General features: G+C 46.5%; 62 protein-coding genes and 1 pseudogene (2 of these 63 running past the window's edge). 37 read left to right on the forward strand and 26 right to left on the reverse strand.

The window, feature by feature from the left end:
• From esaA to BR62_RS0104370, 12 genes are all read left to right on the forward strand, one after another.
• Positions 1–2,914, forward strand: partial view of a type VII secretion protein EsaA gene (esaA, locus tag BR62_RS0104315; protein WP_032869794.1) — the 3' portion only. It extends 218 nt beyond the left edge of the window; the window shows 2,914 of its 3,132 coding nt (coding positions 219–3,132); its start codon lies beyond the left edge, outside the window; it ends in the stop codon at positions 2,912–2,914.
• A gap of 7 nt (positions 2,915–2,921) precedes the next feature.
• Positions 2,922–3,395: a type VII secretion protein EssA gene (gene essA / locus BR62_RS0104320; RefSeq protein WP_015418112.1), complete on the forward strand. Its 474-nt coding sequence runs from the start codon at positions 2,922–2,924 to the stop codon at positions 3,393–3,395.
• A 60-nt stretch (positions 3,396–3,455) separates the two neighbouring features.
• On the forward strand, positions 3,456–4,187 hold the full coding sequence (locus BR62_RS0104325) for a (S)-benzoin forming benzil reductase (RefSeq protein WP_032867179.1): 732 nt from the start codon (positions 3,456–3,458) through the stop codon (positions 4,185–4,187).
• Between the two features lie 163 nt (positions 4,188–4,350).
• Entirely contained in the window at positions 4,351–4,881 is a 531-nt protein-coding gene (locus BR62_RS0104330; protein ID WP_007408684.1) for an HD domain-containing protein, read from the forward strand.
• A gap of 137 nt (positions 4,882–5,018) precedes the next feature.
• Positions 5,019–5,255, forward strand: coding sequence for a DUF2642 domain-containing protein (locus BR62_RS0104335; protein WP_003152023.1), 237 nt, complete (start codon positions 5,019–5,021; stop codon positions 5,253–5,255).
• A gap of 136 nt (positions 5,256–5,391) precedes the next feature.
• Positions 5,392–6,498: an AI-2E family transporter gene (locus tag BR62_RS0104340; protein WP_007408683.1), complete on the forward strand. Its 1,107-nt coding sequence runs from the start codon at positions 5,392–5,394 to the stop codon at positions 6,496–6,498.
• A gap of 61 nt (positions 6,499–6,559) precedes the next feature.
• Positions 6,560–6,781, forward strand: coding sequence for a spore germination protein (locus tag BR62_RS0104345; RefSeq protein ID WP_007408682.1), 222 nt, complete (start codon positions 6,560–6,562; stop codon positions 6,779–6,781).
• Between the two features lie 72 nt (positions 6,782–6,853).
• The gene (locus BR62_RS0104350; RefSeq protein ID WP_003152028.1) at positions 6,854–7,102 is read left to right on the forward strand and encodes a YueH family protein; all 249 of its coding nucleotides are present in this window, start codon (positions 6,854–6,856) and stop codon (positions 7,100–7,102) included.
• 65 nt (positions 7,103–7,167) lie between these two features.
• Positions 7,168–7,566 (forward strand): YueI family protein, encoded by a 399-nt coding sequence (locus BR62_RS0104355; protein WP_003152031.1) that lies wholly within the window; start codon positions 7,168–7,170, stop codon positions 7,564–7,566.
• 96 nt (positions 7,567–7,662) lie between these two features.
• Positions 7,663–8,214 (forward strand): cysteine hydrolase family protein, encoded by a 552-nt coding sequence (locus tag BR62_RS0104360; RefSeq protein ID WP_003152033.1) that lies wholly within the window; start codon positions 7,663–7,665, stop codon positions 8,212–8,214.
• A 17-nt stretch (positions 8,215–8,231) separates the two neighbouring features.
• Positions 8,232–9,698 carry a nicotinate phosphoribosyltransferase gene (locus BR62_RS0104365; protein WP_020954301.1) on the forward strand — a complete coding sequence of 489 codons (1,467 nt, stop codon included), beginning with the start codon at positions 8,232–8,234 and terminating at the stop codon, positions 9,696–9,698.
• 129 nt (positions 9,699–9,827) lie between these two features.
• Positions 9,828–11,051, forward strand: a complete 1,224-nt coding sequence (locus BR62_RS0104370; RefSeq protein ID WP_007408678.1) for an EAL and HDOD domain-containing protein — start codon at positions 9,828–9,830, stop codon at positions 11,049–11,051.
• Positions 11,052–11,057: 6 nt separating this feature from the next.
• Here the strand turns inward: BR62_RS0104370 and BR62_RS0104375 are convergent, their stop codons facing one another.
• Positions 11,058–11,399 (reverse strand): YuzC family spore coat inner layer protein, encoded by a 342-nt coding sequence (locus tag BR62_RS0104375; RefSeq protein ID WP_007408677.1) that lies wholly within the window; start codon positions 11,397–11,399, stop codon positions 11,058–11,060.
• A gap of 465 nt (positions 11,400–11,864) precedes the next feature.
• Between BR62_RS0104375 and degQ the strand changes: the two genes are divergently transcribed.
• The 6 genes from degQ (at position 11,865) to BR62_RS0104405 (ending at position 16,659) form a co-directional block, all read left to right on the forward strand.
• Positions 11,865–12,005, forward strand: coding sequence for a degradation enzyme regulation protein DegQ (gene degQ, locus BR62_RS0104385; protein WP_003152043.1), 141 nt, complete (start codon positions 11,865–11,867; stop codon positions 12,003–12,005).
• A 207-nt stretch (positions 12,006–12,212) separates the two neighbouring features.
• Complete coding sequence (locus BR62_RS0104390) at positions 12,213–13,073, forward strand: polyprenyl synthetase family protein (protein WP_157774448.1); 861 nt, start codon at positions 12,213–12,215, stop codon at positions 13,071–13,073.
• Complete coding sequence (gene comX, locus BR62_RS19020; RefSeq protein WP_012118314.1) at positions 13,042–13,215, forward strand: competence pheromone ComX; 174 nt, start codon at positions 13,042–13,044, stop codon at positions 13,213–13,215. Before BR62_RS0104390 ends, comX begins: the two co-directional genes overlap by 32 nt.
• Before the next feature lie 13 nt (positions 13,216–13,228).
• Complete coding sequence (locus BR62_RS0104395; protein WP_032867184.1) at positions 13,229–15,529, forward strand: histidine kinase; 2,301 nt, start codon at positions 13,229–13,231, stop codon at positions 15,527–15,529.
• 80 nt (positions 15,530–15,609) lie between these two features.
• Positions 15,610–16,254 carry a two-component system response regulator ComA gene (locus BR62_RS0104400; protein WP_003152052.1) on the forward strand — a complete coding sequence of 215 codons (645 nt, stop codon included), beginning with the start codon at positions 15,610–15,612 and terminating at the stop codon, positions 16,252–16,254.
• 21 nt (positions 16,255–16,275) lie between these two features.
• On the forward strand, positions 16,276–16,659 hold the full coding sequence (locus BR62_RS0104405; RefSeq protein WP_032869799.1) for a hotdog fold thioesterase: 384 nt from the start codon (positions 16,276–16,278) through the stop codon (positions 16,657–16,659).
• Between the two features lie 39 nt (positions 16,660–16,698).
• Here the strand turns inward: BR62_RS0104405 and mnhG are convergent, their stop codons facing one another.
• Genes mnhG through BR62_RS0104440 form a run of 7 tightly spaced genes read right to left on the reverse strand, consistent with a single transcriptional unit; the run spans position 16,699 to position 22,465 of the window.
• Complete coding sequence (gene mnhG, locus BR62_RS0104410; protein ID WP_003152056.1) at positions 16,699–17,073, reverse strand: monovalent cation/H(+) antiporter subunit G; 375 nt, start codon at positions 17,071–17,073, stop codon at positions 16,699–16,701.
• Positions 17,057–17,341, reverse strand: a complete 285-nt coding sequence (locus BR62_RS0104415) for a Na(+)/H(+) antiporter subunit F1 (protein WP_012118311.1) — start codon at positions 17,339–17,341, stop codon at positions 17,057–17,059. The genes mnhG and BR62_RS0104415 overlap by 17 nt, the downstream gene beginning before the upstream one ends.
• Complete coding sequence (locus BR62_RS0104420; RefSeq protein ID WP_007408672.1) at positions 17,341–17,817, reverse strand: Na+/H+ antiporter subunit E; 477 nt, start codon at positions 17,815–17,817, stop codon at positions 17,341–17,343. The genes BR62_RS0104415 and BR62_RS0104420 overlap by 1 nt, the downstream gene beginning before the upstream one ends.
• A 5-nt stretch (positions 17,818–17,822) precedes the next feature.
• The gene (locus tag BR62_RS0104425) at positions 17,823–19,301 is read right to left on the reverse strand and encodes a Na+/H+ antiporter subunit D (protein WP_032869800.1); all 1,479 of its coding nucleotides are present in this window, start codon (positions 19,299–19,301) and stop codon (positions 17,823–17,825) included.
• Positions 19,294–19,635 carry a Na(+)/H(+) antiporter subunit C gene (locus BR62_RS0104430; protein WP_003152063.1) on the reverse strand — a complete coding sequence of 114 codons (342 nt, stop codon included), beginning with the start codon at positions 19,633–19,635 and terminating at the stop codon, positions 19,294–19,296. The genes BR62_RS0104425 and BR62_RS0104430 overlap by 8 nt, the downstream gene beginning before the upstream one ends.
• Complete coding sequence (locus tag BR62_RS0104435; RefSeq protein ID WP_007408670.1) at positions 19,635–20,066, reverse strand: Na(+)/H(+) antiporter subunit B; 432 nt, start codon at positions 20,064–20,066, stop codon at positions 19,635–19,637. Before BR62_RS0104435 ends, BR62_RS0104430 begins: the two co-directional genes overlap by 1 nt.
• The gene (locus tag BR62_RS0104440; protein ID WP_032869807.1) at positions 20,063–22,465 is read right to left on the reverse strand and encodes a Na+/H+ antiporter subunit A; all 2,403 of its coding nucleotides are present in this window, start codon (positions 22,463–22,465) and stop codon (positions 20,063–20,065) included. Before BR62_RS0104440 ends, BR62_RS0104435 begins: the two co-directional genes overlap by 4 nt.
• Positions 22,466–22,708: 243 nt before the next feature.
• On the opposite strand from BR62_RS0104440, the gene BR62_RS0104445 reads away from it, so the two are divergent.
• Entirely contained in the window at positions 22,709–22,927 is a 219-nt protein-coding gene (locus BR62_RS0104445) for a hypothetical protein (RefSeq protein WP_007408668.1), read from the forward strand.
• A 45-nt stretch (positions 22,928–22,972) separates the two neighbouring features.
• Here BR62_RS0104445 and nupQ read toward each other — a convergent pair whose 3' ends face one another.
• From nupQ to malK, 6 genes are all read right to left on the reverse strand, one after another.
• Positions 22,973–23,932, reverse strand: a complete 960-nt coding sequence (gene nupQ / locus BR62_RS0104450) for a guanosine ABC transporter permease NupQ (RefSeq protein ID WP_003152071.1) — start codon at positions 23,930–23,932, stop codon at positions 22,973–22,975.
• Positions 23,933–24,979: an ABC transporter permease gene (locus tag BR62_RS0104455; RefSeq protein ID WP_012118308.1), complete on the reverse strand. Its 1,047-nt coding sequence runs from the start codon at positions 24,977–24,979 to the stop codon at positions 23,933–23,935.
• Complete coding sequence (locus BR62_RS0104460) at positions 24,972–26,504, reverse strand: ABC transporter ATP-binding protein (protein ID WP_032869810.1); 1,533 nt, start codon at positions 26,502–26,504, stop codon at positions 24,972–24,974. Before BR62_RS0104460 ends, BR62_RS0104455 begins: the two co-directional genes overlap by 8 nt.
• A gap of 141 nt (positions 26,505–26,645) precedes the next feature.
• The gene (locus tag BR62_RS0104465) at positions 26,646–27,719 is read right to left on the reverse strand and encodes a BMP family lipoprotein (RefSeq protein WP_007408665.1); all 1,074 of its coding nucleotides are present in this window, start codon (positions 27,717–27,719) and stop codon (positions 26,646–26,648) included.
• Between the two features lie 401 nt (positions 27,720–28,120).
• The gene (locus BR62_RS0104470; RefSeq protein ID WP_003152077.1) at positions 28,121–28,828 is read right to left on the reverse strand and encodes a response regulator; all 708 of its coding nucleotides are present in this window, start codon (positions 28,826–28,828) and stop codon (positions 28,121–28,123) included.
• Positions 28,821–30,422: a malate sensor histidine kinase MalK gene (gene malK, locus BR62_RS0104475; RefSeq protein WP_012118305.1), complete on the reverse strand. Its 1,602-nt coding sequence runs from the start codon at positions 30,420–30,422 to the stop codon at positions 28,821–28,823. The genes BR62_RS0104470 and malK overlap by 8 nt, the downstream gene beginning before the upstream one ends.
• A gap of 174 nt (positions 30,423–30,596) precedes the next feature.
• Here malK and BR62_RS0104480 point away from each other — a divergent pair, with 174 nt between their 5' ends.
• The gene (locus BR62_RS0104480; protein ID WP_007408662.1) at positions 30,597–31,154 is read left to right on the forward strand and encodes a YufK family protein; all 558 of its coding nucleotides are present in this window, start codon (positions 30,597–30,599) and stop codon (positions 31,152–31,154) included.
• Positions 31,155–31,168: 14 nt separating this feature from the next.
• On the opposite strand, the gene BR62_RS0104485 is transcribed toward BR62_RS0104480, so the two are convergent.
• The 3 genes from BR62_RS0104485 to BR62_RS0104495 form a co-directional block, all read right to left on the reverse strand.
• Positions 31,169–31,582, reverse strand: a complete 414-nt coding sequence (locus BR62_RS0104485) for a thiol-disulfide oxidoreductase DCC family protein (RefSeq protein WP_007408661.1) — start codon at positions 31,580–31,582, stop codon at positions 31,169–31,171.
• Positions 31,583–31,603: 21 nt separating this feature from the next.
• Positions 31,604–33,478, reverse strand: coding sequence for a transglycosylase domain-containing protein (locus BR62_RS0104490; RefSeq protein ID WP_012118304.1), 1,875 nt, complete (start codon positions 33,476–33,478; stop codon positions 31,604–31,606).
• Positions 33,479–33,567: 89 nt separating this feature from the next.
• On the reverse strand, positions 33,568–34,812 hold the full coding sequence (locus BR62_RS0104495; RefSeq protein ID WP_007408659.1) for a multidrug efflux MFS transporter: 1,245 nt from the start codon (positions 34,810–34,812) through the stop codon (positions 33,568–33,570).
• 151 nt (positions 34,813–34,963) lie between these two features.
• Here BR62_RS0104495 and kapD point away from each other — a divergent pair, with 151 nt between their 5' ends.
• Positions 34,964–35,581, forward strand: coding sequence for a 3'-5' exonuclease KapD (gene kapD, locus BR62_RS0104500; RefSeq protein ID WP_003152084.1), 618 nt, complete (start codon positions 34,964–34,966; stop codon positions 35,579–35,581).
• A gap of 24 nt (positions 35,582–35,605) precedes the next feature.
• Here kapD and BR62_RS0104505 read toward each other — a convergent pair whose 3' ends face one another.
• From BR62_RS0104505 to BR62_RS0104515, 3 genes are all read right to left on the reverse strand, one after another.
• Positions 35,606–35,992 (reverse strand): kinase-associated lipoprotein KapB, encoded by a 387-nt coding sequence (locus BR62_RS0104505; protein ID WP_015240473.1) that lies wholly within the window; start codon positions 35,990–35,992, stop codon positions 35,606–35,608.
• Positions 35,993–36,039: 47 nt separating this feature from the next.
• Positions 36,040–37,323: a sensor histidine kinase gene (locus tag BR62_RS0104510; protein WP_015240472.1), complete on the reverse strand. Its 1,284-nt coding sequence runs from the start codon at positions 37,321–37,323 to the stop codon at positions 36,040–36,042.
• Positions 37,324–37,445: 122 nt separating this feature from the next.
• Positions 37,446–38,609: a MalY/PatB family protein gene (locus BR62_RS0104515; protein ID WP_032869813.1), complete on the reverse strand. Its 1,164-nt coding sequence runs from the start codon at positions 38,607–38,609 to the stop codon at positions 37,446–37,448.
• A gap of 86 nt (positions 38,610–38,695) precedes the next feature.
• Between BR62_RS0104515 and BR62_RS0104520 the strand changes: the two genes are divergently transcribed.
• Complete coding sequence (locus BR62_RS0104520) at positions 38,696–38,956, forward strand: DUF1871 family protein (RefSeq protein WP_003152094.1); 261 nt, start codon at positions 38,696–38,698, stop codon at positions 38,954–38,956.
• 24 nt (positions 38,957–38,980) lie between these two features.
• Here the strand turns inward: BR62_RS0104520 and BR62_RS0104525 are convergent, their stop codons facing one another.
• Entirely contained in the window at positions 38,981–39,802 is an 822-nt protein-coding gene (locus BR62_RS0104525; protein WP_007408654.1) for an alpha/beta fold hydrolase, read from the reverse strand.
• Positions 39,803–39,953: 151 nt separating this feature from the next.
• Between BR62_RS0104525 and BR62_RS0104530 the strand changes: the two genes are divergently transcribed.
• The 3 genes from BR62_RS0104530 to yugI all read left to right on the forward strand — a co-directional run bounded on the left by BR62_RS0104530 (position 39,954) and on the right by yugI (position 42,214).
• Positions 39,954–40,454 carry an Lrp/AsnC family transcriptional regulator gene (locus tag BR62_RS0104530; protein WP_003152098.1) on the forward strand — a complete coding sequence of 167 codons (501 nt, stop codon included), beginning with the start codon at positions 39,954–39,956 and terminating at the stop codon, positions 40,452–40,454.
• Positions 40,455–41,624, forward strand: coding sequence for an aminotransferase (locus tag BR62_RS0104535; RefSeq protein WP_032869815.1), 1,170 nt, complete (start codon positions 40,455–40,457; stop codon positions 41,622–41,624).
• A 197-nt stretch (positions 41,625–41,821) separates the two neighbouring features.
• Positions 41,822–42,214, forward strand: coding sequence for a S1 domain-containing post-transcriptional regulator GSP13 (yugI, locus tag BR62_RS0104540; protein WP_007408653.1), 393 nt, complete (start codon positions 41,822–41,824; stop codon positions 42,212–42,214).
• Positions 42,215–42,261: 47 nt separating this feature from the next.
• Here yugI and BR62_RS0104545 read toward each other — a convergent pair whose 3' ends face one another.
• Positions 42,262–42,498: a DUF378 domain-containing protein gene (locus tag BR62_RS0104545; RefSeq protein ID WP_003152104.1), complete on the reverse strand. Its 237-nt coding sequence runs from the start codon at positions 42,496–42,498 to the stop codon at positions 42,262–42,264.
• A 230-nt stretch (positions 42,499–42,728) separates the two neighbouring features.
• Here BR62_RS0104545 and BR62_RS0104550 point away from each other — a divergent pair, with 230 nt between their 5' ends.
• Positions 42,729–43,892: an iron-containing alcohol dehydrogenase gene (locus tag BR62_RS0104550; protein WP_007408652.1), complete on the forward strand. Its 1,164-nt coding sequence runs from the start codon at positions 42,729–42,731 to the stop codon at positions 43,890–43,892.
• An 86-nt stretch (positions 43,893–43,978) separates the two neighbouring features.
• Complete coding sequence (locus BR62_RS0104555) at positions 43,979–45,151, forward strand: iron-containing alcohol dehydrogenase (protein WP_007408651.1); 1,173 nt, start codon at positions 43,979–43,981, stop codon at positions 45,149–45,151.
• A 280-nt stretch (positions 45,152–45,431) separates the two neighbouring features.
• Here the strand turns inward: BR62_RS0104555 and ycaC are convergent, their stop codons facing one another.
• Both ycaC and BR62_RS0104565 read right to left on the reverse strand, forming a co-directional pair.
• On the reverse strand, positions 45,432–46,076 hold the full coding sequence (gene ycaC / locus BR62_RS0104560; RefSeq protein ID WP_032869818.1) for an isochorismate family cysteine hydrolase YcaC: 645 nt from the start codon (positions 46,074–46,076) through the stop codon (positions 45,432–45,434).
• Positions 46,077–46,200: 124 nt separating this feature from the next.
• Positions 46,201–46,768 (reverse strand): annotated as a pseudogene (locus tag BR62_RS0104565) (NADPH-dependent FMN reductase).
• Positions 46,769–47,165: 397 nt separating this feature from the next.
• On the opposite strand from BR62_RS0104565, the gene BR62_RS0104575 reads away from it, so the two are divergent.
• The 3 genes from BR62_RS0104575 (at position 47,166) to BR62_RS0104585 (ending at position 49,364) form a co-directional block, all read left to right on the forward strand.
• Positions 47,166–48,518 carry a glucose-6-phosphate isomerase gene (locus BR62_RS0104575; protein WP_007408647.1) on the forward strand — a complete coding sequence of 451 codons (1,353 nt, stop codon included), beginning with the start codon at positions 47,166–47,168 and terminating at the stop codon, positions 48,516–48,518.
• Positions 48,519–48,583: 65 nt separating this feature from the next.
• The gene (locus BR62_RS0104580; protein ID WP_032869824.1) at positions 48,584–48,937 is read left to right on the forward strand and encodes a hypothetical protein; all 354 of its coding nucleotides are present in this window, start codon (positions 48,584–48,586) and stop codon (positions 48,935–48,937) included.
• A 22-nt stretch (positions 48,938–48,959) separates the two neighbouring features.
• On the forward strand, positions 48,960–49,364 hold the full coding sequence (locus BR62_RS0104585; protein ID WP_012118292.1) for a YugN-like family protein: 405 nt from the start codon (positions 48,960–48,962) through the stop codon (positions 49,362–49,364).
• Here the strand turns inward: BR62_RS0104585 and BR62_RS0104590 are convergent.
• Complete coding sequence (locus BR62_RS0104590; RefSeq protein ID WP_032869826.1) at positions 49,361–50,347, reverse strand: potassium channel family protein; 987 nt, start codon at positions 50,345–50,347, stop codon at positions 49,361–49,363. The two genes, BR62_RS0104585 and BR62_RS0104590, sit on opposite strands and share 4 nt — an antisense overlap.
• Complete coding sequence (locus BR62_RS0104595) at positions 50,344–50,598, reverse strand: protein mistic (protein ID WP_007408643.1); 255 nt, start codon at positions 50,596–50,598, stop codon at positions 50,344–50,346. Before BR62_RS0104595 ends, BR62_RS0104590 begins: the two co-directional genes overlap by 4 nt.
• Before the next feature lie 132 nt (positions 50,599–50,730).
• Here BR62_RS0104595 and BR62_RS0104600 point away from each other — a divergent pair, with 132 nt between their 5' ends.
• From BR62_RS0104600 to BR62_RS0104630, 7 genes are all read left to right on the forward strand, one after another.
• The gene (locus BR62_RS0104600) at positions 50,731–50,994 is read left to right on the forward strand and encodes a YuzI family membrane protein (protein WP_015418085.1); all 264 of its coding nucleotides are present in this window, start codon (positions 50,731–50,733) and stop codon (positions 50,992–50,994) included.
• Between the two features lie 46 nt (positions 50,995–51,040).
• Entirely contained in the window at positions 51,041–51,718 is a 678-nt protein-coding gene (locus tag BR62_RS0104605) for a zinc metallopeptidase (RefSeq protein WP_003152125.1), read from the forward strand.
• Positions 51,719–51,760: 42 nt separating this feature from the next.
• On the forward strand, positions 51,761–53,050 hold the full coding sequence (locus BR62_RS0104610; RefSeq protein WP_007408640.1) for a hemolysin family protein: 1,290 nt from the start codon (positions 51,761–51,763) through the stop codon (positions 53,048–53,050).
• 89 nt (positions 53,051–53,139) lie between these two features.
• Positions 53,140–54,798: a glycoside hydrolase family 13 protein gene (locus tag BR62_RS0104615; protein ID WP_032869829.1), complete on the forward strand. Its 1,659-nt coding sequence runs from the start codon at positions 53,140–53,142 to the stop codon at positions 54,796–54,798.
• Between the two features lie 121 nt (positions 54,799–54,919).
• Positions 54,920–55,342 (forward strand): secondary thiamine-phosphate synthase enzyme YjbQ, encoded by a 423-nt coding sequence (locus BR62_RS0104620; RefSeq protein ID WP_032867354.1) that lies wholly within the window; start codon positions 54,920–54,922, stop codon positions 55,340–55,342.
• Entirely contained in the window at positions 55,335–56,366 is a 1,032-nt protein-coding gene (locus tag BR62_RS0104625) for an NAD(P)H-dependent flavin oxidoreductase (protein WP_032867203.1), read from the forward strand. The genes BR62_RS0104620 and BR62_RS0104625 overlap by 8 nt, the downstream gene beginning before the upstream one ends.
• 25 nt (positions 56,367–56,391) lie before the next feature.
• Positions 56,392–56,504 carry the 5' portion of a hypothetical protein gene (locus tag BR62_RS0104630; RefSeq protein ID WP_007408636.1) on the forward strand. Its footprint extends 139 nt past the window's final position, so the window shows 113 of its 252 coding nt (coding positions 1–113); its start codon is at positions 56,392–56,394; the stop codon falls past the right edge of the window.

Genomic DNA, 56,504 nt, shown 5'->3' on the forward strand with positions numbered 1-56,504 from the left:
TCTCGGCGGCCGTCCGGATTATTCATGGACGGTTGTCAACAGGAGCGCGGCTGAAAACGGTCTGGCGGCTAAGAAGTATGACGCCGTCGTTTACATTCCATCCGATTTTTCAAAAGACATCTTAAGCTATGACAAGGAGCGTCCGCAAAAAGCCACGCTGACATTCAATATTCAAAGCAACCTGAACGCCGTCAACAAAGAAAAGGTGCAGCGTGAGCTAGAAGACGCCCAAAAATCAATGAATAAAAAAATGTCGGCATTATATTGGAATTTCGTCTCGCAAAAAGTGAACAATGTCCGAGGCGATTTTGACAAGATCGTCAATAAAGAATCAGAGTTTCAAAACGTCATGTACAACTTTTACAAGCCGAGCTCCAATGACTTGGCAGGTGAAATCAAACGGCAAAAAGACCTGATTGACGAACTGAAAAAATCAATGAATGAAGCGCAGGGCGCGGCAAAAGAAAAATTGACTTCGGCAGATGAAGCCAAAACCACGCTTAAAGACTTTGCCGACACGGTCGAGCGCTATAAACAATATCAAGAAAATCAGAAAAAACTGCTGATGGCCGCGCAGGAACAAAACCAAAAGCAAATCACAACCGGACTGAATGCCATTAAAGCACAGCAGGCCGCCAACCAGTTCAGCACGATGATGAGCGGGCTGTCTTCAGGCATAAACCGGGCGCAGACACAGCTTGACCAGACGGGATCGGCTCTTCTTGCCGCTCAACAGGTGAGAGAAGCGCAGGTTCCTGATCAGGAACACGGGATGGCGAATATTCAATCCAATTTACTGGACAATTATTTGACTCAATATAAAGCTCAAGCAAGATTTGAAACACTGAACAGTATCCAAACCCTTATGAAAAGGGATCGGCCGGCATTAACCGTTCCGGAAAAGGACCCGGGTGATGACGGCTCGGATGAACCGAAAGAAGAAGAAAAACCGGAAGAAGAAAAACCGGAAGAAGAAAAACCCGGCGATCTGAAAATGGACCTTGACGATCAGCGTGACGAATTAAAACGCATCTCCGCTGAAATCAATCACATTTCTGACGGATTAAAAGAACCGGAAAAAGAAAAACCGGAACCGGAAAACCCGGGCCAAGGCGATGACGGTGAAAACTCCGGCGATACCGATCCGGATAACGGAACGAATCCCGGAGAAGACGGAAAAACGGAAGACGGCACAAAAGAAGAGCAGCCTGCTTCCGATAACACAGGCGATCAGGAGCCAAAAACCGTCCAGGCCGCGACAGCCGCTAAAAACGTCACTCCGCCTGCTGATGAGCCGGCGGACGACCCGAACGATTCTGAAGGGGACGGCGGCACGGACATATCTGAGGCGAAAGAAAGGCTGAACCAAGCCGCAGAGCGCATTCAGCAAATTGAAAAAGAGCTGGAAGAGAAACAGCAGACTCATAATGAAGAACTGAAAAAACGTCTCGATGCTCTTGATGAAGAAATCCAAGGCCTTCAAGACCAGATTGATGACGTCAAAAAACGTGCAAAGAAAAAGCTAGAGGAATTGAAAGAAACGAGAAAACAAGACTTCAATACCGTTTACAGATTGATTGTAAGAACAGAACAGAACATTTTGAACTACCCGTCATTGGATAGCGGCCGCAAATCTGCTCTTGAACAGATATTTGCCGCTGACATTAATACAAAAAAGATATCCGATTTAATGAGTTACTATAATGATTTATCCCTGTATGAGGCCACACTCTATCACTCTCTTGACGCGGGCTCGCTGCCTGATGTGAAAAACAGGGTGCTGAAAGCCCAGCAAGGCGAAGTCCAAACCGTTCTCGCCATCAAACCGGAAGAAACAGCAAGCTGGGAAAATCTAAAAAACAACAAAATGCAGACAGATGAAGACATCAGCAATTTCATTAAAGGCATGACCGAATTCTCGGATAACTACAGCTCGTATATCAGAGATGAACAAGCCGGAGTGCTCGATGAGCTCGCCAGCATTTCAGACAGCGCGGCGAAAGCATCCGATCAGCTGGCTGAAGGCGCCGTGCAGGAAGCGGCCGCGTTCAGCGGAGACGGATTAACCGGAACGATGGCGCTCGGCGCTCAGGATACCGTCGGCCGCGAAGTCCTGCAAATGTCTGACACGATGGGCCATCTGTCAGAACGCCAGTCCGGCATCATCAGCTATACCGACAATATGCAGCAAAGCGTAAATGATGTCCAGCATAAAGCGGACACCCTGAACAGCAACTGGGGCAAAAACGTCGATTCCACGAAATTGATCAGAAATGACGTGTACGGCATTTTAGGGAACGCGCTCGTTGACGGACAGGAAAACGGCTATGTTTACGATTATCTCGCCAACCCGCTTAAAATCAGCGGAGAGGTGCCGGAAGACCGGGTTCAGAATGTTCCGCCGGTCGTCATTTTGGTGATCGTCCTGATCAGCAGTCTTCTGATCGGCTATTTCAGCTCGTATTATCAGCAGGCGCCGCTTCTTGTCAAAGGCGCGCTCTTTGGGATTTTAAACATTATGGTCGGATTGATGATCAGTCTGTTCGGTCTGAATATCTACTCGCTTCCGGACGATCAGACGATTAAATGGTCAGTCTTTACGATTCTCTTGCTTGCGGCGAGTTCAGCTTTTATCCGGGCAGCCTTTGTCTTCAGCTCAATCACCGGATGGATTGCATCATCCGCGCTCATTCTCTTTTATGTGGCGCCTTTGATCGACCTGATTATGCCGAACTTCACCTTTGACAGTCCGGTTTCGAAAGTCTATATCGATATTCAATACGGAACGGGCCATCTGTTTGCGATGGGGGTAACGGTTCTTGCGATCATTACGCTGATTGCGGCGGCGCTTCCGCTCGTCATTCGGCTGTTTGCGGAAAAAACGGAGGAAAGTGATCAGTCTTATGAGGCGTAACACGTTCATGGAAAAAGGATTGCTGCTGTTTGCTCTCTCCTTTTTCCTTTTCCTTCCCCAAGCCGCAGCCGCGAATGAGGAAAATACTGATGTCAAGCCGAATGAATATGAAAAGAAAGACATTGAAATTCGTACGGATTACCTGCACGACGATGCCTACTCCGAGGAAAAAACGGCGCTTCCGAAAGAACAGAAGGATATTACCTTTGATCAGCCGGCCGAAAACCCGGATGACAAACTGATATCAAAGTTGTTTACATCGTCAGACACGGAGCCGAATACGATCAAAGCGCAATCGAAAAAACTGGGTATCACATTTGCCGAGCCTGCGGTGCGGCATACCTCGGCAGATATGGAAACGGAGGAGAAAAAGACTTCTTATCTGCTGCCTGTCATTTATGCCGTCTTGATCCTCCTCGGGATTGCGGCGATGATCTATTTGATCCCGAAAGTCACGGCGCAGGAAAAGGCAAAGCGGTAAACGGATCGCTTGTGTTTGCGGGAAGACAGCCCGTAAAATAAGAAAAAAAGGAGGAGTTTCATGCAGTTTTTTCTTATAACAGGCGCGTCAAAAGGCTTGGGCCGGGCGCTGACGGAACAGGCGCTGCAAGAAGGAGCCGAAGTCGCCGCGCTTTCAAGAACGATAAGCGGGGAAAAGCGTGAGGGGCTGACAGAATACAGTGTTGATTTAACCGATCTGGCAGATACAGAGCGGCAGATGAAGGCGATTCTTGATCAAGCAGAGGAGAAGGGGTACTCCGCCGTCACACTGATCAACAATGCCGGAATGGTGGAACCGATCAAGCGGGCGAAAGAGGCTTCCGCCGAAGAATTGAACCGCCATTACACCCTTAATCTGACGGCGCCCGTTTTGCTCAGCCAAATGTTCACAAAGCGTTTCGAAGCGTTCAGCGGCAGCAAAACAATTGTCAACATCACATCGGGCGCGGCGAAAAATCCTTATAAAGGCTGGAGCGCGTATTGCAGCTCAAAAGCGGGGCTTGATATGTTTACGAGAACATTCGGGTTTGAACAGGAAGATGAAGAGCTGCCGGTCCGCATGATCTCATTCTCGCCGGGAGTGATGGATACAGACATGCAGGCCGTCATCCGTTCTTCGTCAAAAGAAGATTTCCATGACATCGAGCGGTTCCGCAATCTGAAAGAAACGAAAAACCTCAGAAGCCCGGAATACATCGCCGGCGTCATTCACTCACTGATCGCGGGCGAGCCGGAAAACGGACGGATATACGATATTAAAGAATTTTTGTAGAGCAGCTTTTACGCTGCTCTTTTTTGTTTGTACAATCACTTCGGGGTCCGGCGGCATATGATGAATGAAACAACGTATAAGGGGTATAAGAAATGTATCAGATGAATTGAGTTTCTTCTCGATTTATGTTAGGATTCTAAAAATATATTAAGGAGGGGTTTCCATGAGAAATGTAACGTTAATGGATGTCTTCACCCATCCAATCGCACAAAAGTATTTACAGCGTTCCGGTGTCGCCCATGCGATCGCCTGCGCGTTTCATGCATACCGTCTTGCCGTAAAAGCAGGTGTCAGCCCGGACCTTGCGGCGAAAGCGGCTTTACTGCATGACGTCGGCCATTATGAATGGTACACAGACGGCAAATGGGATTATGAAAAGTACAGAAGAAACGATATCCATGCCATTAAAGGCGCGGAACGGGCGCATAAGCTGCTCATCCGGCTCGGTGAAGAACCGAAAGCGGCGAAGGACATTGCGCTGGCGATTCTGCTTCACACCGATTCCTATCTGCCTGAAGGCGAACTGGACAAGAATACGCTCCAGCAAATCGTGAAACAAGCGGATGAACTCGATGAAGAACCCGGCGGACATCACCATTACCGCCAAATGGATCACACGGCCGCGCTCAAACAAATCCAAAAGCTTGATCAGTTAATTGACCAAGCCCAATATCCCTTAAGAAGCTCAGTCTAGGCCACTCATGCGGCCTTTTCCGCTTACATAACTCCGCATGCTCACTAACACCTTTTCCGCTCCGATAGACGTACTGTGTCAAAGCCTTTGTCCGCTGCATATGCTGAAGGAAAACATAGTAAAGGGGATCAGCGAAAATGGCCCATCAAGGAAGCCCGCAAATCGTCTCGTTAGTGGATCCTTACGTTTATCAGACCATCCATAAACTTATCGGCTCAAGGTTTATCATTCAAACCGTCAGACGCATTGTCAGAGGACGGCTGATTGATGCCACTCCGGATCACATCGCCATTGAAGAAACGCATGACCGTGTATTTTATATCAGAAACCGCCATGTGGTTTCCGTCATGCCTGATTATACCGAACGCGTGTAACAGCCCGAATAAGGCGCAAACCGGAGGCGGCCCTATAGAACCCCGGTGCGTCTTCTTTTTTGAGATACATAGATGCACGGCGGCTTTTTTTGGTACAATCACAGTACAAGTTCACATGACAATAGGAGGAAACCGCTTGTTGAAATCAAAGGTCCATTTTTGGACGCTGCAAATTTTGCTCGTTTTGCTCATTATTTACGTATCAACGAAAGTCTCGTTTATTTTTCAGCCGTTTTTCGGTTTTATCACCACTCTGTTTTTTCCGATTTTAATCTCGGGCATTTTGTTTTTCATTTTTAATCCGATCGTACGCCTGCTTGAGAAAAAAATCCCCCGGACATTGGCGATCCTGCTCATTTATCTCGTTTTCATCGGCCTGATTGCCTTTATGTTCACCGCCATCGGACCGATTGTGGCTTCCCAGGTCACGGGGCTGATTAACAATTTCCCTGATTACATTCATCAGATTCAAGTCTTGACGGCGCAATTATCCCATTCCAAATGGTTTACGTGGATGATGACGCAGGATTATGTGTCGATAGAAAAAGTCCAGCAGTCTCTGACGGGATTTTTACAAAGCCTTCCGCAAAATATTACGGCAAGCCTGTCGGCCGTGTTCGGCGTCGTTACGAATATCACGCTTGTCGTGATCACCGTTCCGTTCATTTTGTTTTATATGCTGAAGGACGGCCGGCGGTTTCCGCTCTTGGCGGTTAAAATCCTGCCTACTTCCTACCGGGCGGAAGGTCGCAAAATATTTAATGACTTATATGTCACATTGGCCGCCTATTTCCAAGGACAGCTGCTGATTTGTCTCTTTGTCGGAACGGCATGCTTTATCGGATATTGGATCATCGGCCTGCAGTATGCGTTAATTCTCGGGATGGTGATCGCCGTCACCAATATCATTCCGTACCTGGGGCCGTTTCTCGGGGCGGCGCCCGCGGTGATTATCGCGTTTATGGATTCGCCGGCTAAGGCGCTGTTTGCCGTTATTGTTGTCGTTGTCGTCCAGCAGCTTGACGGGAATCTGCTTTCTCCGCTTGTCATCGGGAAACGGCTCAATACCCACCCGCTCACCATTATTCTTCTGCTTATCGGAGCGGGCAGTTTCGGCGGCATTCTCGCAATGATTCTGGCCGTGCCGGTTTACGCGGTTTTAAAAGCTTTCGTCTTAAATATCGTCCGGCTTATCAAACTTCGTCAGCGGTCAAAGCTAGAAGACAGCCGCAAGCCGAAATAAAAACGGGCACAACTCCCGATGCAGCGCATAAAATGCTGTAAAGAAAAGCGGAGGTGCGGGTATGCCTGCAATTGTGGGACCGATTTATATTATGAGTTTAGCCGGAGACGCTGCGGCGAGCTTCGGTGACGTGTTTGCCATTTCTCCCAAAGCCGTTGACCACTCAGGCGCGGGGGCAGGGGCGTTTCATTCCGGAGATTTTGTCAAAGTCACTAATAAATTCAGCAAAACGCGCTTTGAAGACATCGATGTGTTTGACGAACCTGATTGGTTTAACGCGTGACAGCCTCCTTTTAGGAGGCTGTCGCTTTTTTGTAGTATAATAGAATCAGTCTTTATAAAAGGGGAATTTTTTATGAAAATCAGAAAAGCGAATATTACCGTGCAGTCCGGAATGATCGGTGATGTATATCTGCATGAAAATAAAAAAGAACAGCATACCCTTGTAGCCGTTCCGGAACTTGAGTGGAGCACGATCATTTCCTATGAGGAAGAGAAAAAGGCGCTGGCGCAGCGGCTTTTACAATCATTCAGCAAGCTGATTGAAGAAGAACCCGCCGGAGAGCTCGCCGGCAAGATCTCCCATTGGGTGGCTGAAATGTAACGAAGCGGTTTACCGCGTCCCGTCCGGGGAGATAATTGTAAAACAAGCTGAGGAGGGACAGGCCGATGAGCGACAAAACGGTTGATCTTTATTTACAGCAGGGGATGTACGGCCCTCTGCAGACGAAACCGGATGAACGCCATTTATTTTTAGGCTCGCTGCGTGAAAGAGTCATCATTGCCCTGACGAAGGGGCAGGTGCTGCAAAAGCAGCCGTATGAAGAAGTGAAACAGGCGCTGAAAAGCCGAAAAGACGCGGTGCTCTATATAAACGGAAGGCTCCCGTATCATGCTTATTCACCATATATGAAGCTTGCCGCACTTGCCGGTGTCCGAAGCTCCGTCATATCGGATCTTCAATTCGAAACGCCGCTCGGCCTGGTTTTTGCCGCCGATTATGCCGTGAACCTTGACGGCATTTACGTACAGGATGACATTTTTCAGCGCTCACTCCTGAAATCTTAAAAGGGCAAAACACCGTTTGTCATTTTACAATGCCAATTCACTTACAAGTGGAGATAGGATATAATGGTTTTCATATGAATGGCGGGGAGGCCGGCTATGAAAAAAGCATTTATATGCATTGATTATACGAATGATTTTGCAGCAGAGAACGGGGCATTAACCTGCGGAGAACCCGCGAGACAGATTGAAGATACGATTGTCAGTTTGACGCAAGCATTTATAGAAAACGGTGATTACGTTGTCTTTGCGGTTGATTCGCATGATGCAGACGATGACTTTCATCCCGAGACACGCCTGTTTCCTCCGCATAATATCAACGGCACGGAGGGCAAAGAGCTGTACGGAAGGCTATCGCCTCTTTATGAGAAACATAAACACGCAAAAAACGTAAATTATATGGAAAAAACGAGATATTCTGCTTTTGCGGGAACGGATTTAGAGCTGAAACTGCGGGAACGGCAGATCACTGAGCTGCATCTTGCGGGCCTGTGCACGGACATCTGCGTTCTTCACACGGCGGTTGACGCCTACAACAAGGGCTTTCAGATTGTCATTCATCAAAACGCTGTGGCCAGCTTTAATCCGGAAGGGCATGAATGGGCCCTGTCCCATTTTAAGAACAGCATCGGAGCGCAAGTGGCAGAGTAAGGAAGGGGAAAACAATTTTGGTGGAGCATGGTTTTAAAGACGACAGTTTGTCTTTACATACAGATCTTTATCAAATTAATATGGCCGAAACGTACTGGAGAGACGGCATTCATGAGAAAAAAGCGATTTTTGAGCTTTTTTTCAGAAAGCTTCCCTTTGAAAACGGCTATGCGGTATTTGCGGGCTTAGAAAAAGCAATCGAATACTTGGAGAACTTCAAATTTACCGACAGCGATCTGAATTATTTAAAAACGGAATTGCACTATGCTGATGATTTCATTGAGTATTTACGGGATCTTTCTTTTACCGGATCTCTTTACAGCATGAAAGAAGGCGAGCTCGTTTTTAACAACGAACCGATTATGCGGGTCGAAGCGCCCCTGATCGAAGCCCAGCTGATTGAGACGGCTCTGCTTAACATTGTGAATTACCAAACATTAATCGCCACCAAAGCGGCCCGCATTAAAGGCGTTGTCGGTGACGAAGACGCCCTCGAATTCGGAACGCGGCGCGCCCATGAAATGGATGCGGCCATGTGGGGAGCGAGAGCGGCTTTGATCGGCGGCTTCAGCGCGACGAGTAATGTAAGAGCCGGAAAGCGTTTTAATATACCGGTATCCGGCACGCACGCTCATGCGCTCGTACAAGCGTACCGCGATGAATATACGGCATTTAAGAAATATGCGGAGACCCACAAAGACTGCGTGTTTCTCGTAGATACGTACGATACGATCCGTTCGGGCATGCCGAATGCGATTAAAGTCGCAAAGGAATTCGGCGACCGGATCAACTTCATCGGCATCCGCCTGGATAGCGGGGACTTGGCGTACCTGTCAAAAAAAGCGCGTGAAATGCTTGATGAAGCGGGTTTCACAGACGCAAAGGTCATTGCTTCAAGCGATCTTGACGAGCACACGATATTAAATCTGAAATCCCAAGGAGCGAAAATCGATACGTGGGGCATCGGCACGAAGCTGATTACCGCATACGATCAGCCGGCCCTCGGCGCGGTTTACAAGCTTGTCGCCATTGAAGAGGACGGCAAACTGACTGACACCATTAAAATTTCGTCAAACCCTGAAAAAGTGACAACGCCGGGAAGAAAGAGAGTATACCGGATTATCAACAAGCTGAATCACCACTCGGAAGGTGATTATATCGCGCTTTATGACGAGCGGGTAAATGATCAGAAACGCTTAAAAATGTTCCATCCCGTCCACACGTTCGTCAGCAAATTCGTCACTGATTTCTATGCGAAAGACTTGCATGAGCCGATTTTTGAAAACGGCGTTTTATGCTATGATAATCCCGAAATTACCGACATCCAGCAATACGTGCAGGATAACCTCAAACTTCTGTGGGAGGAATACAAACGGATCAGCAAGCCGGAAGAATATCCGGTCGATTTAAGCGAAGACTGCTGGAGCAACAAGATGCAGCGGATTCATGAAATCAAAAGCGAGCTGAAACGGGAACTTGAATAGAAGACAAAGCGGCCTTTCCTTTCTCTGGAAAGGCCTTTTTGTTGTGATAATATTTTTCACATTTAGACAAATTTCGTCAAGTTATTTGATATACTTATGTTCGAAGGCCGCATCTAAGGGGGTAAATGAATGAAGGTGTTTGTTGCGAGACAGCCTATCTTCAACAGAAACGAACAGGTTGTTGCTTATGAACTTCTTTACCGGGAGAGCGAAGAGAACCGTTATTCGGCCGCTGACGGAGATAAAGCTACGACGGATCTCATTATTAACAGCTTTATCAACATCGGAATCGAAAAGCTGACTGAGGGGAAACGCTGCTTTGTGAATTTTACAGAAAGCCTGATGTTTTCAGATCTCCCTACCTCCTTTGATCCTGACCAGCTTATTATCGAAATTCTTGAGGACATACCGATCACTCCGGCACTCATCTCAAGATGCAGACAGCTGAAGAAATTAGGATATACATTAGCACTTGATGATTTTTACGCCATCAATCCGGAAAATGAAGAGTTAGTGGAACAGCTGATGAAATATATTGATATTTTAAAAATCGACTTTTTGCAATCCTCGCGTCTGGAGCGCAAAAAAATCATTCAGACGTACAGCTGTAAAAGTCTGATTTATTTAGCGGAGAAAGTGGAGACGAGAAAAGATTATAAACAGGCGGCCATAGACGGCTTTCACCTGTTTCAAGGATATTTTTTCAGTGAACCGCGTGTCATCAGCGGAAATGATCTGACGTTTCATTTTCATTCTTACTACCAGCTTTTAAGCGAATTAAACAATGACCAGCCCAATATACAGCGCGTGACGGAATACATAGAGCGGGACGTCAGCTTATCGTATCAGATTCTGCGTTTTTTAAACGGATCGCAAACAAGGCTGAAAAAAAAGATAGACAGCATCCAGCAGGCCATCATGATGCTTGGGCTGAATGAGATTAAGCGCTTGATTTACATTCTTTCATTCAGAGATTTAACGGCGAAAAGCCACTCAAGCCAAAAAGAAATCATTAAGATTTCCTTAATCAGGGCCAAACTGTGCGAACTGCTGGCGAAAAGAACCGGAAGGCCCCAGCCCTCTTCTTACATGCTGATCGGCATGTTTTCGCTCATCGATACGCTTCTCCACAGGGAGCTGGAGGATATCATCAAAGAACTGCCTTTAATCGATGAAGTCGGACAGGCGCTGCTCGGTTATGAAAACGATTATTATAAGATGCTCGCGTTCGTCAAAGCCATTGAATGCAACAACTGGGACTGTGACGAGTGGGGAAAAGAACTGAACAAAGAAGAAGCGTATGAATGTTACTTACAGGCGATCGAATGGTGCCGGCAGCTGATCGTGGATTGAGCCGCTTTAAGCCGACCACCTGAGGGCGATGGTAAACCGGCTTTGCTCTCTGATCAGACTGACACGGATGCCGTCGGGATTATACGTCACGTCAAAGTCATTTTTGATGCCGGTCTGCTTAATGAGCCGCTTGACCGCTGCGGTGTCAGATGATTGCGCTGCGGTGAGAATACGGCGCGCAAGCTCTTTTGACGCCGACAGCCGCGCAAGGAGCAGGCGCGCATCCTCCAGCATGCCCGCAGCCTCTTTTGCGGACGCTGTCAAAATATCTGCGTGAACCGGGGCACTGGGCGCAGGATGCCGGTATGGCGCGGCGAAAACAGGACAGCATGGATACACATAATGCATACGGCGGCCTCCTTCCTGAGAAAACATTGGTTATACATGAGTATAGGCGGCGTGATAACGAGTTATGACATGCAAAAAGACCACAATGCGGGGGTTGCGGTCTTTTCGGTGTTTGTCGGTGGTTATGCGACGCTGTTCGCCCATTCTGTTTTGAAATTGCGACGGCAGGGACTATAGTCCTTGCCGGTTTGTCGGAAAACCGTTAAAAAAACAGCAGAACCGCCAGATTGGTCTGCTTCATCCTAAACGTCTGCCTTTCTGGTAGTTATATAGTCCTGTTCGCTAAATGCTCCATTCGGGACTATAGGATTACCACGGTTTGCGGTGTCACGCAGATACTTTTACACATACTTTTCGGTGAAAAATCCCGCAAAAACGTTTACACTATTAGTAACAGATCAAATACCTAGGACTCGTTCACCATACACAATTCATTGATCTTTCAAAAAAAGGAGTGTGGAAACGGTGGAAAACAAATTAGAAGAAGTAAAGCAATTATTATTCCGACTTGAAAATGATATCAGAGAAACAACCGACTCATTACGAAACATTAACAAAAGCATTGATCAGCTCGATAAATTCTCATATGCTATGAAAATTTCTTAAAAAGACTTGGAAACAAGTCTTTTTTTTGTGCATTTGTTATACAATTAATGGATAAAGTATTATATGATTGTTAAAAAACAATAAACATGCTGTATTTGAACAAAAGGGTTTAGTAAAATAAAGTGAGGGATTCATATAGCTAAGAAATTAACTCTAGAAGCAGAAGATGTAAAGGACACAATAAACCATATTCTCAAAAAAAATGATGTGAATAAAGAAGTAAGTAAACATGTTTTGAATTTTGCTGATACAAAAAACAACTTTCCATTTGCTGAGTTAGCTTTAGATCATTATTTGGCTTTTGGAGGGAATGATTTTGAAGAAATACTAGATTTAGGAGCAGGGATTGAACTGCTTATCTTAGCGGCTGATATTTTTGATGACATACAAGATAAGGATCGTCCAAATGCAGAATGGATGAAAATGGATCAGGCTGTATCTTTAAATATTGCAACCTTAATTTATACAATAGCTCTCCAAGTGATATCATCTCGAGATCCGGAAGGGTTATTACTCAAGACAGCTCTAAAATATACAGTTCAAGCTATGGAAGGACAACACATTGATTTGGTTGATAATACTTTAACTGAAAATCAATGCATTGAAATGATTAAGAAAAAGTCAGGGGCTTTGACAGCTTTAGCAAGTATGCTGGGTGCTGTACTTGCAACTAAACGTTATCAATCAGATGTGGAGCAGTATGCTTTCTATATAGGGGTTGCAGCTCAATTAAAAAATGATTTATTTGAGATAATGTATGTGAATAATACGGAAACCTTTTTCAAAAAGACAAATTTGGCAATTCAGTTCTTAGAGAAAAAATTCAACACAGTATCCACAGAATTGTTAAACAACAACTTTCAACAATCAGAGTTAAAACGGCTTCTCTTAGAATCTGGTGTTATCCATTATATGTCAGTTATGATTAATGTATATAATTTGAAAGTGAAAAATGGACTCGAAAATTTAAATTTGACTTTAGAGAACAAAAACTATTTAATTAAAAAAATTTGCGAGAATGAGAAGGTGGATAAAAATGCAGGAAATAGTAAATTATTTAGTTCGTAATCCCGAAATTGTTCAAAAATTGAGAAGAGAAGAAGTCAGTATCATAGGTTTAGATAAAGAAGAGGTGAAAGGGGTATTGCTTGGATTTGATCAATTAATCTCAATGAGTTCAAAAGACGAGATATATTGGAAACCGTCATGAAACAGGGGTAAATATGAAGTTATCTAAAAATACGTATTCCATTTTATTAATTTTACTCAGCTTGTCTTATATTTTCTATTTAACTTATATAAATGTAAATAATTTATTTGTAGGAGCCACCGCAAATGTTAATAACAAGAATCAAATAGAGATTACCAAAGTATCAGATTACACAATGGCTTATTATGCTGGTGTTAAAAAAGGTGACATTGTAATTAAAATTAATCAGAATAAGAGCGTTGAACCAAAAGATTTAAAACAAAATACATTGAAAAACGTAAGATCTATGACAGTTGAAAGATCTGGTGAAATAGTTGATCTCAAAAATTTAAGTTTATTAAGTGAAGACAACTTATTTGTCTATTTAATACCTGTTATTTTTTTCTTTGTATGCCTTAGTTGTATTATCCTTATTTTAAAAATTAATAAGGAGCAAGATTCAGTTTCAGCTTTTATATTGATCATCTTTTTACTCACTACTGGTATAGCATATGTAAGTGCGGGAGGTTCATCAAAAGGAGATATAATAAGCCGATACGTAAATGTCATAACTTTAATATCCGTACCGGTAAATTATCTCTTGTTTATTTACCAATATATCAAAGAATTTGGATACAAGATTTTTAACGGGAAAGTTTTTGTTGCTTTATATACAGTCCCTGTTATTAATATAATACTAGAGTTTTTTAGGCATTGCTTTGAAAGAGGAGTAGTGGGGAAAGTTAATTTAGTATCAATATCTCTCCTTTATTTAATAGCTTTATTTTTCATTACTGTAGGTTTAATAAAGTACAAAAAAACAGAGCAAGCAAATATTCTTAAGACTTTTCTTTTAATTAATATTTTTGCTTTCTCACCATTTGTATTTTTGTATGTGGCACCCTACATCATTTTTAATGACTATTATGTTTCTTCTTTTTTAGTTGCGCCTTTTCTTTTATTAATTCCTTTTTCTTTAGTTTATCAATTTATGACTAATAAAATCTATGAAATTGATTTTATTATTGGGCGGTTGAAATATTATAGTCTTTTAGCTGTCACTCCTACTTTACTTATTATTACAATTTATGATCTTGTACAAGATCCAAACTCAGAGTTTTATACGTTTAAACTAACTTTGCTGACATATATTATTATGTTGGCTGTGTTTTATTCAAAAGAGATCTTAGATTTTCGTTTCCGTTTAAAGCGTTTTTCTGAAAAACATAATTATCAGGACAGCATATTCAAGTTTACTCAAATAATTAAAGGAGCTTCATCCTTAAAGCAAGTATTCACTGAACTTGAATCTACTCTACTTGAAGTTTTGATGGTTAGTAAAGTATGTGTTTTAGAGGTAGAAGGAGACTTAAATGTAAGGTATTTTTTTAATGATAATGAGAAAAAATTATGGGAGCCGTATTCTCATCAATTAGCTGAAACGACAAGCGAAATTGGCAAGATAGTTCAGGTGGATAAAGGGTTTTTAATGAAAATAGGGGAACGGGGCACTAAATCATACATTGTACTGTGTTTATCATTTATGAATACTCCGAAACTAACTTGGGATGAGATTTCTTGGTTAAAAACCTTATCATTCTACACCAGTATTACGATGGAGAATGTGCTTAAAATCGAAGAACTTATGAATCATCTCGAAGATTTAAAGAAACAAGAGACAAACCCGGTCTGGCTCAAAAAGCTGATGTTTACGATCGAGGAAAAGCAGCGTTCGGATTTGGCCCGTGATCTGCATGATTCGGTGCTGCAGGATTTAATTTCTTTGAAGCGCCAGTGTGAGCTGTTTCTGGCCGATTTTAAGAAAGAGGAGCCTTGCCAGTTAGAGGTGCAGGACAAGCTTCATCAGATGAATGAGCAGATGTCGGATGTCATTTTGATGACCCGGGAGACGTGCCATGAGCTGCGTCCTCAGCTGCTGTATGATTTGGGTCTGGTCAAGGCGGTATCCAAGCTTGCCGCGCAGCAGCAGGAGCGTGCGCCGTTTCATATCCGTCTGAATACGGGCCGGTTTACGGCGGCGCTGGATTTGGATACGCAGCTGAATTTGTACCGCATTATTCAGGAATTTCTTTCGAACGCCATGAAGCATTCACAGGCGAATGAGGTGCTGATTATGCTGATCAGCATTCAAAATAAAGTGATTCTGCATTATGAAGACGACGGTGTCGGCTGCAATCAGGAAAAAGGCGGCGGCCAGTCGATGAGCATGGGTCTTTCGGGTATTAAGGAGCGCGTCCGTGCGCTTGACGGACGGATGAAAATCGACACAAGTGAAGGAAACGGTTTTAAAGTAGATATTGAAATGGAATTGTAACCAATTTATCACCAAATCGACTTGGCAGAAGCCAAGTCTTTTTAATAAAATGGAAATGAGTGAGTAAAAGGGAGGAAACCATGAAAAAGATACTAGTGATTGATGATCATCCGGCTGTCATGGAGGGCACCAAGACGATTCTGGAAACGGACACGAATCTTTCTGTCGATTGCCTCAGTCCTGATGCCAGTGAACAATTCGTTCTCCGGCATGATTTTTCAGCTTACGATCTCATATTAATGGATTTAAATCTGGGTGATGACATCAGCGGCATAGAGCTTTCCAAGAAAATCTTAAAAGAGAATCCTCTCTGTAAAATCATTGTCTACACAGGCTATGAGGTTGAAGATTATTTTGAAGAATCCATCCGCGCGGGCCTGCATGGCGCCATCAGCAAAACTGAATCTAAAGAGAAAATCATGCAATACATATATCACGTGCTCAACGGACAGATTTTAGTTGATTTCTCCTATTTCAAACAGCTGATGACCCAGCAAAAAACAAAAACGTCTTCTTCCCCTCAAAGTGAGCAGGATCGGTTAACCCCGAGAGAGCGCCATATTCTCCAAGAGGTCGAAAAAGGTTTGACCAATCAGGAAATCGCAGATGCGCTTCACTTAAGCAAGCGGTCGATTGAATACAGCCTGACATCCATTTTTAACAAGCTGAATGTCGGCTCCCGCACTGAAGCGGTGCTGATCGCCAAGTCAGATAACGTACTATAAATCTTGAAGGGAGAATGACCTATGAATCTGAACAATACATTGCTCGGCGCACTCGGTATTGAAATCACTGAAAACACGCCGGAGAGATGCGTGGCGGTGATGCCGGTGGATAAGAGGACGGTGCAGCCTTTCGGATATCTGCATGGTGGCGCGTCAGCAGCGCTGGCAGAGACTGTTGCTAGTGTCGGGGCCCAGCATTTTATCGACCGGTCGAACCAGGCGTGTGTCGGGCTTGAGATTAATGCCAATCATTTAAAATCTGTGAAAGAGGGCGGAACGGTCACGGCAATAGCGGAACCCGTTCACACAGGCAGGGCAACCATTGTGTACGGGATTAACATTTTCGATGAACAGGAAAGGCTGATCTGTGTTTCCCGCTGCACGCTGGCTGTTATAACAAAATAAACAAACAGCCGGAACCCTGAATCGTCCGGCTGTTTGTTTTTACAAATATGAATCTTCTTTTCGTTTGATCACAAAGTTTCTGATCCCTTTGTAATCATCCTGAACGCTTCTTTTATCAAGCGCCGCTCCCGAATTGTACGCGGCCCTGCATATGAGGTGCGCTCCGACCGGCGCCGTCAGCAGGATAAAAATGATGCCGAGCAGTATTTTTACAGAAATTTCTCCGGTCAGCATCCACAAGTAGCCTAACACCCCGAGCAATACCAAATTAACGCCGAGTGTCGAGCCTTTTGAAGAGGCGTGGGCGCGCGTATACACATCAGGAAGCCTGAGTGTGCCGAAAGACGCGACCAGGCAGATCAGCGATCCCATCAGAATACAAACGGCGACGGCCCATTTAACGATTTCGATCATTTTCGATAATCTCTCCTTTCTCCAAAAACTTAGCAAAGGCAATCGTGCCGATAAACGATAAAATGCCGAGCAGCAGAATGATGTCCAAAAAGGCCGATGTGTTTAAGAGAATGGATACAAGCGCGGTCATGGCAATCAGATTAATGCCGATCCCATCAAGCGCGACGACCCGGTCCGGTATCGTAGGCCCTTTTATGACGCGAATGACGTACAGAAGAGTCGAAACCGCCATAATGCCAAGTGATAATTGCAGAATAAACGTAAACATCAGCGGCTCACCTCCTGAATGGCTTTCTCAAAAGAGACGCGGATGTCATGGATCGCTTTCTCCGCATCTTCAATGTCCATAGCGTGTATATAGAGAATCGACCGGTCATCGGAGATATCCATCACGAGCGTACCCGGTGTTAAAGTGATTAACAGCGAGAGCAGCGTGATCTCCCAATCCTCCGTCAATTCCGTCTTAAACGCGAAAATGCCCGGGCGGATGTTCAGTTTCGGCGATATAACGGTTTTCAGCACGCTGACATTGGCCAAATATAATTCCTTTATAAAGATCAGCGCCAGTTTGATGACTGACCATATTTTCCAAATGTAAAACGGCCGCGAGAAGAAGCGCCGGAAAAAAAACAGCGCCGCCAAGCCCGCGATAAATCCGGTCATAAAACCCGCCGCGCTGAGGCTGTTTGTGAGAAACATCCAGCAAACAGCGAGAAGAACATTTAATAATAGTTGAAAAGCCATGCCATCTACTCCTTCAAAACAGCTTCAATGTATTTTTCCGGATTCAGCAGATTCTCAGCCGTCTGATTGACATACGGTGAAACCCATTCGGTTCCGAGCCCGAACAAAAGCGACAAAAGGAGAAAAGCGGCTGCCGGATAAAGAAGTCCTTTTGCGGACCGTCCGCCTGCGCCGGGGACTTCTTTTTCTTCTCCCCAAAAAGCCGTCGTAAAAACCTTCAGCACGGAATAGAGCACAAGCAGGCTGGATAAGAGAATCAATACGGAAAACAAAGTTTCCCCCTTATCGAACCCGCCTTCCGCGATCTTCAGCTTGCCCACAAATCCGCTGAACGGCGGGATGCCGGCCAGAGATATGGCTGAAATAAAGAACATCCATCCCAAAACGGGATAACGGGTGATCAGTCCGCCCATTTTATGCAGGCTGGCAGTGCCCGTCAATGCGATAAGCGTGCCGGCGAGCATGAAAAGCGCTCCTTTAATCAGCATATCGTGAATCAAGTAATAAACCGCTCCTTGAATGGAGGCCGGCGTGTTCATGGCAATGCCGAACAAAATCACGCCGACGGCTGTAATAATATTGTAGATGACGATTTTCATGACATCCGAAAAGGCGATAGATCCGATTACGCCGAATAACACCGTCAGCATCGCAAGCCACATCATCAATTGGTGGGTAAAGCCCGTATCGTGAATAAAGATCAGGGTGAATACTCTTAAAATGGCGTACAGGCCGACTTTCGTCAAAAGAGACCCGAATAAGGCCGAAATCGCAGCCGGCGGGGCGTAATAAGAGCCCGGCATCCAGAAATACAGCGGGAATATCCCGCCCTTTAAACCGAAAACGACGAGAAGAAGGACGCCGATGACGGTTATCAGCCCGGTCTGGCCCGATTCACTTATTTTTACGCTTAGATCAGCCATATTCAGCGTGCCCGTCACCGCATATAAGTAACCGACGCCGATGACAAAAAACGCGGATGACACAATGTTAAACACGATATACTTCAATGATTCTCTTAATTGAATTTTCGTTCCGCCAAGCACGATCAGCATGTAGGACGCGATAAGCAGAAGCTCAAAAAAGACGTACATGTTGAACAGGTCACCCGTCAAAAACGCTCCGCTTACGCCGGCCAGAAGAAACTGCACCCCTGAATAATAGAAAGCGCGCTCCCTTTTTTCTCCGATGGAGCGGAAGGAGTACAGGGTGACGAGCAGCCCGATTATGGCGGTTGTCAAAACAAGCAGTGCGGCAAGCTGATCCGCGGCGAGCACAATGCCGTACGGCGCTTTCCAGCCGCCGAGTGTCAGCGTCTGAATCCCGTGTGTGAAAACCGTCTGAACGAGAGCGGCGCTGATGACGATGGAGACACAGGAAGCGGCAGTGCTGAATATCCTCAGCATCACGTGTCTGTTCATAAAAATCAGCAGCACTGCGGCAAGCAGCGGCACCAGAATAGGCAATATCACAAAGTTATTCATGTTGATCATTTCCCCTCATTCGATCCATATCGTCCGTTTTCAGTTCCTGATAGGCGCGAAACGCCATCACAAGCAGGAAGGACGTGACGCCGAACGAAATAACGATCGCCGTCAGTATGAGTGCCTGCGGCAGCGGATCGACAAACGACGTGCTTTTTCCGCCCAGTATGGGAGGAGCGCCTTTTTTCAGTCCGCCCATGGTCAGGAGCAGCAAATGGACGCCGTGGCTTAATAGCGCGGTGCCGATAATCACGCGCAGCAGACTTTTAGAAAGCAGCAGGTAGGTTGCCGCCATAAACAAAATACCGGCAATGACAGACATTAAGATTTCCATTATTCTTCCTCTCCAATCGTTTGAATAATGGTCATCGTCACGCCGACAACAACGAGATACACACCTAAATCAAACAAAGTGGCCGTCGCAAGCTCCGTATTCCCAAGCACCGGGAGATGAAAATGGCCGAATGTATGGGTGAGAAAGGGTGCTCCGAATAAGAACGAACCTGCACCCGTTGCAATCGCGATAAGCAGACCCGCGCCCGCCACATAAATAAAATTGACGGGCAAAATCGATTTGACGGTTTTTAAATCAAAGGCCAAAAGCAACAGCACGATGGCCGAAGACGTAATCAGTCCGCCGACAAATCCTCCGCCGGGAGCGTTATGTCCCGATAAAAATAAATAGAAAGAGAAAAGCAGAATGATAAAAGATACAAGCTTCGTTGCCGTCTGAAGGATGATGTCGTTTGTGTTTTGCTGTCTCAACGCTCTTCTCCCTCCTCTTTTACTTTCGTTCTGATCATGCCGTAAATCCCGAGTGCGGCAATCGACAGCACCGTGATTTCAAACATCGTATCAAATCCTCTGAAATCAACGAGGATGACGTTGACGATATTGTTTCCTCCCCCGAGCTTATGGCTGTAAGCGGTGAAAAAGGAGGAGATGCTGTCTTTTGTTTTTTCGCTGGAAGACGCGATTCCGAGCATTGTCACGATGACGCCGACACCGAGAGAAATGATAAAATTCGTCATCCGGAATGTTCTTGTCTTCTTTTTCCGCCGCATTTTCGGCAGATGGTAAAAACAAAGAAGAAACAAGGCGACGGATATCGTCTCAATGACGAGCTGCGTGAGCGCCAGATCGGGCGCTCTGAAAATCACGAAAAACAGCGCGAGTGTGTACCCGACAACACCGAGTGAGATAATGGCCGTCAGCCGCGATTTGGCGAACACAGTCGCAATCGTTGCGCTCACCATAACGAGGGACAGCACGATTTCATAAAGGCCGATTTCAGCCATGCCTTTCGCTGTCATGGAAAAGCCGCCTTTTGTGACGAACGCCGTTCCGATGAGAATGATAAACGCCGCAAAGATATACAGCAGATAATCCCGCAAAAATCCGGTCATATAAGATGACGTCAGCTGGTAAGATCTTTTTTCCATACTGCCCGTCACCGCATCGTAAAGCTTGTTCAGCGTCAGTTTTTTCGGAAACAGACCGTACAAACGCTCCCATTTAGACAGCGTTACGTAACCGATCGTGCCGACAATGATGATGCCGAGGGTCATCATTACTTCAGCCGTCACCCCGTGCCACTGGGAAATATGGACATGGAATGTATCTCCGCCGGTTAACAGAGCCGGAAAAATGGAGTTCATCGCCGGTTCAATCAGGCTGTAAGACAAAACGTTCGGTGCAAAAAACAGACTGACGGCGCAAGCGGCAAGAATCACCGGCGAAATCAGCATGCCGAGCGGAGCTTCATGCGGCGTCTTTTCAAGCTGATCAGGTTTGCGCGCGCCGCTGAACGTTCTGAAAAACAGCTTCATGCTGTAGATGAAAGTGAAGACGCTCCCGATCCACGCGAGAACGGGGAACAGCACGCCCCACGTATCCAGGCTGAAAATATCTGCATGAGCAATCCGCAGCATACTTGTAAAGAACATTTCTTTACTTAAAAAGCCATTAAACGGAGGGAGGCCGGCCATGGAAAACGTTCCGATCAGTGAAACGGTGAACGTTACCGGCATAAGCGCCATCAGTCCGCCGAGCCTGCGGATGTCCCGTGTTCCCGTTTCATGGTCGATAATGCCGACCGCCATAAATAAACTTCCTTTAAAAGTAGCATGGTTAATTAAGTGAAACACAGCCGCGGTGACAGCCGCCGTAAAATACTCTGAATGCTGGTAATGAAGCGCGGCGGCTCCTGCGCCGAGCATCGATACAATCATACCGAGCTGGCTGACTGTGGAAAATGCCAGAATCGCTTTTAAATCGGTTTGTTTCATCGCATTAAAGGAAGCCCATACCATCGTGATCAGACCGACTGAGGCAACCGTCCAAAACCAGACGGGTGAAAATGCAAAAACCGGACTGAATCTGGCAATCAGATAAATGCCCGCTTTCACCATTGTAGCCGAGTGCAGATAGGCGCTGACAGGAGTCGGCGCCTCCATGGCATCAGGCAGCCAGATATAAAACGGAAACTGCGCTGATTTCGTAAAGGCCCCCAATAACAGGAGAACCATCGCCGGAATAAAGAACGGATGGCCTGCGATAATATGCACCTGGTTGACCATTTCCCTGATACTGAAAGAATCCGTCATCAGATACAGCAGGATAAAGCCGCCAAGCATGCACAGCCCGCCGCCGACGGTAATCAGCAGTGACTTTTCCGCCCCGTAGCGTGATTTCTTCCGCTTATGCCAATACCCGATTAATAAGAAGGATGACAGGCTTGTCAGCTCCCAGAACATATAAAGCACGATGACGTTATCGACGAGGACAACGCCGAGCATCGCGCCCATAAACATCAGCAGGTACACATAAAAGGGGCCGAGCTTTTCTTTGTCCTTCGATAAGTAAAAAATACTGTAAAGCGTCACCAAAGAGCCGATGCCCGTAATCAATAAAGCGAATAACAGCCCGAGTCCGTCAATATAAACGGTATAGTTAATACCGAGGGACGGAATCCATTCGGCCGCATACCGGACGGTTTCCCCAGCCATTGTGACAGGGAGCTTGCTGATAAAGTAAACAAACAGCACAACGGGCACTATCAGCACAAACCAGCCTGTATGGACTTGTTTTACCCGTTTATAAAGAAAGGGAACGATAAATGCAAATAAAAAAGGCGCCAAAATCGCGAAATGTAACAGCTGCAACAGAAGACCTCCTTTGCTTGTTTTTTCATCAAGCAACTGCTTTATGTAAGAGTGAATCAATCAATTCACGGTCATAGGACCCAGTACAAATTATATCGCACTTTTTTTTACCCTGCTACGGCATAATGTATTCCTCTCTGTGTTTTTGTGGTCTTTTGAACCCAAAATAAATTTATCAAATATCCTGATCTTTGTATATACATTTATCTTTCAGATCAAGCTTTTAAAAAAGGAGCTGGTCAGATGAAGAGAAAGGCGGCGGCCTGTATTGGAATATTTTGTTCTATTATTGCAGGAACATTCATAGCGGACGATTTCTGCAAAACGCGGCAGCAGACGGAGGCAGATAATTGGGAGCGTTTTTTTCTCGGTGCGGAATACGCAGAAGACAAGCTGAGTGCGGCTGAATCAATGCAAACACCGTTTCAGCCGCGTGAGTATATCAGAATCGTATATAGATGAAAAGAGTTCCGGCACCAGGGTGCGGAACTCTTTTTTTTGTGGCAATCAGCGTTTTCCTTTAATGTAAGGGATGCCGTTGGCTTTAGGCGCATCCGCGCGGCCGATGAAGCCGGCAAGCGCGAGAATGGTCAGAATGTAAGGAGCCATCAGCATGTATACATTCGGAATGTCTTTGAACAGGGGCAAAAGCGAGCCGATAATGCTCAAACTCTGCGCAAATCCGAAGAACAGCGCAGCCCCGAGCGCGCCGATCGGATGCCATTTGCCGAAAACCAGCGCGGCAAGAGCGATAAAGCCTTGCCCGGAAATGGTGGAGTGCGTGAAATCAAGCGCGATCGTGGAAGCATATACACCGCCGCCGAGCCCGCCGAACAGCCCGCTGATCATGACGCCGATATAGCGCATGCCGAACACGTTGATTCCCATCGTATCGGCCGCCATCGGATGTTCCCCGACAGAACGGATGCGGAGGCCGAACGGCGTTTTGAATAAAATAAACCAGGAAACAAAGGCCAGTACGATGGCTAAAATCGACGTATAATATACGTCGGAAAAGAAAATCTTTCCTAAAACCGGAATATCGCTTAACCCGGGAATGTTCGTTTTGTAAAAGGGCTCCGGGATTTTATCAGTCTGCGCCTTTCCGTAGATCAGCTTGACGATAAACAGTGTCGCTCCTAACGCGAGCATATTGATCGCCACACCGGTTACCGTCTGATCGGCGCGGAAAGAAACCGCGGCGGCCGCGTGGATCAGTGAGAACAGTCCGCCGGCAATCATAGCCGCAGCCAAGGCGAGCCACGGAGCGGCGGCGCCAAGCTCGCGTCCGAAAAATAAGTTGAACATGACGCTTGTAAAGGCGCCGATAATCATCAGTCCTTCAAGACCGATGTTGACAACTCCCGATCTTTCAGAAAACACGCCGCCGAGAGCGGTTAAAATAAGCGGAGCCGCATATACGAGTGTTGCCGGGACAATAATGGATAAAATCTGCAGGAAGTCCACTTACTTCGCCCCCTTTTTCTTCAATTTATCAAGGATGAGACGGATGGCGTAGCTTGATGCCACAAACAAAATAATAATGGCAATGACGATGTCAACGACTTCAGAAGGCACCCCGGATTCAATCGGCATATTTAATGCCCCGACTTTAAGGCCGCCGAGAAGACATGCCGCCAGAACAACGCCGATTGCCGTGCTGCCGCCGAGAAGCGCAACCGCAATGCCGTCGAAGCCGACGCCGGTAAAGGCGCCCTTAACCGCCGCGTATTGAAAGGTTCCGAGTCCTTCCATCGCGCCGGCAAGCCCCGCGAAGGCGCCGGAAATCATCATGGCGTACATCATATTTTTTCTGACGCTCATTCCGGCGTATTGTGCGGCGTGCTGGTTAAAGCCGACAGCCCGGAATTCAAATCCGCTTTTTGTTTTATGAATGATAAACCACATGAGGACTGCCGCAAACAGAGCGATCAGAATGCCCCAGTGAAGGCGGGAGTAATCTGTCAGCTGCTCTAAAAACGGCGAGCGGAGCGACGCGCTTTCATGAATTTTGTCTGTTTTGTCCCGGTGGTCCGTCATGACATCGGAAATGAGATAATTGGTTAAATGAAGAGCGATATAATTCATCATGATCGTGACAATCACTTCGTGGACAAAAAAACGGGCTTTTAAAAATCCGGGAATCAGGCCCCAAATGCCGCCCGCAGCCGCAGCCGCCAATAACGAAAGCGGAAGGTGGATGTAAGCGGGGGCGTCAAAGGAAGCGCCGACCCACACCGCAGCGGTCCAGCCGACAAGGAGCTGTCCTTCAACCCCGATATTAAACAGGCCGGTCCGAAATGCGAATGCCACGGCCAATCCGGACAAAATATATGGCGTAATCTGGCGGATCGATTCCCCGATGTAATACACTTCTCCGAAAATGCCGCTCCAAAGAGCCGAATACCCGCTTACGACATTGTAGCCGCTGGCGAGCATGATGACCGCACCCGCAGCTAACCCAAGGATGATCGCAATCAGCGGCACAGCCAGATGAGAAAGTCGATTAATCATGTGTTTTCCCCGCCTCCATTTGCTTACTTCCCGCCATTAAAAGTCCGAGCTCCTGCTCGTTTGTTTCAAGCGGATTGACGTTTGCGATGATGCTGCCTTCAAAGATGACGGCGATGCGATCGCTGAGATTCATTATTTCATCAAGTTCAAAAGATAACAGAAGCACCGCTTTACCGGCGTCACGCTGCTCAATGATCTTTTTATGGACGAATTCAATCGCGCCGACATCGAGTCCCCGCGTCGGCTGGGCCGCAATTAAAAGATCCGGATTTCTGTCCACTTCCCGGCCGATAATGGCCTTTTGCTGATTCCCCCCGGAGAGAGCGCGCGCAGGCGTATATTCATCAGGTGTTCTGACGTCGTATTCTTCAATCAGGCTTCGCGCTTTGTCATAAATCGTGTGTTTATTTAATATGCCGAAAGAAGAGTAGGGCTTTTGGTAATAACTTTGCAGCACGATATTTTCTCCGATCGGAAAATCAAGGACGAGCCCGTGTTTATGCCTGTCCTGCGGAATATGCCCGATGCCGGCTTCAGTGACTTTCCTGGGCGGCATGTTTTGCAGCTGTTTGCCGTTTAACGTGATCGTGCCGGCATTCGTTTTTCTGAGACCTGTAATGGCTTCAATTAATTCAGACTGGCCGTTTCCGTCAACGCCCGCAATGCCGACGATTTCACCGGCTCTGACTGAGAGGGAGAGCTGTTTGACCGCCTCAACGCCGCGCGCGTCCTTAACCGTTACATCAGAAAGTGAAAGCACTTCTTGTTTCGGATCGGCCGCTTGTTTATCCGTCTTGAATGACACTTCGCGTCCGACCATAAGGCTTGCCAGTTCATCTTGATCCGTATGTGCGACATCGAGTGTTGTAATGCCTTTTCCTTTCCGGATGATGGTGACACGGTCGCAGACTTCCATAATCTCTTTTAATTTGTGGGTGATGAGGATGATTGATTTTCCTTCATTGACAAGATTTTTCATAATCTGAATCAGTTCTTGAATTTCGTGCGGGGTCAGCACCGCGGTCGGCTCGTCAAAAATGAGAATGTCGGCGCCCCGGTAGAGGGTCTTTAATATTTCCGCCCGCTGCTGCATACCGACGGAAATATCGGCAACTTTGGCTTCAGGATCAATGTGCAGGCCGTAACGGTCGGAAATATCGCGCACGTCCCGGGCGGCGCGCTGTCTGTCAATTCGGCCGAAAGTTTTCGGCTCTTTTCCGAGAATGATATTTTCTGAGACGGTAAAGGTATCCACAAGCATAAAATGCTGGTGCACCATCCCGATGCCGAGATCGTTGGCTTTGTTCGGGCTGTTGATGTGAACGCGTTCGCCCCGCACCCGGATCTCGCCTTTTTCCGGCTGATACAGGCCGAATAAAACGTTCATGAGTGTCGATTTTCCGGCGCCGTTTTCACCGAGAAGGGCGTGTATTTCGCCTTTTTTCACTTGAAGCGTGACGTCATCATTGGCGACGATTCCGGGAAACTCCTTGCGTATATTAAGCATTTCAATGATATAATCCACCGATTTGACGCTCCTTTTCAGAGATACTTTGATGAGAAAGAGCTTGGCAAAAGAAAAGCTGCAAGAGATGCAGCTTTTCCTTCACCGCTCTTTTCATAAAAGAGAGGGGATAAGCACGGAAGTCTCCTTATCCCCTGGTTCTTACTCAGCCTTGAAGGATTTCAATTCTTTTTCAGTTGAAGGGATCTCGAGTCCGTCCGCGATTTTCTTCTTCCAATCGTCTGTTGCTTTGATGACATCGTCAGAAAGGTTCTCCTTGTGATCCGAGATGCCGACTGCATCTTGCGCCAAACCGTATGTTAATGTTTTGCCGCCCGGGAATTTCCCGTCACTTGCTTTTTTCGTTAAGTCCTCTACGGCTGTATCCACTTTTTTGACCATTGATGTCAGAGTGACATTGTCTTTTGTGCCTTTGACTTGGCCTTCCGCGTACTGGTCTTTATCAACACCGATAACCCATACGTTCCGCTTCGGATCTTCTTTTTTCAGATTTTTCGCTTCTGTGAAGACGCCCGTTCCCGTTGCGCCGGCCGCGTGATAAATGACGTCAACGCCTGATTTGTACATGCTTTCAGCCGTCGCCTTACCGACATCGGCTTTGTCAAATCCGCCCGCATATTTCACTTCGACGGTCGCTTTCGGATTTGCGGCTTGTACACCCGCGCGGAAGCCGATTTCGAATTTTTTGATCAATTCAGACTCCATTCCGCCCACGAATCCGACTTTTCCCGTTTTGCTCGATAGCGCAGCAGCCGCTCCCACGAGGAATGAACCTTCCTGCTCTTTAAATGTAAGGCTCGCCACGTTGTCTTTTTTGACAACGGCGTCAATGATCGCAAAATTGGTGTCTTTGCGCTGATCGGCGATTTCGCTGATGGAATCCTGCATCAGATACCCGACGCCGTAAATCAGGTCAAAGTGTTCCCGCGCTAATTTATTTAAGTTCGTTGTATAATCTGCATCTGATTTTGATTGAAGATAGTCAAAACCGCTTTTGCCTTTTGTAAGCCCGTTGTCTTTTCCGAATGCCTGAATACCTTCCCAGGCGGACTGGTTAAATGATTTGTCATCGACACCGCCGATATCTGTTACCATGCCGACGGTAAAGTTTTTGCTGCCGGAGCCGTTTGCTTTGTCACTTGAACCGCATGCGCTTAATATGGTTCCGGCCGCCGCGATGAGCGCCATCGCCATTCCGATTTTGCGTTTTTTCAAAGATATAACCCCCCTGTAAAATATGGCTGTGCCGTTCAATTCAGACTTGAGTCCCCGTACCGGATGCAGAATCGAAAAAACTTTCTGATAATAATGATGAGACGTCTCTCTTTTTCCCGCCTTGAGCGGCTGTCTCTTCCGGGTTCGGGACTTATGACTTATCTGAAAAGATCTGCTAACCAATCATAATTTATCATTTTACCCGCCATAAATAAATAGAAATTTGCTTATTTTTTAAAAAATATAAATTTTATGAATCGGCTTCCTCATCTGGATAAAACAGAGGAGGATCAGCCGGGTCATTATCCTTATATAGCATACAAAAAAGGAATCTCAATCCTTTTGTCACGGGATATGACAGTAAAAAAGCACCGTTCACAGCGGAACGGCGCTTTTTGACATTATAAATATTGTTTGATGCTGCTGACATTGCCGGTGTTGATATGATATTGGAAGACGGGTCTGCCGATCGTGCCGTACGCCATCTCTACATTCAGCACTTGTATGTCTTCCAGAAATTTAAGGTATTTCCGGATGGAGACTTGCGAGATTTCAGTATGCTTGGCGAGATCTTCCGTGGTAAAAGAGCCGTCACCGAAAGATTCAATGCTCGCCCAGATGAGTTTAAGCGTGCTTTTTGTCAATCCCTTCGGAAGGTGAACCTTTTCCGCCGCTTCTTTCTTTTGAAAAAGCTCGGCATCCAATTCTTTCTGTGTCATGCTTCTGTGTGATTGATAAACTTTCTGCTTGCGTCTGTAGTCGGAAAGAGCGGTTTGAAAGCGGTCAAATTCAAATGGTTTGATTAAATAATCGACGGCGCCGTACCGAAGCGTTTTTTTGATGACGTCCAGCTCGCTTGCGGCCGAAATGACGATGACATCAACCGATTCATTTTGTTTGCGGATTTCCGTTAAAAGCTCAAGCCCGTTTTTTCCCGGCATGTAAATGTCAAGAAGGATGAGATCGATATGATGCTCGCTCAGCACGTGCAGCGCGCTTTGAAAGGATGATGCGATCCCTTTCAGCTGAAATCCTTCAATCTGGCTGAGATAGCGTTTATTTAATTCACCCACCATGGGGTCGTCTTCAACTATGAGTACATTAATCATCATTTTCCTCCTTCGGTTCATACGGAATGCGAAGACTGAAAGTCGTTCCTTCATTCTTTTCACTTGTCACAATCATATGGCCTTTTAAATTTTCTGTTGCCTGCTGGGTGAAATAGAGGCCGAACCCCCGGTTTGTCCCTTTCGTGGAATAACCTTGTTCAAAAATACGGGCTTGGTCTGCCGCAGACATTCCGGCTCCCGTGTCCGTAATCTCTATATCAAGCTGGCGATCCTGAAACCGCATCGAGCACGTAATGTTTTTTTTCGGCATCTGCGCCACCGCGTCGAGCGCGTTGTTTAACAGGTTTCCGATAATCGTAATGAGCTCATGGATGACGGCCGGATCCGCCGCATTCGGGATCAGGCTGCCGAGCTGAATGTCCAGATCAGCGCCCTGTTCGCGTATGTAGCTTTGTTTTCCTAGAAGAAACCCTGCGAGAACCGGACTTTTGACATCACTTATAATCTCGCTTGTTTCCGTCTTCTGCTGAATGGCAATGTCTTTAATGTAAGTGCCGAGATCATCGTATTCTTTTAACTGGACAAGCCCTAAAATAACATGAAGCTTATTCATGAATTCATGAGACTGGGCTCTTAATGCGTTTGCATACATTTTAACACCGGACAGCTGTTCTGCTAAATGTTTGACCTCCGTTTTGTCCCTGAAAGTGGCGATCGCTCCGACGGTTTGTCCTTTCAGATGAATCGGAACCTCATTAAAGACCAGCTCAAGCCCGTTAATGCGGATATCCCTGTCCTGAAGCGGTTTTTTCGTTTCAATCACTTGTTTCAGCCGGCTTTTCGGGAGAATATCGTTCACATCTTGATCGACCGGATTAGTCGGAATACCCATTTTAATAAAAAGCCGTTTCGCTTCCGCATTGGCGAGCTTGATTTTTCCCCGCGCGTCAACCGCCAGAATGCCTTCCTTCGTTGATTCGAGCATGGCGCTCCGCTCTTCCAGGAGGGTGGCGATTTCATAAGGCTCAAGACCGTACATAATGTTTTTGACGGTGCGGGCGACAATGACGGCTCCGATGACGCCGACAAAAATACTTACGCAGATGATGAAATAAAGCGGTCTCAAACTGTGGCTGACGACATCCTGTATTTTGTTAAGCGAAATTCCGACCGAAACGACGCCCACTTGTTTTTTATCTTTTCCATAGATCGGTACGAAGGCTCTCATGGATTTTCCGAGAGTTCCCGCTGATGTGCTCGTTTTGATATGCCCGTGCATCGCCGGCTGTTCATCTCCGCCGGTGAATTTCTTCCCGATTTTATTTGCGTCGGGGTGGGTGAGGCGGATGCTGTTCATATCCATCACCACGACAAATTCGGTTCCTGTCGTATGCTGGACGTCTAATGTATAATCCCGGAGCTCTTTCAGCCCTTTTCTTGTTTGCAATGCCCGCGCGACACTCGGTGTTTCCGCGACCAGCTTTGCGGTGCGCAGCGCGGTCGTCCGTTCTTCTTCTTTCACGCGGTCTGCTGTTTGGACGCTGATCGTGAAAAAGGTGATACAAAGTGCGATAAGGACGACAATACAGACGAATATCGTTAATCGGGTTTGCAATTTTAATGTTTTTTTCATAACAGCCTTCCTTACGTTTATCATTCCCGCGTTCTACTTTACTCCGAAAAAGCCGGTTTGTGAAGATCAGGCCCTTATTTCGTAAAAGTGAGGAAAAATGGTATTTTTTATCTTGTCAATGTGTTTTAAGTCCTCCATAATAAGTGAGGTAGATTACAGAAAGGGACTTTTTATATGAAAAATACTTATTGGACGGGTTATTTTCCGCTCGTTGCGATTCTGCTTTTTAGTTCGTCATTATCCATTTCTACCTCGCTTTATGTCATGAAGATACTTCAGACGCTCGGCATGTATCAGGGGATGCTGGATTATTTCTCTGAGAAAGGGATCAGACTGGCGCTTTTTGCAGCGTTCGCCCTTGTGTATTTTATGCTTTTTTCGGCTTTGAAGCTGATTGCAAACACAGTGACAGAGCTGTCTCTTTTGTTTTTCACAAATGACCCTGAAGGGGACAATCTGAAAAAAATCAGATTAGGCTCTTTAATTTATGTAGGCGGAGGAATTCTTTCCTTTGCGCTCGTGCAGAATGGTTTTTGGATTGCGGCGTTATTTGCCGTTGTTACGCTCGTTTATTTGATTTTCATGGTGTACAGAATCTATTCGACACTCTCGATCGTTTCGCTGATCGGTTTTATATTGCTTGAGATTCTGTTTTGGTTTACTTTTGTTATCGGTATTTTGTACATCTTTATCAAGCTTTATAATAGCATAATGGCTAGCTTACCTGTGTAAGCTAGCCATTTTTGTTAAGACAGAAATCTGTTTTTGATCTCAGGGGAGGGGAGCATGCATGCTTCCCTTTTTCCGAACCATTTGTAACGGCGCCGGGCGATGAAAGAATAGGCCCTGTCCCTGAGAGGGCGGGGCACTGCGAAAAAAACCGCTGACAGCCGCCAGGCTCCGCGGAGATGACGGGAAACCTTTAACACGGCTGCGGATTTTTTGTATATCCGCCCGTTTTCGATAAAAATCATGCTGTCAAATTGTTCTGTCGGAAGTCCTTCTGATGCCAAAAGCTCCCGGGCGGTATCTGATTGCAATGAAGCAAATGAGATTTTGCCGGCCGGATCGCGTTTAATGATGAATTGAACGGCGCCGTTGCATAAGTTGCAGACGCCGTCAAACAAAAGCACGCGGTCCGGAAGCTGAGCTGGTTTCAAAGCGGATCCCCTCCGTTATCTTTAATAAGCTGCCTGCAGCGTGTTTTTCCAGATCGAAAGCTGAGGGCTTGCGTCATGAAGGTATTCGACGCTTGACGGTGTATCCTTGCCGACCCATACCCCCATCGTATAAGCGTCCGTCAGGCCGACAAACCACATATCGTGATAGTCATTTGACGTTCCTGATTTTCCGCCGACGTACGGAGCTTTAAAGTTCGCTTTTTTTCCTGTTCCGCTTTTGACGACGGCTTTCATCATTTCTTTGATCTGCATGTTGGTCCGCACGCTGAATACCTGCGTCGGCTCATCTTTCCATTTTAATATCGTTTTTCCTTTTAAATCAGTCACTTTTGTAATCGCGTGACTCGGCGTATAAACGCCGTTGTTGCCGAACGTGGTGTACGCATTGGTCATTTCAAGCGGAGTCATGCCGTTTGTAAAACCGCCAAGCGCCGCAGGCAGACGGTAATCCGCGCTGACCAGCTTCGCGAAATGAAACGGTTCAAGGTAGCTGAACGCCTTATTGACGCCGACGCGGTCCATGATTCTGATGGCCGGTGTGTTGTACGAGTATTTAAACGCCGTTTCCAGCGTGACCGTACCGTACGTGCGGTTATTGTAGTTTTGCGGGCAGTAATCCGCACTGCAGAATTTGCTTGCGTCAATCTTGCTGTGTGGCGTTGCGCCGGTCTTTTCAATGTAAGGTCCGTAATCAAGCAGCGGCTTAATGGATGAACCGGGCTGTCTGTATGCCTGATAGGCACGGTTGAAATCATATTTATGATAATCTTTCCCGCCTGAAAGCGCGATAATCTGATGTGTCTGATGATTAATCACGGCCGCTCCGCCCTGGACGCCTGCATACGGCAGATTTTGATTCACTTGGGCGACGACCTGGTTTTGCATATACGGATTCAGCGCCGTATAAATCTTCACGCCGTCTTTTAACAATGTGCTGACTCTGTCTGAAAGCTCACTCTGTATTTTTTGTTTCGCCTTTCCGGAAGCTTTTTCAAGACGTTTGTCATAGCCTTCGGATGATGAAACAAGCTGTGTGAATTCATCATTTACATAGGAAACATAGTCAGGATATTTATTTGTTTTTTCGTTTATATCAAGCTTGATCTTTTCCTTTTCGGCTTTTTTCAGCTGTTTCCCGGATATAACGCCTGCTTTTTTTAATCCGTTAAGCAATCTGACTTGTCGTTTTTTCGTATAATCAAAATGCTTGAGAGGATCATATAATGTAGGGTTATTAGGGATGGCGCAGATAAAGGCCATTTCTCCCAAAGTGAGAGATTTCAGCGGCTTGCTGAAATAAAATTGTGCCGCCGAACCGACACCGTATACGCCGTTATTAAAATAAATCGTATTTAAGTAGCCTTCTAAAATCTCATCTTTGCTGTATTTTTTCTCAAGCTGATAGGAATAGGCCAGCTCCGTCAGTTTTCGGCTGAAGGTGCGTTCATGGCTTAAATACACATTCCTTGCCAGCTGCTGGGTGATGGTGCTGGCGCCCTGATCAATTTTATGATCTTTGAAATTGGAGGCGGCCGCCCTGACCATCCCCATAAAGTCAAACCCTTTATGCTCATAAAAATGACGGTCTTCAGAGGTTAAAAACAGTTGTTTTACCTCATTCGGTATTTTATTAAAGGGCACGATCACGCGGTTCTCATGATCGCTGACAATCTCAGAAACAAGGCTTCCGTCCCTGTCATACATGTAACTGTTTTGAACCAGGTTGATCGCTTTTAAATCAATATGTTTATCGAGCACCTGATCAAAAGGCTTGATTTGTTTTACCTCTTTGCCGGAAGCAATAACTGTAAATGCACACAACGGGATAATGCCGAGCAGCAAAATCCATCCGATTATTTTACGTACCATGGTCACTCTCTTTTCTCCTGATTTCTAGCCATATCGTATCATTCTTTTAAGAATACGAGAAGGTTAAATTTAGAAGAAATCGTGATCGCTGCCGGTCAGCCCGCATTTGACGCTGTATCCTTTTGCAGATGTCCCGCCATCCATAAGAGCCCCGCGCCTATTAAAAAGAGAAAGGCGGTGACGTAGAAAGCAGCCGAAATGGAAAAACCGCTTGAGACCGCACCTCCGAGCAGAGGGCCGAGCACATTTCCGAGAAAACGAAAGCTGACGTTATAGCCGAGCACCTCTCCCTGGATGCTGCCCGGCGCCCTGACGCGGATTGCGGCCGTAATGCAGGGGAGCGTGCCGCCCATGACCATGCCGAACAGAAATCTGAAGACTAACAGAATGGAGAGGGAGGAGGCGAGCGCCTGCGGAATGAAAAACACCGCTGAGGCAATCAAAAGCACGATTAAGATCCGGCTGTGGCCGAAGCGGTCGCCGAAGTCCCCCCATTTCCGGGCAAGCAGTAAGCTTCCGAGTCCGGTAGCTGAAAACGCCATTCCGGAGAAAAAGGCTAAATTAACAGGTCCGTGCAGCTCATTGACATATAAAGCGAGCAGCGGCTGGATGCTGAAATTGCCGGTCTGCACGATCATAGTAAGCACCATCATCGCCCAAAGCGCGGGCTGGTGAAAAATATAGGAGAGCACCTGTTTTCTGGAATAGGTTTTCCGCTTGTTTTGTTTCTCGCCGAGCGGCTGCTCATTGACCTGAAATAAAACGAGAAGCACGGATGCGAAAATGACAAAAGACGTAATAAAAAATGTGTACGTAAACCCGAAGCTGTCAGCGAGCAGCCCGCCCAGCATCGGTCCGAATAAAGTGCCTGACACCTGACCCATCTGCAGCGTGCCGAGCGTCTTCCCGGCAGTCTCTTTCGGCGTCTGCGCCGAAATCATGGCAAGCGATGTCGGAACAAAGCCTGTTACTAGACCCATAAGCAGCCGGAGGACAAACAGCTGATAAACGGATGTCACAAACCCCATCAATAAAATGCTGACGGCAATGCCGGTTCCTGTAATCAAGAGAATTTTTTTGTATCCGCGCTTATCGCCGAATCTGCCCCAAAACGGGGAAATCACAAACGCCATTAAAAACGTGACGCCGAACACATACCCGCTCCATCTCTGCACATACCCGCCCGAATGGGGGCTGATCGTTTCGATATATAACGAAAGAAACGGAACAATCATGGTCATGCTGGCGGAAATAAAGAAATTTGTAATCCAAATGACGACGAAGTTCTTCTTACGGACAGAAATAACATCACCTTCTTTACTTTTCGTGTATCTAATCATTAGTATATAGGAATGAATCCGGTATTTGTATTTTCGATGCGGATATAGGAAAATTCATTATTTTTAGAAAATGAAGAAAGTTTCAGAGGGGAAACTGATATACTATCATAAAATATCATTTTTGATCGGAGGAAAGGCAGGTGTAAAAAAAGTGGATCAGCGCAGTCTGCTCATTATTGATTTTGAATTTACGATGCCTGACGGAAAATACAGCCCGCAAAATTTCTTTCCCGAAATTATTGAAGCGGGAATTGTCAAGACGGTGAATGATGAAGTGACTGAAACGTTTTCGAGTTATATCAAACCGAAAAAATTTCCGAAGCTGACGAAACGATGCAAAACCTTTCTGAACATCACCCAAAAAGACGTGGACGGCGGAATCACGTTTAATGAATTCATCCGCAAATTAAATGAGCTTGATCCTGATAAAAACTGCACGATCGTCACCTGGGGCAATATGGATATGAAAGTGTTAAAGCAAAATTGCATGTTTAACCACATCCCTTTTCCGTTCAAAGGAGAACTTCGGGATCTGTCCCTTGAATACAAAAACTTCTTCGGCGACAGAACATTGACCGGCCTTTGGAAAGCGGCAGAAGAGTATGGCGATAAAGGGACGGGCACGCATCATAAAGCGCTGGATGATGCGCGGACGACATACAAATTATTCAAGCTTGTCGAGCGGGATAAACAATATCTTGAAAAACCGAAACCTCCGACGATCGGTGATCGCGTCGATCTGACTGAACTGTTTCGCCGGGCCACATAAAAAAACCCAATCATGCCGACTGGGTCAAGTTCTTTTAAAATAGTCACGCTCTAACGCGGCCAAGTTGTCGAGCGAACGTTCCGCCCATTCTGAGCCGTCCGCTGTAAGCTGATCTTTCAGCCGGGCAGACGCCGCTTGTAAGGAAGCCGTATAATCAGGCACCTCGCCATCAAACGGTTTGACCATCTGATGCGGTATGTTTGTCTGTTCCCCGAATGCAAGCGCTCTTCTTTCATGAAAAAACGGAACATCCGCCTGCTTCGGATGATGAAGATCTCCTTGAGCGGGATGCGTCAGAACGGCTTTAATTTTCACTAAATAGTGATTGGGCCTGACGTCTGTCACTTCCCCTATGTATGCTCCTGTTTTATAAAACCCTTTTACGATTGTGCCGATTTCAAACGTATTCATAGCGTTCACCTCTCTCTAGTTATTCTATAAAAGATCAACGCGGTTGGCTAGTGAACAGCTGCCGGAAGCCTGACTGAGGCCGTTGTGCCCGAGTGCTCGCCGCTGGTGAAACAGACGGAGCCTTCATGATGCTGAATAATCGAGAATGTCACGGTAAGCCCGAGCCCGGTGCCGTTCGTTTTCAGCGTATAATATGGTTTACCGAGTTTCTGCAGTTCTTCATCGGACATGCCGATTCCGTTATCCGTAATCTGAATGAGAATCATCTCTTCCTGTTTTTGGACGGAGACCTCGATTCGGCCGTTTTCAGAGGGCACGGCTTCAATACTGTTTTTAATCAGATTAATGAAGGCCTGTTTCAGTTTTTTTACATCGCCGAACACATATAAATCAGGCTCGCTTCGAACCGTAACGGTCACCGATTTAAAATTGGCATAAGACTCCATTAAGGAACCTGTTTCCTTTACGAGCAGAGAAATATCAAACTTTTCTTTTTCATAGTCATCCTGCTTCGCCATATCGAGATAATTCGTAATGATCGTCTGAGCCCGGTCGAGTTCGGACAGCACAAGTTTCTGATATCCGGAGTGGGATTTGTCCTGAAGCTGCTCGCCGCTGAACAGCAGCTGCACAAAACCTCTGACGACCGTAAGCGGATTGCGGACTTCATGGGCGACGCTTGCCGCAAGCTCGCTGACGACGGCCATTTTTTCTGAGTGAATCAGCCTTGCCCGCATGGACGCATTCTCATCAATGATCTCAATCAAATAAATGCACAGCAAAAGGGCGCTGACTTGAAAAAAAACAGATACTGCCGCCTCATAATAAACGGAAGATAGATTTTGAAAATTGAAAATATTGGTCGCGGAATAGATGAAGACAGATGCGGTTAATAAGGCGGTTTCAGTGCAGCCGATGAGAAGAGCGAAAAGCAGTTTCTTCCGCTTTGAAAAAAAAGGCCATTTCGTTTGGAGCTGGATAGGGATGATGATTAAAAAAGGAATTAAGGATAAGAAAAAAAGAGCGGAAGGTTCAAACCATATGAGCTGAAAAAAAACGGATGCCGCCCCTGCGGCAAGTCCTGCGGCGGTACCGGAATAAAGCAGGCAGACGATAATGGGAATCAGCTGCAAACCGTAACGGACGGAATGAAGCTCCTGGATGGGAAAAGCCGTACATAATAAGGAAGATGACGCTGCAAATACGGCGACCAGCAGGCGGTTCGCTCTCGGCACAAGCAAATCGGGCTTGCTGAGCCAGAAGACTTGATAAAGAAAAATAGGGAATAAAATAAAAGAGAAGTGAAGCAGGTAATCCTTTACAATCTCCATTTATGCGAAATCCTTTCCTATGTAAATATGAATCTATTATAACATCTTTACCGGAAAAAAAAGTATATATTTCTCTAAAGCGAACGCCCTTATCTCATCTGATAAAGGCGTTCTTTCCGCTGCTAAGCGAGCGCTGCTTTCATTCTCTCAAGCCCTTCTTTTACGGCGGCGGCTGAACAGCCGACATTAAGTCTCATAAATCCTTTGCCGCCCGGTCCGTATTTTGTTCCCGGCTCTAATATGATTTTCCCTTTTTTGAGCATTCTTTCTTTGAGCTCGGCATCCGAAAATCCGTATTCGCTGAAATCCATCCAGATCAAATAGGAAGCGTCAGGCTTCATCATGCGGACTTTCAGCAATTCTTTTCTTAAAAAGTCCTCAGCCAATTTCATATTCCCTTCAATGTAAGGAATCAGCGCGTCAAGCCAAGGGCCTCCCTTTGTATAGGCCGCTTCGATTGCTGCAACCGCAAATGTGTTGAGGCTGGAAATTCCGTTCTGATGCAATGCGGCGGAGAATTTCGCCCGCTTATACCGATCGGGAATGATAATGGCGGATGCCTGAATCCCGGCAATATTAAACGTCTTGCTCGGCGCGACACAAGTAACGGAAATCCGCGCAAACTCCTCAGACAGAGAAGCGAAAGGCGTATGCGGCTTTCCGTACAGCATCAAGTCGGAATGTATCTCGTCAGAAACGACGGTGACGTTATGGGCGGCGCACAGCGATCCGAGCTTCATAAGCTCATCCCGGCTCCACGCTCTGCCGGACGGATTGTGGGGATTACAAAGAATCATCAGCTTGACCTCAGAATCGTTCAGCTTTTTCTCAAGATCCTCAAAATCCATACAGTAGACGCCGTTTTCTTCCCGTAACGGGTTATGTAAAACCTGCCGTTTGTTTTCCTTGATCATCTGATAAAAAGGCGTATACACCGGTGATTGAATCAACACCGGATCGCCCGGTTCGGTAAAGGCTTGTACGGCCATGCTGATTGCCGTGACAACACCGGGACTGAACGCGATGTTTGCGGGATCGGGCCGGTAGCCGTGCCGCGTCTCAAGCCATGAAGCGACGGCTTCTCTTGTGTTTTCGTCAGGAGACGTGTAACCGAATATGCCGTGGTCAAGGCGGGCTTTTAAGGCGTCAGTGACCGCTTCGGGAGCGCGGAAATCCATATCGGCAACCCACATCGGAAGCGCATCCGATACGCCGAATAACGCTTCCGCCTTGTCCCATTTCACCGATTGTGTGCCAAGACGGTTTTCTCGAAGATCAAAGTTCATGTATGTCACTCCTGTAGTATCATTATTTTGCACAGCGTATCTATGATAAAATAGAATTGCAAACTTTATTATAAGCGGTGATGAAAATGGAAGAAAGCCAAGCGGTCATGGAAATGATGAAAATCATTGCCAAGTGGGACCCGTTTAAATATGGAGAAGATTTTTATGAGACAGAAGCCGTCGACATCGTTCAGGCCGTCTACAGTGAAGACCGTGCCGACAAGCTGGCAGCAGCCATTCAGGATATCTTTGAAGCTTCATTTGAGCAAAAGCTTCCGATCGAAGGATGCCAAAAGGCCGCTGAGCAGCTTCTGTTCATAAAAGAAAGCAGCTCCTGCACCCCTTAAAAACCGGCGGTTTCGCCGGTTTTTTTATTGAATAAATTCAAAAATCCGCTCCGAAACAAACTCCGGGCGCTCTTCAGGTACGAGGTGCCCCGTATCCTTGAGTGAATACAGAATGGAATCCGGCAGGTCGTCATGAAGCCGTTTTCCGACTGAGACCGGAACGACACGGTCTTCTTCTCCCCAGATTAAAAGAGCGGGGTTTTGCACTTTCTTCAAATCCTCGGGCTCTAAATCGCCCTCCCTATGTCTGATAAACCTTGTCATCGCTTTGAAAATCTGGCGGTCTGTAAATGGTTTTTCGTAACCGTCAATCATTTCCTGATCGATAAGCGTCCGGTCGTGAACGACATTTAACAGGTTGTTCAGCACGCCGTCTTTTGAAAGCCAATACTTAAGATACAGGTCAAAACAAGGGAGATGCGTCCCGAATATAATCGACGGGTGCGAGCGCTTTAAATACCCCGAGCTGCACAGCAGGACGATTTTAGAAAAAAGCTCGGGTCTGAGAAGAGACGCGGATAAGGAAATCTGGCCGCCCATTGAATGGCCGATGAGTGCGGCCCGGCTGATACCGAGCTTTTCCAGAAGTCCGATCAGAAGCTTGGCGAGGTTTGCGTAAGTATATACGAAAGTCCGTGACTTTTCCGATTGCCCGAAAGGAGGCAGGTCAACGGCGATAATATCATAATGGTTTCTGAGCAGCGGAATCAGTTTTCTGAAGCTGAATGCCGAAGATAAAAAACCGTGTACGCAGACGAGTGTCTGTCTGCCGGGATTTTCATAATGCTCGTAATACAGCTCAACTCCGTCTATCGCGGCCCGTTTAATCGGTGAAACAGCTTCCATGAGAGCCTTCGCCGTCCTTTCTTTGTGTAATGTAAAGGCTTTTTTGATTGTCAGATTTTAGCTCTGGTTTCTTTCGGGTTTTTCTTAGCATTTGTCGAAAATCGTGATATAATGTCATGAAGATTTTTGATAATGCAAAGGTGTGAAACGTATGAAGCTGACCGAAAAAGAAACAGAAATATTAGAAATTTTAGACGAAAACAGCCGCGTTGATGCGGAAACGATTGCGAAAATGGCAAACATTCCCGCTGAAGAAGTCAAAAGCATCATTGAAAAGCTTGAAAAGGAAAAAGTCATCATTGATTATGCGGCGATGATCGACTGGCGCAAAGTCGACGGTTTGGAAGGCGTCACGGCGATGATTGACGTAAAAGTCACTCCGAAACGAAATGTCGGCTTTGATGAAGTCGCTGAGCGGATATACAGATTCCAGGAAGTTGAATCAGTGTACCTGATGTCAGGGGTGTATGACTTATCTGTCGTTATTCGCGGCAACACGATGTCAGACGTGGCAAGCTTCGTGTCTGAAAAATTGTCCACCCTTGAGTCTGTCGTTTCCACGACAACGCACTTCATCCTGAAAAAATATAAGCATGACGGCAAAGTCTTTGAAAGCGGAGACGATGACAAAAGAATCGTGGTGTCTCCGTAAATGGAAACGAAGACTTCTTATTTATCTGACTACGTGCAGCAGATTAAACCGTCAGGCATCCGCAAGTTCTTTGATCTGGCCGCTACGATGGAAGGCGTCATTTCACTGGGAGTGGGAGAGCCTGACTTTGTGACGGCCTGGAACGTGAGGGAAGCGAGTATTCTTTCTTTAGAACAGGGTTATACGGCTTATACCGCAAATGCGGGTCTTTGTGAACTGAGAGAAGAAATCAGCCGCTATTTAGATCAGCGGTTCGGCCTGAGTTATTCGCCTGACAGTGAACTGATCGTTACTGTAGGGGCAAGCCAGGCGCTTGATCTCGCTGTCCGCGCCATTATGAATCCTGGAGAGGAAATGTTAATTCCCGAACCGTGTTTTGTCGCATATGAATCACTCGTGACCTTGACGGGGGCGAAGCCGGTGCCGATTCAGACTGTCGCTGCAAAAGGTTTCAAAGCATCAGCAGCCGATTTTGAAGCGGCCCTGACGGACAAAACAAAAGCGCTGCTTCTATGCTCGCCGTCAAATCCGACAGGTTCCGTCTATTCGAAAGAAGAGCTTGAATCCATCGCTGCTTTCGCTGAAAAACACGACTTGATCGTGCTTGCCGATGAAATTTATGCCGAGCTGACGTATGATGAGCCATTCACGAGCATGGGGGCCATCCGCGGCATGAAGGAACGCACGATTCTTATTTCCGGCTTCTCCAAAGCATTTGCCATGACGGGGTGGAGACTCGGATTTACGGCGGCGCCTCCCGTGATCAGGGATGCCATGCTCAAAATTCATCAGCACGCGATGATGTGCGCGCCTTCCATGGCTCAGTATGCGGCGCTCGAAGGGCTGAAAAACGGCCAGGAAGACGTCGAAAGAATGAAGAAAAGCTATCGGAGACGCCGAAACCTGATTGTGGAGACATTGAACGAAATCGGACTCGGCTGCCACCACCCCGGCGGAGCATTTTACGCCTTTCCTTCCATTCAGTCGACCGGCATGAGTTCAGAAGAATTCGCGGAACAGCTGCTCATTGAAGAAAAAGTAGCCGTCGTTCCGGGGAATGTATTCGGCCCGAGCGGCGAAGGCTACATCAGATGTTCCTATGCGACATCCATTGAGCAGATTCAGGAAGCGCTCGTCAGAATCAAACGGTTTGTTGAAAAAAGGGCATAAAAAAAGATACGAACCCGGTTCGCATCCAAATAAAAGGGGGGGAATACTAGAAAGCCTTCGTAATCATAGTATACCCTCCTTTATCTGTGCTTAAACTTGATTATGTAAAAAAGTTCTCTTTGCGAAAAACAAACTTGTATGATATAATTTTAAATTGCGTATAATCTGTATTTAATTTAACTTAGGAGTTGTTATGAATGGCAGCAAAATTTGAAGTGGGCAGTGTTTACACTGGTAAAGTAACAGGATTACAAGCGTATGGTGCGTTTGTTGCATTAGATGAAGAAACTCAAGGACTTGTTCACATTTCTGAAGTCACTCACGGTTTCGTAAAAGACATTAACGAACACCTTTCTATCGGTGACGAAGTACAAGTAAAAGTACTTGCGGTTGACGAAGAAAAAGGCAAAATCAGCCTTTCTATCCGTGCGACTCAAGCGGCGCCTGAAAGAAAAGAAAGCAAACCAAGAAAACCGAAAGCGGCTCAAGCTTCTGAAGAAACATCTGCTCCGCAAGGTTTCAACACATTGAAAGATAAGCTTGAAGAGTGGATCGAACAGTCCAACCGCAAAGACCTTATCAAAAAATAATCATTAAAAAAAGCACCGGATATGTATGTTCGGTGCTTTTTTTATGTTTATCTGACTTCCGGATTTGCCGCTTCCTCGCGGGATGTTTCTTCGTTCGGCTTAAACAGCAGGCCGAGATTGATCAGACCGGCGATGCCGACAAGGCCGTAAATAATCCGCGACAGAGCTGATCCTTGGCCGCCGAAGATGGCTGCTACTAAATCAAATTGGAAAAACCCGATCAGTCCCCAGTTAATAGCGCCGATAATCGTTAATACGAGACAGATACGCTGAATAACACTCATGTAAACAACCTCCTCTATGAATTCGTGAAACAGTTATAGATTGTGACAAAGCAAAGAATCTATGCATACTACATTCTCCGCCGTGTAAATCACACACTGTTTCAAGCTGTACAAGTGCCTTTCCCGGGAATTCGATGTCTGTAAACCATGTGATGCGCCGTCAAAAAAGCGGATTGCTTTACATTGAACGTCATCTTTCTGCATAATATAAATCCAAAGGAGGAGATGTCATGCAAAACTTTACATATTGGAATCCGACAAAATTGATTTTCGGAAAGGGAGAGGTTGAAAAACTTCCTGAAGAAATCAAACCGTACGGAAAAAACGTGCTGCTCGTATACGGAGGAGGCAGCATTAAGCGCAGCGGTCTTTATGATCAAGTAACCGAACTGCTGAAAAAAGCGGGAGTTACCGTACATGAATTGGCAGGCGTAGAGCCGAATCCGCGTGTCTCAACGGTGAACAAAGGTGTTGCGCTCTGTAAAGAAAACAGCATCGATTTCTTATTGGCCGTCGGCGGCGGAAGTGTCATTGACTGCACGAAAGCCATCGCGGCGGGCGCTAAATATGACGGCGACGCGTGGGATATCGTCACGAAAAAACACCAGCCGAAAGAAGCGCTGCCTTTCGGAACAGTGCTGACACTTGCGGCAACCGGTTCAGAGATGAACTCCGGATCAGTCATCACAAACTGGGAGACACAAGAGAAATATGGATGGGGGAGCCCGCTCGTTTACCCTAAATTCTCTATTCTCGATCCGGTAAACACATTTACCGTTCCGAAAGACCACACCATTTACGGCATGGTCGATATGATGAGCCATGTGTTTGAACAATATTTCCACCACACGTCAAACACGCCGTATCAGGACCGGATGTGTGAATCGCTTCTGCGCACGGTGATTGAAACAGCGCCGAAACTGATCAATGATCTGGAGAACTACGAGCTTCGTGAGACGATTTTATATACAGGCACGATCGCATTAAACGGAATGCTGTCAATGGGCGCAAGAGGGGATTGGGCCACACACAACATCGAGCATGCGGTATCAGCGGTTTACGATATACCGCACGCCGGAGGTTTAGCGATTCTGTTCCCGAACTGGATGAGACATGTGCTCAAAGAAAATCCGGCCCGCTTTAAACAGCTTGCCGTCCGTGTCTTCGATATTGACGAGACAGGCAAATCAGATGAAGAGATCGCACTTGAAGGAATCAGCAGGCTGTCTGATTTCTGGACGAGCCTGGGCGCTCCGAACAGACTCGCTGATTATGATATTTCTGATGAGAAGCTGGATACGATTGCAGATAAAGCGATGGCAAACGGAGCATTCGGACAGTTCAAGTCACTGCAGAAAGAAGACGTGCTTGCGATACTGAAAGCATCATTGTAATAACATAAAGGGGGCGGCCGGATTGGCAGCTCCTTTTTTTCTGTGTTATAGTAATTCCCTTACGATTTTTTTGGAGGTTATGATAAATGGAGAACTTTACGTACTACAATCCGACGAAACTGATTTTCGGAAAAGGTCAAATCGACCAATTGAAAAAAGAGCTGAAGCAATACGGGAAAAACGTGCTGCTTGTATACGGAGGCGGCAGCATTAAGCGTAACGGCCTGTATGACCAAGTAACAGGCATCTTAAAAGAAGAAGGCGCAACCGTTCATGAGCTTGCGGGCGTTGAACCGAACCCGCGTCTGGAAACGGTAAATAAAGGAATTGAGCTGTGCAGAAAGCATGAGATTGATTTCCTTCTCGCAGTCGGCGGCGGAAGTGTCATCGACTGTACAAAAGCGATTGCGGCCGGTGCGAAATATGACGGCGACGCATGGGACATTTACAGCAAAAAAGTAACGGCGCAGGACGCGCTCCCGTTCGGCACGGTGCTGACGCTTGCGGCGACAGGCTCTGAAATGAACCCTGATTCCGTTATCACAAATTGGGAAACAAACGAAAAATTCGTATGGGGCAGCAATGTCACTCATCCGCGTTTCTCCATTTTAGATCCTGAGAATACTTTCAGCGTTCCGGAAAACCAAACCGTATACGGCATGGTGGATATGATGAGCCACGTATTTGAACAATACTTCCACAATGTTGAAAACACGCCGCTTCAGGACAGAATGTGTTTTGCGGTCCTTCAGACGGTAATTGAAACAGCGCCGAAACTTTTGGAAGACCTTGAGAACTATAAGCACCGTGAAACGATTTTATACGCGGGTACGATCGCATTAAACGGCACGCTGCAAATGGGCTATTTCGGCGATTGGGCTTCCCATACGATGGAGCACGCCGTATCAGCGGTTTATGACATCCCTCACGCGGGAGGACTTGCGATTCTGTTCCCGAACTGGATGAGATACACGCTGGATACAAATGTAGACCGTTTTAAAAACCTGATGCTCAACATGTTTGACATTGATACTGAAGGCAAAACGGATAAAGAAATTGCGCTTGAAGGGATCGATAAATTGTCCGCGTTCTGGACAAGCCTCGGCGCACCGTCCCGCCTTGCGGATTATGACATCGGTGAAGACAAACTTGAGCTGATCGCAGACATCGCCGCAAAAGAAATGGAATACGGCGGATTCGGCAATTTCCAAAAACTGAACAAAGATGACGTACTTGCTATCTTAAAGGCGTCACTGTAAGATACATTTCCGGCCGGGGTGAAGATGAAATAGATTTTCAAGCTGCAGATGTAACCGTTTTGGGAGTCCCTTCATTAGTGCATCAAGAGCAAGTGAAACACCCCTTGCCATGAGACAACTATGGAAATCTCACATGATGCGGATTTGACTCCCTGTTTCTGTACATTTAGCAGAAAAGGATCAATTAACTTTGCGATTGCCGATCATCTATTTACACAAAATCTAAATCATGAAGAGCCGCGAATTTAAAAAAGGAGCGCTGATTCAATCAGCGCTCCTTTTATGCATTTTGTGTACTAAGATCCCGCTGCGCCCCCATATAGCTTCCCATTAAGTTTTGATAACCGGGAAGATGACTGGAGATTAATGCGCCAAAACCTTCAACATCGTTGCGCCAATCACGCTGTAACTCGCATGCTACGCTGAACCAGTTCATAAGCTGCGCGCCGCCATGAGCCATACGCGTTAATGATGCATCTGCTACTTGCTTATTAAACGTCCCCGAAGCATCTGTCACAACAAACACTTCGTAGCCTGCTTTAATGGCAGAAAGCGCAGGAAAAGCAACGCAGACGTCTGTTACCACCCCCGCGATAATCAGCTGTTTTTTGCCAGTCGCCTCAATGGCTTTAACAAAGTCTTCATTGTCCCATGCATTAATTTGTCCGGGACGGGCTATTTTTGGCGCATCGGGAAAGAGATCAACGAGTTCTTGCATGAGCGGTCCGTTGGGTCCATTTTCAAAACTCGTTGTTAAAATAACCGGTAAATCAAAGAATTTAGCCGTATCACCGAGAGCCAATACATTGTTCTTAAATTCATCAACGCTATAGTCACGCACGAGACCGGAAATAAGGCCGGTTTGATGGTCAACTAAAAGCACGGCAGCATCATCTTTTGAAAGACGGGAATAAAGATCAGACATTTTATCATCCTCCTTGAATTAAGGCAAGTAAGTTTGTCAATTGAAAACGGTAAATCTATTCATATGCTGTATAGAAAGAAAGTTATTTCTGAGGTGACTTTTCGTGAGGGGGATGATCCTTCAATTAATTTGGAACGGGAACCGGAGCATGATCAATCCAATGGATAAACTGTTGTAAATAGCGTTGAAGATAACGTTTTGTTTGTTCATCCGTCAGTATGTTTTGAGCGGAATCAATTTTCTCATGGACTTGCGAAATCAGCATTTTTTGAAAGGGCAAAACATTGACTTGCATAGCTTCGAGTACTTCCCTCATTTGCGTTTGACCAAAGGCAGTACCGAACCCTCCGGGGGTTGCTCCGATTAAGCCAACCGGTTTTCTGTTTAAAACAGAAGGGGTCCGCGGTCTCGATGCCCAGTCCAATGCATTTTTTAATACCCCCGGAATTCCGAAATTGTACTCTGGACTTACAATGATGACGCCGTCAACGTCTTGTATATCAGCTCTAAAGGATGTTACGGAGTCTGGTGCTCCGGCAATTTCTAAATCTTCGTTAAAAAAAGGAAGACTGTCTATTTCAACCCAACGAAATTGAGCCGCATTATCGAAAGTCAATCAATGATTGAGCAATTGCTCGATTATACGAGTTTTTTCGTAAACTTCCACAAATAAGACCAATGGTTTTAGTCATAAAATCACCTCCCGGTTTAAAATCACTTTCATCTTAACACGATACCCCAAATATAGACACTATTTTTAAAAATGGACATTTATGCCTTAATATTCCTTCGTGGCAGCCTCTCAAGAGGAGTACTATATAAAAAGAACCGGCCCATCGGGATTGGCGATGGATGTCATCCTGCTCCAAAGTAAAGGTGATACGTTCCTGGATCACCAACATTCGATTCGTTATCCCTCTCACGATTATTACAAATATAACCATATCGAATTCGGGGTATTGTATAAAAAATGAATGCATTTTTAGCGCAAATCCCATATTCATCATGCCTTCTTCATGACTTGATTTAGCGGGTGAGTTCATATAAAGTGAAAGAGAAAACAATTCACCGTGATGGAGGGACAAGCAAATGACGCATGTACGCTTTGATTACTCAAGAGCGTTACCTTTTTTCAATGAACATGAACTTACATACGCACGTGATTTCGTAAAAACGGCACACCATAATATCCATGAAAAAACAGGCGCCGGAAGCGACTTTTTAGGATGGGTGGACCTCCCTGAAAACTACGATAAAGAAGAATTCGCGCGCATTAAAAAAAGCGCTGAAAAAATCAAATCAGATTCAGACGTGCTTCTCGTCGTGGGTATCGGCGGTTCATACTTAGGCGCCCGCGCGGCGATTGAAGCGCTCAATCATTCTTTCTATAACGTTCTGCCGAAAGACAAGCGCAAAAACCCTCAAGTTATCTTTATCGGCAACAATATCAGCTCAACTTATATGAAAGATGTTATGGATCTTTTGGAAGACGCTGATTTCTCTATCAATGTCATTTCTAAATCAGGCACGACGACGGAACCTGCAATCGCTTTCCGGATTTTCCGCAAACTTCTTGAAGAAAAATACGGAAAAGAAGAAGCGAAAGCGCGGATTTACGCGACGACAGATAAAGAGCGCGGCGCTTTAAAAACGCTTTCTAATGAAGAAGGCTTCGAATCATTCGTTATTCCTGATGATGTCGGCGGACGTTTCTCCGTTCTGACTGCGGTAGGTCTTCTGCCGATTGCGGTAAGCGGGGCTGATATCGATGAAATGATGAAAGGCGCTCTTGATGCAAGCAAAGACTTTTCCAGCTCGGAATTAGAAGAGAACGCGGCTTACCAATACGCCGTCGTCCGCAACGTTCTGTATAATAAAGGCAGAACCATTGAAATGCTTATCAACTATGAGCCTGCGCTGCAATACTTTGCGGAATGGTGGAAGCAGCTCTTCGGCGAAAGTGAAGGAAAAGATGAAAAAGGCATCTATCCTTCTTCTGCTAACTTCTCAACAGACCTTCACTCTCTCGGTCAATACGTGCAGGAAGGCAGACGCGATCTGTTTGAAACTGTATTAAACGTTGAAAAACCGAAGCATGAGCTGACAATTGAAGAAGCGGAAAATGATCTCGACGGCTTAAATTACTTAGCCGGCAAAACGGTCGATTTCGTCAACAAAAAAGCGTTCGAAGGCACGATGCTTGCCCATACAGACGGAAAAGTGCCGAACTTAATTGTCAATATTCCGGAGCTTAATGCATATACATTTGGATATCTCGTCTATTTCTTTGAAAAAGCGGTGGCGATGAGCGGTTATCTGCTCGGAGTCAACCCGTTTGATCAGCCGGGTGTTGAAGCCTATAAGGTGAATATGTTCGCGCTTCTCGGCAAACCGGGCTTTGAAGAGAAAAAAGCAGAGCTTGAAAAACGCCTTGAAAAATAAAAAGAAGGGCTGGCCCTCAGCATGACGGGTCAGCCTTTTTTAAACCGTGAAAGGTGTGATGATGAATGATACGACTCTTATGTAAGCATGCCGTCATTTCCGTCTGTTCCGCCGCTATTGTCTATTCGGCACTAAAACTGTCTCCTGAATCCCTCTTACAAACCATCCTGTTTTTCGCTTTCCCTCTCGGCTTGTTTACGGACATGGTCCGGCTGAAACTGAAGATTGGCCGGATGCAGTCGCTGATCACGAAGTGCTGTCTCTATGCCGCCGTTTTCTATATTTCAACGGAAGCCGTTCTCTCCGCAATTGTGACGTATGTTCTGATTGAATGCGCCGTTACCTCTTTCCAGCGTCTGTCTGCCGCTCCCGATTCTTCCCGGGCGCCGTATGAAGACGCCGCAGAGCGGGGACGCTAAAGACAAAAAGGAGCATATGCACATGATCAGCATTCCATCTTCACTTGAAGGGCAATCGTTTTTACTCCGCGAACTGGAACAGGTGCTGAAACCGATCGGTTATACCATCGGAGGCGGCTGGGAGTATGACCGCGGGTTCTTTGATTACAAAATTTCCGATCAGGACGGCTATTTATTTCTCCGCATCCCTGTTGAAGCAAATAAGGGACACCTGGATGAACGGGGGGCCGCCGTTACAATCGGCACCCCCTTTTTGCTGAGGCACGTCTATCAGGAGGAAACGGATGATCACGCAGGCGGCGGTGTTTTTGAGTCATTATTCAACCAATTCTCCGAGCCGAAACGGCGGGATGCGGCAATTGACCGCTCATATACAGATATCGGGATCTCGCTTGTAAAAGAGCTGGAAGACGTCCTGCTGCATTAAAGAGCCAAAAACAGATCAGTATCGAGCACCTGGTATGACAGGGGAGGGGTCAGCATCGGCCCCTCTTCTTTTTGTATGCCGATGATCGTGGTATTCCGTTTGAGATAATAGAGCGCACAGTCATGATAAGATGAACCCTTTAAATCCTCGGGGACGGGAATGATGCGCACCTTTTTCTCCAGCGTCAGATCTGACAGCGTTTGCGGTTTGGCAAGCTGCAGCTTGACCCGGTAATGCTCAAACATCACCCGGCTCGACAGGCGTGATGTGCACAGAATCTTATTGGCTCCTGCGCGCTCGGCGTTTTTGACATACCGTTCCGTTAAAATTTCCACGATACAATAAACGGACGGATGCAGCCCTTTGATGGCGAGAAGCGTTAATACCGACAGCATATCAGCTTCGGATTCATTTTTCTGCTGGTCTGCTGTCAAAATGACGGTATCGGCTTCCGTAATATTCGCCTTATTGAGCGTACTGTCATCAGCGGCATGTCCGCGGATGAAATGGACGTTTTCAATAAGCGGCCCTTCCCTTAATGAATCATCAATCAGGACGACAGTTTTTGACGGCGCGATGTGCTGCAGTTCTTTCAGCAGCATATGCGACTTCTCATTCCATCCGATAAGAATGACGTGCCCCTTGCCTTTAAAGGCGACCTTCCCTTCGACATAGCGATGCTGTTTGCTGAACACGGCTGAAGAAAGCGTGGCGAAATAGGCGGTTACAAAACTCGCTCCGCTTAATACAAGCACCATGCCGGCAATCTGCCCGAGCGGCGTCTGGGGCACGTAATCGCCGTAGCCGACTGTGGCCACCGTAATAACCGCCCACCAAACCCCTTCAAACACAGACGTGAATTGCTTCGGCTCAAGCATGTAAATGAGTTGGCCGAACAATAAAATCAAGGCGATAATGATCAGTCCGATCCGAACATATAACGGCCATCTCAGCCAGGAAATAAATAAACGGTTTGATTTCATTCGCCCGGCTCTTCTTTCGACAGAGAGATGGATAAAATCTGCTTAATAATGGTGTTTAGTTTTTCGTTCAGCTGTTGCTGGCCGTATGAGTCACGCGCATGTCTGATTAAATCGGCCGTCTCATCTTCAAACTGAATGAGAGGTTCGTCGTTTTCCGATTCATTATAGAGCTGGATAAAGGCGTCAAGCCCCTCGTTCATTCTGTCTATCGCATTGCTCAGCTGTTCTTTCTCGCCATTTGTCACTTTCATGTCGATCACACCTGTATCTTTTTTTATACAGTATGTCCCAGTTCGTTTGATGTCTTTCAAAAATCGCCGAAAACATATTCACCCTCATTTTTTCATATGATAAAGAAAGCGGACCGAAAAAGGGTGAGTCAAATGACAGTCATTCAAAAACTGCTGGCGGCGCTGGCCGGAGCGCAGCTGCTCGCTTCGGCGGCCGTATTGCTTATTTTCGATTTGAATGGATACAATCATATGTCCGGCGGATTTTCATGGCTTGTTTTTGCAAAAGAGACCGCAGGCACGTTTCCGTTTTACATCGGATTGGCCGGGTGTATCCTCATCATGCTCGGAGGATTGATTCCTGTCAGAAAAAAGAAGCGGATTTCTGTACAGGAAAGCGGACAATCATTAAAATAATATATAAGCAAATCGTACGATATAAGAGAAAAAGGAAGAGGATAATATGCTGTTTATCTTTTTAACAATTGCTGCATTGGGATTGTCGTTTTGGGCACAATTTAAAGTGAAAAGCAATTTTCAGAAATACTCAGACGTAGAAGCTTCCAGTCAGCGGACGGGGGCGGAAACGGCAAGACGGATTCTTGATATTAACGGTTTATATGATGTGCCGGTAGAACCGGTAAGAGGCACTTTAACAGACCATTACGACCCGACGGAGCGGGTGGTGCGTTTATCTGAGCCGGTATATTACGGCCGCTCCATTTCCGCCATTTCCGTCGCTTCCCATGAAGTCGGACATGCTTTGCAGCATCAGGAATCATACGGCGCGCTTGTGCTGAGGCACAAAATTTTTCCGGTCGTCAATTTTGCCTCCGGGGTCGCCCCTCTGCTTTTCTTGGGCGGGATGCTCCTGGGCAGCTTGAACTTAATCGGACTCGGCATTATTTTGTTTTCGGCCGCTGTTTTTTTCCAGCTTGTCACACTGCCTGTCGAGTTTAATGCCAGCGCGAGGGCGAAGCGGATTATCGTGTCGGAAGGATTCATTCGCAACAGTGAAGAACACGGCGTGAATAAAGTGCTGAACGCCGCCGCGCTGACGTATGTGGCTGCGGCGCTCGTTTCATTATTCGAGCTGCTTCGTTTTGTGATGATTTTCTTAAATGGTCGTGATGAGAATTAACACGAAGGAGGTGGCCCCTTACCGTTTGCGGTAGGGGTTTTTTTGCTTATATTAAAACTGATTCTCATTATGCTGTTAATCGGATTAACGGCCATCTTTGTCGCTGCGGAATTTGCGATTGTCAAAATCCGCGGTTCAAAAATCGCGGAGCTGGTTGAAACCGGAGACAGCCGGGCGCTCGCGGCGCACAGGGTGATTTCAAATCTCGATGAATATTTATCAGCGTGCCAGCTCGGCATTACGATTACGGCGCTCGGACTCGGCTGGCTCGGTGAACCGACGATTCAGCGGCTTCTTCATCCTGTTTTCAGCCTGATCGGAATGCCGTCATCCATTACGCACGTCGTCACGTTTATTGCGGCGTTTATCGCCGTCACGTATCTGCACGTCGTCATCGGAGAGCTTGCGCCGAAAACGATATCCATTCAAAAAGCCGAAGCCGTCAGTCTGTGGACGGCGAAACCGCTCATTCTGTTTTATAAAGTGATGTATCCGTTTATTAAGCTGTTAAACGGTTCAGCCGGATTTTTGGTCAAGCTGTTCGGTTTTCATTCGGTGAAAGAACATGAGGTCGTGGTCAGTGAAGAGGAATTGCGGCTGATTTTGTCCGAAAGCTATAAAAAAGGTCAAATCAATCAATCTGAATTCCGTTACGTCAACAAAATATTTGAATTCGATAACCGGGTCGCCAGAGAAATCATGGTGCCGCGCACCGAAATCGCCGCCATCTCGCTTGAACAGTCAGTTGATGAAGCCATACATTTGATCATCAACGAACGGTATACGCGATATCCGGTTATTAAGGAAGACAAAGATCACATTCTCGGCATTATTAACAATAAGGATTTATTTAAGGCGTATTTTCTCGGCCGCTCCATTGAATTAAAAGAAATTATGCGTCCGGTCATCAGAGTCATTGAAAGCATCCCCGTTCAGGAGCTTTTGATCCGCATGCAGAAGGAGCGAATTCATATGGCGATTCTCGTTGACGAATACGGCGGCACGGCGGGACTTGTGACCGTCGAAGACATATTGGAGGAAATCGTCGGGGAAATCCGTGATGAATATGACCAGGATGAAATGCCCCACATCGTCAAAAAAGGCGAACACCATTATGTGATGGACGGCAAGGCGCTCATAGAAGAGGTGAATGATCTCCTTGATATCGCCATCGAAAATGAAGACATTGACACGATTGCCGGCTGGCTCTTAACACAAAAAATGGAGCTGAAAAATGGTGATGTGTTTCATGCCGAAGGGTGTGAATTTAAGGTGCTGGAAGCGGAAGACCATCATATCCGCTTCGTTGAAATTAAAAAAACTGATTTCTGAGCCTCCTGCTTTTGCAATGAGGCTTTTTTTATGGAAAAAATGCTTCTTCGTCCCGCTCCTTCATATGATGTAAAGAAAGGAGTGTCGGTATGAAAACGGATTGGTGGAAAACGGCGGCTGTCTATCAAATTTATCCCCGAAGCTTTATGGATTCGAACGGGGACGGAATCGGCGACATGAACGGCATCAGAGCAAAGCTTCATTACATAAAAGAGTTGGGGGCGGATGTGATCTGGCTTTGTCCCGTTTTTGACTCGCCGGGCGCGGACAACGGCTACGATATTCGGAATTATAAACAAATTGCCGGCGAATTCGGGACGATGGAGGATTTTGACCGGCTCCTTGCGGATGTCCATGCGCTCGGCATGAAGCTGATTATAGACCTCGTCATCAACCATACAAGCGATGAGCACCCTTGGTTTATCGAATCACGCTCGGCGAAAGATTCCGAAAAACGGGACTGGTACATCTGGAGAGACGGAAAAAACGGCAAAGAGCCGAACAATTGGGAAAGCATTTTCGGCGGATCAGCGTGGGAATATGATCAAGAGACCGGCCAGTATTACCTGCACCTGTTTGACAAAAAACAGCCTGATTTAAATTGGGAAAACGAAGCGATGAGGCAGTCCGTTTATGAGATGGTCCGCTGGTGGCTTGATAAAGGCATAGACGGCTTCCGGGTGGATGCCATTTCTCACATTAAGAAAAAAGAAGGGCTCCCTGACATGCCGAATCCGGACGGTCTCCCGTACGTCCCGTCTTTCCCGTACCATATGAATGGGGAAGGCATAATGGATCTCTTAAAAGAGCTGAAACGGGAAACATTTTCGCGCTATCCGATCATGACGGTCGGCGAGGCGAACGGAGTGGCGGCTTGGGAGGCGGCTGATTGGGCCGGTGAAGAACACGGCGTCTTTCAAATGATTTTTCAATTTGAACATCTCGGCCTCTGGGATACGGAAGATGATCAAAGCATCTCCATTCCGGCGCTTAAGCGCGTCTTGTCCGGCTGGCAGAACAGTCTTGAAGGAAAGGGCTGGAACGCGTTATTTATGGAGAACCACGATCAGCCCCGTTCCGTCTCGGTATGGGGTGACGAACGGTTTTTGACAGAAAGCGCCAAGGCACTCGCCGCGATGTATATGCTGATGAAAGGCACGCCGTTTATTTACCAGGGGCAGGAGCTCGGGATGACCAATGTTTCGTTTCCGTCCATTGAAGATTATGATGACGCCGCAATGAAATATCTGTATGAAAAAGAGACGTCCCGCGGCGTTCCGCATGAAAAAGTGATGAAGATCATCTGGAAGAAGGGCCGGGATAATTCACGGACACCGATGCAATGGAGCGGTGAGGCGAACGGCGGGTTTTCTGATGCTTCTCCGTGGCTCGGAGTGAATCCGAACCACACATGGCTGAACGCTGCATCACAAATGCAGGATGAAACATCCGTATACCATTTCTACAGACGGCTGCTCGCCCTCAGAAAAGAACACAGCGTATTGATCAGCGGCACATATGAATTGCTGCTTCCGAATGACCGGCAGATTTATGCCTATCTAAGAAAAAACGGAACAAAAACCGCCCTGATCATCACAAATCTGTCTAAAACCCCCGCTTTATACAAGCATCCCGGTTATCCGCTTGACTCCGATACGCTCGTGCTCGCAAGCATGGAAACACCACCGCATCGGCATGTGACATCCTTTCTTTTAAAGCCTTATGAGGCCCGCGTATATATATGGTGAAAAACTTCAGTCCCGAGGCTGAAGTTTTTTGTGATCTGCGTTTATCATCGCGATCCGACAGGAAAAGACAAATACAGAAACGAATATGGGAAAGGAAGAGAAAAAGAAAGGAGGCATTCATATGCTGAAAAAAATGCAGATTCAAACAAACAGACGGGATGAAATGATCGACATCACACATGAAGCCGAAGCGTTTCTCCGCAAAACAGGCGTGAAAAACGGTTTGGCGCTCATATACTGTCCCCATACAACCGCCGGCATTACCATAAATGAAAATGCCGATCCGGATGTGAAGAGGGATATGCTCAGAAGGTTTGATGAAATGTATCCGTGGGAGCACGAACTGGACCGGCATATGGAGGGAAATACGGCGGCACATATGAAAGCGAGTACAATCGGCGCCTCCCAGCATGTCATCATAGAAGACGGGCGCATGATACTCGGAACATGGCAGGGCGTTTATTTTTGCGAATTTGACGGTCCGCGAAACAGAACATGTTATATCAAAATACAGGCTGAAACGGAGGAAAACACAAATGAGTGAGTGGATGAGTGCATTGTCATTAACAAAGCCCGTCATTCAAGCGCCGATGGCCGGCGGGCTGGTCACGCCGCGTCTGGCTTCGGCGGTATCGAATGAAGGGGCGCTCGGAAGCCTCGCTTCAGGATACGTCAGCCCGCAAGCCCTTGAAAAACAGCTTATCGAGATGAAAGAGCTGACGAACCGCTCCTTTCAAGTAAATCTTTTCGTTCCGGAAGAAAGGCAGATGCCTGAGGCGGAACTGGTTGAAAAATGGAAAGCCCGCATCCCGAGGGCAAAAGACGCCAAGCCGTTCTCTGATCTGAAAGAAGAATGGAATGATTTCGAGGAAAAAGCGGAGCTTCTGATCCGTTACGGAGTCAAAGCGTGTTCATTCACCTTCGGCCTGCCGCCGGAAGCAACGGCGGAAAAGCTGAAGAAAAGCGGATGTTTCCTTTTCGGCACGGCGACAACGCCGGAGGAAGCGAAGGCTTTTGAAGAACGGGGAATGAACGCCGTTATCCTTCAGGGAATAGAAGCCGGCGGACATCGCGGGTCGTTTCTGCCGGTTAAAGGAGAACCGGCTCTCGGCCTTATGGCGCTGATTCCGCAGGCTAAAGACGCGCTGAATATCCCGGTGATTGCGGCAGGCGGCATTTTTGACCGCCGCGGCGTGCAGGCCGCCCGCTGTTTGGGTGCGGACGGCGTTCAAGTAGGAACACCGTTTCTCCTTTGTGAAGAAAGCAGCGCCTCACCGGGATATCAAAAAGCCATTGCCGATTCAAAAGGAGCCGACACGCGGCTGACCACCCTGTTTTCGGGAAAACAGGCGCGGGGAATCGTGAATCAGTTCATGAAAACATATGAGGCTGACGAGGGAAATACGCTGCCTTATCCGCTGCATAATACGCTGACAAAGCCGATGCGCGGGCACGCGGCTCAATCAGGAGACGCGGAGTATATGTCTTTATGGGCCGGCCAGTCCGCCGCGAAACTTGAAGGGCCGACAGACGTGAAAACCGTTTTGGAAGAATTGTGCGAATCATAATCCAGAAATCGTGAGGTGATGGATGATGAAGATTCTTCAAATGTCCTACAAAAAAAGAGGGACTATTGAGTTTGTCTTTGAAGATTTTCCGCATTCCAAAGTCACCATGGCGCCGATTAAAGGGTATTACTTTGTCCG

The organism is Bacillus sp. UNC69MF (assembly GCF_000746035.1).
GTDB classification, from domain to species: Bacteria; Bacillota; Bacilli; order Bacillales; family Bacillaceae; genus Bacillus; species Bacillus velezensis.

What these genes read in the sequence shown, in the direction of transcription:
- BR62_RS0104400 (WP_003152052.1), top strand. Translation starts at nt 15,610, where the DNA reads ATGAAAAAGATACTAGTGATTGATGATCATCCGGCTGTCATGGAGGGC.
- BR62_RS0104345 (WP_007408682.1), top strand. Translation starts at nt 6,560, where the DNA reads ATGCCTGCAATTGTGGGACCGATTTATATTATGAGTTTAGCCGGAGAC.
- BR62_RS0104575 (WP_007408647.1), top strand. Translation starts at nt 47,166, where the DNA reads ATGACGCATGTACGCTTTGATTACTCAAGAGCGTTACCTTTTTTCAAT.
- mnhG (WP_003152056.1), bottom strand. Translation starts at nt 17,073, where the DNA reads ATGATCGAAATCGTTAAATGGGCCGTCGCCGTTTGTATTCTGATGGGA.
- BR62_RS0104535 (WP_032869815.1), top strand. Translation starts at nt 40,455, where the DNA reads ATGGAAACGAAGACTTCTTATTTATCTGACTACGTGCAGCAGATTAAA.
- BR62_RS0104620 (WP_032867354.1), top strand. Translation starts at nt 54,920, where the DNA reads ATGCTGAAAAAAATGCAGATTCAAACAAACAGACGGGATGAAATGATC.
- essA (WP_015418112.1), top strand. Translation starts at nt 2,922, where the DNA reads ATGGAAAAAGGATTGCTGCTGTTTGCTCTCTCCTTTTTCCTTTTCCTT.
- BR62_RS0104515 (WP_032869813.1), bottom strand. Translation starts at nt 38,609, where the DNA reads ATGAACTTTGATCTTCGAGAAAACCGTCTTGGCACACAATCGGTGAAA.
- comX (WP_012118314.1), top strand. Translation starts at nt 13,042, where the DNA reads ATGCAGGAAATAGTAAATTATTTAGTTCGTAATCCCGAAATTGTTCAA.
- BR62_RS0104585 (WP_012118292.1), top strand. Translation starts at nt 48,960, where the DNA reads ATGATCAGCATTCCATCTTCACTTGAAGGGCAATCGTTTTTACTCCGC.
- BR62_RS0104395 (WP_032867184.1), top strand. Translation starts at nt 13,229, where the DNA reads ATGAAGTTATCTAAAAATACGTATTCCATTTTATTAATTTTACTCAGC.
- BR62_RS0104495 (WP_007408659.1), bottom strand. Translation starts at nt 34,812, where the DNA reads ATGATTAGATACACGAAAAGTAAAGAAGGTGATGTTATTTCTGTCCGT.
- BR62_RS0104530 (WP_003152098.1), top strand. Translation starts at nt 39,954, where the DNA reads ATGAAGCTGACCGAAAAAGAAACAGAAATATTAGAAATTTTAGACGAA.
- BR62_RS0104615 (WP_032869829.1), top strand. Translation starts at nt 53,140, where the DNA reads ATGAAAACGGATTGGTGGAAAACGGCGGCTGTCTATCAAATTTATCCC.
- BR62_RS0104375 (WP_007408677.1), bottom strand. Translation starts at nt 11,399, where the DNA reads ATGCATTATGTGTATCCATGCTGTCCTGTTTTCGCCGCGCCATACCGG.
- BR62_RS0104360 (WP_003152033.1), top strand. Translation starts at nt 7,663, where the DNA reads ATGAAAAAAGCATTTATATGCATTGATTATACGAATGATTTTGCAGCA.
- BR62_RS0104595 (WP_007408643.1), bottom strand. Translation starts at nt 50,598, where the DNA reads ATGAAAGTGACAAATGGCGAGAAAGAACAGCTGAGCAATGCGATAGAC.
- BR62_RS0104550 (WP_007408652.1), top strand. Translation starts at nt 42,729, where the DNA reads ATGCAAAACTTTACATATTGGAATCCGACAAAATTGATTTTCGGAAAG.
- BR62_RS0104505 (WP_015240473.1), bottom strand. Translation starts at nt 35,992, where the DNA reads ATGAATACGTTTGAAATCGGCACAATCGTAAAAGGGTTTTATAAAACA.
- BR62_RS0104405 (WP_032869799.1), top strand. Translation starts at nt 16,276, where the DNA reads ATGAATCTGAACAATACATTGCTCGGCGCACTCGGTATTGAAATCACT.
- BR62_RS0104455 (WP_012118308.1), bottom strand. Translation starts at nt 24,979, where the DNA reads ATGATTAATCGACTTTCTCATCTGGCTGTGCCGCTGATTGCGATCATC.
- BR62_RS0104355 (WP_003152031.1), top strand. Translation starts at nt 7,168, where the DNA reads ATGAGCGACAAAACGGTTGATCTTTATTTACAGCAGGGGATGTACGGC.
- ycaC (WP_032869818.1), bottom strand. Translation starts at nt 46,076, where the DNA reads ATGTCTGATCTTTATTCCCGTCTTTCAAAAGATGATGCTGCCGTGCTT.
- BR62_RS0104445 (WP_007408668.1), top strand. Translation starts at nt 22,709, where the DNA reads ATGAAGAGAAAGGCGGCGGCCTGTATTGGAATATTTTGTTCTATTATT.
- BR62_RS0104330 (WP_007408684.1), top strand. Translation starts at nt 4,351, where the DNA reads ATGAGAAATGTAACGTTAATGGATGTCTTCACCCATCCAATCGCACAA.
- BR62_RS0104555 (WP_007408651.1), top strand. Translation starts at nt 43,979, where the DNA reads ATGGAGAACTTTACGTACTACAATCCGACGAAACTGATTTTCGGAAAA.
- BR62_RS0104350 (WP_003152028.1), top strand. Translation starts at nt 6,854, where the DNA reads ATGAAAATCAGAAAAGCGAATATTACCGTGCAGTCCGGAATGATCGGT.
- BR62_RS0104480 (WP_007408662.1), top strand. Translation starts at nt 30,597, where the DNA reads ATGAAAAATACTTATTGGACGGGTTATTTTCCGCTCGTTGCGATTCTG.
- BR62_RS0104430 (WP_003152063.1), bottom strand. Translation starts at nt 19,635, where the DNA reads ATGGAAATCTTAATGTCTGTCATTGCCGGTATTTTGTTTATGGCGGCA.
- BR62_RS0104370 (WP_007408678.1), top strand. Translation starts at nt 9,828, where the DNA reads ATGAAGGTGTTTGTTGCGAGACAGCCTATCTTCAACAGAAACGAACAG.
- BR62_RS0104580 (WP_032869824.1), top strand. Translation starts at nt 48,584, where the DNA reads ATGATACGACTCTTATGTAAGCATGCCGTCATTTCCGTCTGTTCCGCC.
- BR62_RS0104325 (WP_032867179.1), top strand. Translation starts at nt 3,456, where the DNA reads ATGCAGTTTTTTCTTATAACAGGCGCGTCAAAAGGCTTGGGCCGGGCG.
- BR62_RS0104335 (WP_003152023.1), top strand. Translation starts at nt 5,019, where the DNA reads ATGGCCCATCAAGGAAGCCCGCAAATCGTCTCGTTAGTGGATCCTTAC.
- BR62_RS0104545 (WP_003152104.1), bottom strand. Translation starts at nt 42,498, where the DNA reads ATGAGTGTTATTCAGCGTATCTGTCTCGTATTAACGATTATCGGCGCT.
- BR62_RS0104425 (WP_032869800.1), bottom strand. Translation starts at nt 19,301, where the DNA reads ATGAATAACTTTGTGATATTGCCTATTCTGGTGCCGCTGCTTGCCGCA.
- BR62_RS0104470 (WP_003152077.1), bottom strand. Translation starts at nt 28,828, where the DNA reads ATGATTAATGTACTCATAGTTGAAGACGACCCCATGGTGGGTGAATTA.
- BR62_RS0104600 (WP_015418085.1), top strand. Translation starts at nt 50,731, where the DNA reads ATGACAGTCATTCAAAAACTGCTGGCGGCGCTGGCCGGAGCGCAGCTG.
- BR62_RS0104420 (WP_007408672.1), bottom strand. Translation starts at nt 17,817, where the DNA reads ATGGCTTTTCAACTATTATTAAATGTTCTTCTCGCTGTTTGCTGGATG.
- BR62_RS0104605 (WP_003152125.1), top strand. Translation starts at nt 51,041, where the DNA reads ATGCTGTTTATCTTTTTAACAATTGCTGCATTGGGATTGTCGTTTTGG.
- BR62_RS0104415 (WP_012118311.1), bottom strand. Translation starts at nt 17,341, where the DNA reads ATGTTTACGTTTATTCTGCAATTATCACTTGGCATTATGGCGGTTTCG.
- BR62_RS0104625 (WP_032867203.1), top strand. Translation starts at nt 55,335, where the DNA reads ATGAGTGAGTGGATGAGTGCATTGTCATTAACAAAGCCCGTCATTCAA.
- BR62_RS0104590 (WP_032869826.1), bottom strand. Translation starts at nt 50,347, where the DNA reads ATGAAATCAAACCGTTTATTTATTTCCTGGCTGAGATGGCCGTTATAT.
- BR62_RS0104520 (WP_003152094.1), top strand. Translation starts at nt 38,696, where the DNA reads ATGGAAGAAAGCCAAGCGGTCATGGAAATGATGAAAATCATTGCCAAG.
- BR62_RS0104510 (WP_015240472.1), bottom strand. Translation starts at nt 37,323, where the DNA reads ATGGAGATTGTAAAGGATTACCTGCTTCACTTCTCTTTTATTTTATTC.
- malK (WP_012118305.1), bottom strand. Translation starts at nt 30,422, where the DNA reads ATGAAAAAAACATTAAAATTGCAAACCCGATTAACGATATTCGTCTGT.
- BR62_RS0104525 (WP_007408654.1), bottom strand. Translation starts at nt 39,802, where the DNA reads ATGGAAGCTGTTTCACCGATTAAACGGGCCGCGATAGACGGAGTTGAG.
- yugI (WP_007408653.1), top strand. Translation starts at nt 41,822, where the DNA reads ATGGCAGCAAAATTTGAAGTGGGCAGTGTTTACACTGGTAAAGTAACA.